Source organism: Streptomyces sp. P9-2B-2 (assembly GCF_030406865.1).
Taxonomy (GTDB): domain Bacteria; phylum Actinomycetota; class Actinomycetes; order Streptomycetales; family Streptomycetaceae; genus Streptomyces; species Streptomyces platensis.
Genome location: NZ_CP129126.1, coordinates 4,994,985 through 5,052,042, shown reverse-complemented (window position 1 = coordinate 5,052,042; position 57,058 = coordinate 4,994,985). Strand labels below are relative to the sequence as shown.

Genomic DNA, 57,058 nt, shown 5'->3' with positions numbered 1-57,058 from the left:
AACAGCTCCTCGCCACGGGCAGCTCGCCGGAATGAGCGCTTGAGAAGCCGGGGCAGGCAGGTGCGCAGGGGGAGGTCGAGCCAGATCGCCAGCTCGGCGTGGCCCAGCAGCATCTCGCCGACAGGCCCGCTGTAGTTGCCATCGGCGATCCAGGACTCTGAGTGGATCGCGTCCCTGGCCCGGCTCTGGAAGGTCATGGCGTCGACGGGCGTCCAGCCCGCTCCCCAGAACAGGTTGTCGAGGTCCAGGTGAGGCAGTCCCGTGTGTCTGGCAATCTCGGCGGCGATGGTGGATTTTCCAGAGGCCACGGGACCTACAACGGCGATGCGTTTCGGGATCACGAGAGCCTCCTGGCAACGGTGTCGGCGAGGCGTTCCAGCAAGTGGGGAGTACGCACACCGGCGGTGACCCTGAACACCGGGACTTTCGCGGCCAGGTCGTCCAGCACCTGACCGGCCTGAGCGCGCAGTCCCTCCACCGACCGGCCCCGACAGGCGAACCATGGGTGAAGCCAGTCCTCGTCGTCCGGGGTGCAGCACGCGGCGCTCAGCTCGGCACGTGCGGTTTCGCCGTGCAGCCGCTGGATGCTGAGTGGGGAGTCATCGTCGCGGAGCCGTGGCAGAAGGGCGAGCCTTAGTGGAGCGCTCTCGTGGACCTGGGCCGCGAAGGCGGCGGCGAAGTCCCGCGGGGTGCAGCTCGCCTTCTGATCCGTACCGAAAGTGCGAGGGAGCACCCGGTGCGGTGGCAGGGCCTCGCGCGGCGTGAGAGCAGACAGTGTGCCTCCGGCGATGCGGATGGACAGTGGGACACCGATGACGTCGGCTGCGTTCTGAGTGAGCATCGCGCGGTCGGAGGCCACCAGGTCCGCGCGGCGGTGGCAGGCGAGGGCGGCGAGCACGGTGGTCTTGCCGGCTGCGGTCGGTCCGGCGATGAGCACTCCGTGTCCGTCGATGGACGCTGCGGCGGCATGGAATGCGGTCCAGCCCCGGTCTTCGCCGCACCGCATCACGACTTCCCGGATGATGCGCAGCAGATAGCGCTCTCCGCGATGTGCATCAGGGTGGAGGACGATGTGCAGGCGAGCGGTGGAGTCGTGGGCGTAGAGATGGTCCTTGGACAGGTGCGAGCGGTGATGAGGGCGCCACCAGTCCACATCACCCACCCGCGACCGCAGGTACGGTTCGCCGCGGAACGGCTCGACGCACCGGCTTTGCACCGTCTGAAGGCGGGCTGTCCGGTCTGCAAACAGCTCACGATTGTGGCGGATGCGGATGCTGGTCAGCCGGCCACAGGGTGCGGACAGCGCGGCCTCGGGGACGAAGCTGTGCAGGTGGGTGCGCTGTTCGACGGCGAAGTCCTGGTCCACCTCGACATCGAAGACGTGTCCGGCGAAGGTGACGGACGTCGTCGTGGTGGTGGTCATGAGCGGCTCCCCGCGGGAACCGCGTCCTGGCTGCTGAGAAGCTCCTCGGTGGCCCCCGTGACCAGACGACGGGCGATATCGACGCCCATCTTCACCGCGTGGTCCATGTTGCCGATCTCGTACCGCCAGGTGCCGAACCTACCGCGAGGGTAGATCGCTTGGTCTTCCAGCCACGGCATCGTCAACGCCAGCGCCTCGTCCCGGTCCAGAGTGGGGATCGGGTAGGCGTACGGGATCATCTCCACATGGGCGGTGGCCAGCTCGGCCAGCCCGGGAACCAGGCGATGGCGCCGCAGCGCAGCATCGGCGGCTGTCACCAGGGCACGCTGGTTGACCCGAGTCCCGGGCATCACGGAGATCTCCGTCATCCATGAGCTGAAGGCGGTGGTGTCGGCGCCGGGGACGTTGGCAGGCGCGTACTTGCTGAAGTTGGTGGCGCGGTAGAACGGCACGTCGTCCTCTGGGAAGTAGAACCATGACCGCTCGTCCAGGGTGGGGGCTCGGTATCCGAGGCCGACCATGGCGACGGTGGTGTGCTTCAGCCGGCGGGACGTCTCCCGTACGTCGGGTGGGCTCGTCGTCGTCATGGCGGCGAGTCGGTCCAGTGGCATGGTGGCCACGACCTGGTCGTAAGGGACCGCCTCCCCGCTCTCCAGTCGCACGAGGCAGGCGCTCGGGTCGATCGACGTGGCTGGGGCTCGGGTGCGGATTCGGTTGCCAAGGCGGGCGCCAAGTCGTTGCCAGATCTCTCCAGTCCCCCCGACGGAGGGGAAGGCAAACGTGGAGTTCGGTCCCCACCGATGCATGGGGGCCTTGACGCCGTAGAAGGCTGCCAGGATCTCGTCGAGGTCGACCGGTGCCACTCGCTCCGCGACCCAGCCCGCGCTCATCTTCTCCGGCGAGATCGCCCAGACCTTGGTGTTGTACGGGGCGAAGAAGCGCTCGACGAGGCCGCTTCCGTACTGGGCCTGGAGCCACGTCGCGAAGTCGGTGTCGGTCGGCAGGGTCTGTTCACGCTGCTGGCACGCGTGGGTCAGCGACCGCAGGCACGCTTCGGCGTCGGCCTGCGGCAAGCAGTGGAGGTGCTGCTGGAAGGGGTAAGGCACCCAATGGTCGCGGAATCGGATGTACGAGGACCTGTCGTGGTGCAGCAGTTCATGCGGGGCGAAGAGCTCGCCCAGGAGCCGGTCGAACTCTCCGAAGTGGGAGAAGACCACGTGGCCACCCAGGTCCCAGGTGAAGCCGGCGCGATCGACCACGGATGACGCCAGCCCTCCGACAGTGGGCGCCGCCTCCAACAGGGTCCAGTTGCGGTGGCCGAGACGGTCCAGTTCGTTCGCGCATGCCAGTCCGCAGGGGCCGGCACCGAGGATGACGATCCGGCCGGGTAAGGGATGTTGGGCGTTGAGCATGGATTCCTCTTTTCTGTATGGGCGTTGGTGCTCGGTGTGAACAGGTCGCATCGCCGTCAGACCTCGCGTTTGGGCGTGTGAGGGTCAGGGGCAGTGATCTTGAAGGTGATCCAGACCGTCTTGCCGATGCCGTGCTGCTCGTCCACGCCCCACCCATCGGACAGTTCGTCCACCAGGAGCAGGCCGCGGCCCGAGGTGTCATCAAGGCGCGGATGCTTCCGATGAGGCCGGTCCACCCCCTGGTCGTGAACCTCCAGCCGAACCACCGGTCCGCTGATGGCCAGCCGTGCCCGGAATCCGAAGCTGGGCGGACCTGCGTGTACGAGCGCGTTGGTGGCGACCTCTGACAGGCACAGACACACGTCGTCGAGGCGGTCCCGGACTCCCCAAGCCGACAGAGCCTCGACGGCGAACTTCCGTGCCTCACTCACGGACGAGCCGTGTGGAGAGAAGGTCCGCTCGCGCTGCAGGGGCGGGCCGCTGTCGCTCCAAGTCGCCTCCGCGCTCCGAATCCCGGTACGGGGCTCTGCCTGTCGCCGCATCGCGCTGTCTCCTGCTGCTGGCATTGCCGGAACACCACCTCGTCGCTCGCGTTCAGGGCGGGCATCGAGCCTGACGGTCAAGCAGCACGCCTCACCACGACATGAGCGCCGACGTCTGATTCGGTCTTGGCAAGGCCGACGACATGGGTACCGTCACGTTGCCGCCGTCTCTACCGTCATCTCCTCGCACACGGCAGCTCTCACTCCCGTATGGCGGCAGTGCGGGCTACCGTCGAACCGACGAGCCGACCGGAACCCATCGGGGGATTGATGGCTCAAAGGCCCACTCTTCTGCGGACATTGATCACCAGACGCCACTGGCAGGTGTTCGAGACCTTCAAGCTTCACTTCGAGCGCACTGCCAACGAACTCGCCGAACAGGACCGTGATCCGACGCTTGTCGGTCTGACGGTGTCGAAGCGGCAGTTTGAGCGGTGGTACGGGGGCGAGGTGAAGACCCGTCCCTACCCGGCCTTGTGCCGGGTGCTGGAGGCAATGTTCCGATACCCCGTCGACGTCCTGCTCGGTCCAGCGGACGAGGGCGTTGGCGCAGTCGATGCCGTTCCCCAGCTTCGGCTTGTCATGCCGACACGGCCGCCGTCCCCCTCGCTCGAACCCAGCGAAGGAGTCAGCGGCTTCGACGGCATCGAGTTCACCAGCAGACCCGTTCCAGGCGACAGCGTCGGTCGGGACACGTTAGAGAGGCAGGTCGCCATGGCAGCTCGTCGGGCATTCCGCTTCAGCTCGATGGCAGAAGGCAGCAACGTAGGCCCGGAGACCCTGGACGAGCTCCACCAGGAGGTACGTCGTCTAGCCGCCGCCTACCCGCAGCTGCCGCTGGCCCCCCTCCTCGGCGACCTCGTCGAAGTCCAAGACCTCTCCTTCCGCTTCCTCGAACACGGCCATGTCCGCCCTGGCCAGGCCCGCGAGTTGTACCTGCTCTCCGCCATCACCTCCGGCATGCTCGCCAAGGCCAGCCACGACCTCGGCGACCCACGATCGGCGATGACACAGGCCCGGACCGCCTACGTATGCGCGGACAACGCCGACCACCACGCCATGCGCGCCTGGGTCCGCGGCCTGCAATCCCTGATCGCCTACTGGGACGGCCGACACCAGGAAGCCTCTAAATACGCTGCCCTCGGCATCTCCCAGGTGGCAGGCGTAACCGGCACCAGCGCCGTATGGCTGTCTTGCTTGCAAGCCCGTGCCGGAGCCGCACTCGGTGATGTGGCAGCCGTACGGAATTCCCTCGCAGAAGCTGAACGGGCCCGCGATGCGGCGTCCCCCGACGACCTGGACGAGTTCGGCGGCATCATGACCTTCCCCGTACCACGCCAGCTCTACTACGCCGCTGACGCCACCGCCTGGCTGCCAGACGCCCCCGAGGCACGACAACAGGCCGAAGCGGCCGTCGCCGCCTACCGCCAAGCGGAACCTGAAGAGTGGGCTTTCGGCGACCAGGCCGGCGCCCACACCGACCTTGCCCTCGCCCGCATCCACGCCGGAAGCCTCGACGGTGTCGACGAGGCCATGCGGCCCGTTCTCGACCTGTCCGCCGGTCAGCGCATCAACGGCATCGTTGCCTCGGTGCGGCAGGTCCACACCGCGCTGCGTGATCCCCGGTGGCTCACCGCACCCGAGGCTCGCACGACACGGGAGGAAATCGAGGCGTTCACCGCGGCCCCCGTCGCCGCCCTGCCCAGGTAACACCGCCTGCGAGTAGGGTCCCGACCATGCATCCGGTCGACATCGCAGGCCCCCGGCTTCAGTTGCGCGAACTCACCAGCGACGACGTGGACGCCGTACACGCCATCTACGGCGACGCCGAGGCCACCCGCCACCTGAGCTTTGAACCCCGAACCCATGAACAGGTCGGGGAGATCGTCGCCCGCTCCATCGCCTCCTCCGGCGAGCAACCCCGCACCGAATACGCCCTCGGCGTGATCCGCCAGGAGCAAAGGGATCTGGTGGGCTTCGCCCGCCTGGCGCTCGACCCGCACGCCCAGAAAGCCGCCACCATCGGCTTTGCCCTGCGCCCCCACACATGGGGAGCGGGCCTGGGCACCGAAACCGTTCACCTCATGTGCGACCTCGGCTTCAACCACCTTGGCCTGCACCGCATCTGGGCCGCTCGCGCACCGCTGAACGCCGCCTCCGCCAAGACCCTGCTCCGCGCCGGCATGACGGAGGAAGGCCGCATTCGGGAGCACGTGTTCGTACGAGGAGCATGGAGGGACTCGATCACGTACTCAGTCCTCGATCATGAATGGCGGGGTTCAGATGGATTCGCGGCAGTTGGCGGATGACACTCCCTGCATCGTGACCAGGCGCAAAGCGCCCCGCCTGCTATGAGCGAGCCGTGCGATCAGGGTGACGCTGCATCCCCACCGCTCTCAATCCGTCGCCCGGCCAACACATCCGCGGCCCGGCGCACTCGACATACCGGGCCGCGGTTGCTTGGTCTCAGATCAGGGGTCGCGCCAATCGTCACTTCTGCGCTGGCGAGCATCCGGGCGATTTACATCGGAAGGCTTCCGACTTCCGCGGCATCCACTTCCGTCGACGCAAGAACACCCCGAAATCGCATTAGCCCCAAGGCGAAGGCCGCTTAGGGAACAGTTCGGTCATAACTTCTCGCGCACGCTCGCCAGATACGACCGGAGCCCGATACTCCGATTTCCGCACATGCTCGAGGAAATCGACTGGAAGGGCAACATGGTAACGTGAAAGGTAGTGTACGAGGTCAACGGGCCAGACCCATTCACCATCTGTCACCAGTGACCCGGCACCACCGACCCACTCGTCTCCGGAGATGACATCACGCTCAGCACCCATGGTGCTGAAGATCTCTTCCCCGCCTTTGAGGTAGGAGAGAATTCGATCTTCATCAGGTGCGGGCGGGCCGTCCATGGCTTGGGTCAGAGACTCGCTGTAGACAGCGGGGTCACCATCCTCGTTGCCTTCGACAAAGAAACCTACTCGGCGAATCATCGTTCCTCGCAGTTGTGGGCGTCAGTCGGTGATGGGAAGGAATATTCGCCAGTATCCGCCCTTGTCGATGACGGGCTCCTGGATTCCCAGCGTGCGATCCACTCCCATGCGATTGGTTGGCGCGTAGACAGGGGCTCCCATTTCATTTGCCACGGACTGCGCCAGCGGCTCCGCCCCGGCTCCCGAGTGGCAGGATACCAAGCGAATAGGCCCACCCGTGTAGTTCGGATTGTTGCGAATACTTTCCACTACCTGGTGAGGGCTTATCTCGTAAGTGGTCTTCGCTACGCCTGCTGGATTGACGTGTCCTGCGATGAAAACGTTGTCGGGCGTACCGTGCACGACAACGTCGTGGACACCATCAACACGTCTTACCCGTTCCAAATTTGAGAGAGTACGTGGATCGTAGCCGATGGTTGTCGTCTGCTTGCCGTGGTAGATCGGATGGCCGGACGGCAGTATGTCGTCACCTGCTTTGGCAGGAGGGGCCAGGGCTTTCGATTCCTTTGCGTGATAGAGCTGCCAGGTACGTCGCTTGCCCATCTGGTCGATCGCTGGGCGAAGACGGAGACCGTCGAGCTTGGTATCCGCAAGGACCGCCTTGAAGCCGCCGGCGTCTCCAACAGCCGTGGCAGTGCGGGCCGCGCCACCAAATGCACCACCCAGCAAGACGCCGGTGACCCCAGCATCTCTGGCCTCGGCAAGGTTGATGCCGTGTTGGTCGCCGAGGAGGTTGCGTCCGCCCTGGGCGACGACCACGTCTACGGTGATGGCTTCGATGCCGCCGATGGCGGCGGTGGCCAGGACAGTTCCGGCGATCTCGGCGACGGTGGCGGAAACGGCGACGCCCGCCGTACTCGCTGCGGCGACGATCGCCTCGGTGGCGCCGAGTGCCGCGACCTCGGTGATGCCGCCGGTGAAGACGGCCAGGGCCGTGCCGACGACCAGGACCGCACCGGCGATCTCCAGCTCGTGCTCGATCTTCTTCTTGGCCTCGGCGACCTGGTCGGCGTACTTGTCCAGGGCCTTGGCCATGTCGCGGGCGGCGCTGGCCACGTCGTCAAGGTAGCCCTTGCCACCGCCGTGGTACTTGCGCCAGAACTCCCCGAACGCCTCGATCGACTTGCCCTTGTTGTTGTCGATTACGTCCTGGGCCTTCTTGTGGCAGGCGGCCGTGCAGTCCTCGACGTCGTCGGCGAATGTGCGCCAAGCGCGGGCGGCCTCTCGGAGTTCGTCCTCGTCGCCCTCCGGCCACCACATGCCGGTGAGGTCCTGGACGATCTCCTTGGCTTTGTCGCCAGCGCCCATCACTTACCACCCTCAAAGCCGGACTTGGCTGAGTGGTCAGCGTCTTCGTGGTTGGCTGCCATGTCGTTCATGGCCTTGGTGATGCTGGACAGGCCCTTGACCAGGGCCGCGGCCGCCTTCTCGATCTGCAGCCGGTGCGGGGCGTAGGCGTGCTCGAACCTCTTGCCCTGCTCGTCACCGCCCCACGGCTCCCCCAGCCCGCCGAGCGTGTGGCGAAGCTTGGTCGCCGCCCGCTCCAAGGCGACAGACTCTCGGTGGAATGTTGGAGCGGCGGACTTGAGTTGGTCGGTGTCTACGTCAAAGCCGTCGCCAGCCATGCCGTGCCTCCCCCTTGGCCGTGTACTCGTAACGCGTCGCGAGCCGCCGACAATGCTTCGGCTCACAGATGGCGACCCTCGCATACAGCACTGACAATCGCCCTGGTGGGAGCGCATTTCAGCCACGGTGCAGCACCGCCCGGCAGTAGGCCCAGGGCAAGACCGCAGCCCCCTACCAGCCGGAATTGCGGCAGGGGGCGATGCACCCAAGCTCACGTCCAACCACTCGCTGCACGGCCGCAGCGAGCCACGGTCATGCAGCGGCGTATTGGGCAGCTAGCGACGCGGGCGGCGCTGCTGCGCGGCCGGTGCTGTAGTTGCCGCCGTTGGCTGGGCGAAGTCAGGCCCGAGGGGCGGGTGCGGGACCGCGGTGGTGGTGCGGAGGCGGGCTGCTGCGGCGCGGCGGTTGGGGATGGGGTTACGTCCGGTGTGCTGGATGCGGGTGATCAGGACGCGGGCGGGTTGGTGGGCGGTGGCCAGTTCGCGTTGGGCGGCTGCTTCCTTGAGGAGTTGGTGGGGTTTGTGGCCGCGGGCTTCGGCGTCGGCGAGGACGGTGGCGAGGGCCGGCCAGCCGGTGTCGGTGAGGATCTGCTCGGCGTGTTCGGGGATGGCGGCGCGTATGTCGCTGGCCAGAGAGCGACGGGTCTCCTCCTTCGGCTGCCGTTGCGCGAGGTCTGTGAGTTCCGGGGTGAGGGCGTGGTCGGCGGCGCTCTGAAGGTGCTGGAGGGCTTGGCGAGCGGCGTCGGCTTGGTGGGCGTGGCCCTTGGCCTCGTGCCAGCGTCCCGCGACGATTGCGGCCCAGACGAGCGCTGCGACCAGGACGGCGAGGGCGCTGCCGTCGGGGCCGGTGGCGGTGTGGGCGATGTCGCGAGCCGCGTTGCGCAGAGTGTGGGCGGCTCGGTCTTCTGCCCGGATCTGGGAGCGCTGGGCCCGTGCGAACGCCTTCGAGGCGGCTTGAAGTTCAGCGCGCAGGTCGGCGGGTGCCTTCTGGGCGGTGGCTTCGATCAGTTCACCGAGCGCGGCGACGTGTGCCTGGGCTCGTGCGTCGTCGGCAAGGTCGGTGTGGAGAGTGTCGAGGGCGTCAATTGCTCGGTGCCAGGGGGTGCTGGGCTGGGCCCGGCGGGCGGTGGGGTGCTCTTCGGGCTGGCTGGATTCGAGGCGGGCCTTGATCTTGGGAAGGGAGAGGTCAGGAGCGATCTTTCCGCCGGGGTGGAAGATCTGTTCGTCGTCCTTGTTGAGGTCGCCGGGGCGTCCGACGGCGTAGCCGAGGAGGTCGCCGGACGGTCCCCGCTTGGCCTTGACTCGGATGCCCTCGGCTTCGAGGTAGGCGAGGAGTTCCTCGGCGCTCTTGGCGTGGGGGATCGCGGCGCGGATGCGGTCCTGGAGCCACTCCTTGCTGGTCTGCTCCCAGCCGATGCGCTGGGCCTTGTGCATCTCGGCCTGGGTGGGGCGTCGGGTGTTGGTGCGGTCGCCCTTCTTCAGGCGGCGCAGTCCGTAGTCCTTCTCGATCTCGCGGCATGCGTCGCCGACGCGGATGCCGCTGTCGTGGAGTTTGGGGCGGCGGCCGTCTTCGCGGACGGTGGTGGCGAGGATGTGGATGTGGTCGTCTGCGTGGCGTACGGCGATCCAGCGGCAGGCCAGGTCATCACCGGCAGGGGCTATGCCGGCCGCGGCGACGACGCGCTGGGCGATCTCGCCCCATTCGGCATCGGAGAGGTAGCGGTCTTCGGGTGCGGCGCGGACGGGGCAGTGCCAGACGTGGTCGGTGACAAGCTTGCCGAACTCGCTGTTGCGCAGCCGTACGGGCTCGTCGAGGTGGCGGGCGAGTTCGGTGAGGGTGGCCGTCTCGTCGCGGCCGGGGTCGGGCATGCCGAGCATGGCGAAGCCGGCCACGATGTGCGGGTCGAAGTGTTCGTCGTGGGTTCCTCGGCCGTAGAGGTAGGCCAGCAGGCCGCGGGTGTTGGCGCCGGGCGCCTTGATGGCGGCGATCATGCGGCGAGATCCTCCCGCGGGTCAGCGGGCTGGCGCAGGGCTTGGGCGATCAGTTCCAGCAGGTGGTGGAGTTCGTGGAGGCGCTCGCGTATGTCGGGTGGGGTGAGGTCGCTGTTGAGGGCGCGGGCGATCTGGTTGATGTTGACGCCGATGCGGTTGAGCTGACGCAGGACCTGGGCGCGGAACATGTGCGTGCGGCGACGGTCCTCGGACAGGGGCAGGTTGGCGGTGAACCGGCCGGCGATGAAGGCCAGGACGACATCGGCGGCGAAGCCGGATTCCCCCTTGTAGCCGTGCTCGGCAGCAGCCTCCTGAAGGCCGGCGTGCTCGACGTCGGTAAACCGCAGCGGCCCGATGCGGACAGTGCGCTTGTTGCCGCTGAAGCGACGGATCGTGGGCTGGGCATTTTTCACGACGGGCTCGCCGGTGGCGGTCTCGGCGGCACGGGCGAGGCGGAGGGTCTCGCGTTGGACGGCGTGGAGCTTGTCCAGGTCGGGGCCGTCCTCGGCGCCGACCTCCTGGCCCGGCGCCCCCTGGCGCTGGGCCGTCTCCGCCACCCCCGGGGCGGAGATCCCCGAAGTCCGGCCTTGAGTCGGACTCGGGGTACTACTGGCTCCGCCAGGGGCCGCCCTTCCGAACGCCCGCCGCAAACGCCCCATCAGACCAGGGGACTTCGTCAGCGGCAGCGGCTCGTCGAGGGTGTCCTCGGCGTGGTGTGGGTCATGCGTCATCAGTGGTTCTCCGGAAGGGACGAGCGGGCCAGGGGGGCTGACGGGGAAGGTTGGGCGAATCCAGGCGGTCACCGACCCGCCCACAGGTGTGGATGACCAGGCGGTGAGGGGGAACGGTGACCGGCTGGCGGGGTGACCGGAAGGGTTCCGGTCACCCCTTGGGCAAGCAGTCAGTCCCTATCGGGACCGGTGCCGGAAGCGGCTTCGAGCTCGCGTCGAAGGACATCCATCACCTCGGTCAGCCGTTCCCCGCTGACCGTCAGTCCCTTGGCCCGTATGGCCTTTTGGACAATGTCCCGGGTGACTTTGCCCTGCTCTGCTGCGGCGATACGACCGATCTCCACGAGTTCGTCGACCGTGGCCCCAGCTGGGCGGCCCCCACGTGGTTTGCTGTCCGGTTCGCGGAGCTGAGGTTCCGGCGACTGGGCGGAACTGCCGGTCGGTGGCTCAGTGGCGCGGACGGCAGCATTGGTCGCTGACTCCGGTCCCTCATCCAACGCCGGCTCCATTCGGCCGCTCGGCTGGTCGACCAGCTGGTGGATCTGCCGCATCAGGACGCCGAAGGCCAGCAGCGCTGCGGTCGGGGGTACGGCAGCGACCACATAGTCGAGCAGGGGCTTCGCTCCGGGCCCGCCGGCTCCGCTGACCCCAGCTACGTTCAGCGCGATGGAACCGACCGATCCGGTGGCCGTGAGGGCGATGGCCCACCCATCGGTGAGCCGCCGCAGGCCCGCGCGGAGCATCAGCAACTCCCCCGCGACGATGAACGCGTCCAACGTCGCGGGCCAGGCCCATTGGCGTACGGGGGAACTCCTGAGTCCATGCTGTCCGGCGACCTCGGCGAGGTGCGCGTAGGAGAGCCAGAACCCACCGGCGGTCAGGGCGACGATGACGGTTCCCGCCGCGACGAGCGCATACGTCTCGGCGGTCTGTTTGGTCATCACCAACTGCCCTCCTGAGCGCGGAGTGCGGCACGCACCGGTCTCCTGATCGGTGTGGTCGGCGAGTGGTGCGAGGGTGGTCAAGCGGGGTTCTCCTGTGGTGGTGGCGTGGTCCGTCTTGGCCGTCTTGGCCGTTGAAACCGCAGCTCAGAGCTGGTACGGCACATGTGCTTGCGTTCCGTCTCGGCGGCGGTGCCGACGTATTGCGGCACCGCCGCCCTCGGGGGGACATGGGGGGCTATGGACGGTGCGCATCCGACTTCCGTCTTGGCCCAAGCCCCTGTGACCTGCGGCGATACGGCGGGGACGCTTAGGACGGCACAAGACGGAGATGGGAGACGTCCTGGCGGTCAGCGCGCCGTTGGTGATCGCGTTGCCGTCTTGAGCCCGGCTGCCGTCTTACCGACATGCCGTTTGACCTGCGGGATCACGGCAGGGACGGCAAGGACGGCAACCGGAGGGGCGGGGCTCAGCCCGAGCTGGGCGCGGAGCCGGCGTCGACCGGGTGCACGGTGGGGCAGTAGCGCCGCCACGCGTCGAGGAACTTGTTACGCATGTAGCCCTTGAGCTGCCTTCCGTCGGCCATGCGCACGTTGCCGGGCCGAATGTCGAAGTCGCGCAGCATCCTGCTGAGCTCTCGGGCCGTTAGGCCGTCACGTCCCCGCTCCGCCCACGGGGCTTCGGGGTCTTGGCGCAGGTGGTGGAGGAGGTCCCCTGTGGACAGGCTGTCCACCTCACGCTGGGCGAAGAAGACCCGGCGGATGTCGGCGAGGATTCGTGCACCACTGGGGTGGTCCTCCTCGGCCGCCACTTCGGTAGTGACCATCCGCACGCAGGCGACCCGCGCCAGCCGGGGCCAGCAACCGCCTGCCAGATCGGCGACGATCACCAAGGGCTCCCATGTGTCAGCGGCGCGGTCTTCGACCGGCATGACCGGCTCCAGGTTCGCGGCCTCCTCCAGCAGCGGCCTGGCCCACGCGTGGATGCGGTCGCGTATCTCGTGCAGGGCGGGGATGTCGCGGCGGGAGCGGAAGGGCCGGACCTTCTCGCCCTCGGCCCGGCGCCGCATGCGGATCACCACCGACCGGTCCATGACCGTGTCCGGCAGATCCCCGATTCCCGCGATGGCCGCCATGGCGAAGGTGGCGAACTTGTGCGGGGTGTGGTCGTTGCCGACGACCCGGGTGACGTACCGGCCGCGCTGATGACCGGCGTTGAGCAGGCCACGCGTCTCCTCGTTCTTCTCCGCGACCTTGGGGCCGAAGATGGTGTCGGCCTCGTCCACCAGCAGCGTCGGCGGCTCCTCCTCGCTGATCGAGCGGAAGATAGCCGCCGGTGTGGTGTTGATGGTCAGCATCGGCTCGTGGACCGTCTCGGTCAGCACGTCCAGCAGCCGCGACTTGCCGCAGCGTTTCGCCGGTCCCACCACCGCCAGACGCGGGGCGTGCTGCCACGCGGGCTGGAGATGCGTCGCCGCCACCCACAGAGTGATCGCGTCCAGCGCCTCCGACGAGGGCGGGATCACGAACTGGGCTACCTGGGAGCGCAGTTCATCCAGTAGCTTCGAGCCAGACGTCGGCTCCGCATCGGGTATGGCCTCCAGCCCGCTCACCACGTCCGCCTCGTTGGCGCTGCTGTCGGCAGTACCGTCGCTCTGGTCCGCCGCAGCACTGTCGGTCTGCGGGGGACGCAGGTGGGCGCCGGGCTGGCCGGGGATGGCCGTTGCGGGCCAGGCCGCTCGGGCGGGGGCGGAATAGGACTCGGGGTTCTCGGGTTGCACTGGGCGGCTCCTCGTCTGGCGGTGTCGGGCTTGCACGCCCCTGCCGCCGGGTCGGTTCTCATGGGATTACTGGGGAGCCTTGGGGCCTCCGGCGTTGCACCGCCGGAGGCTCTCCCCCTTCTCGCGGGCGCCTCGGTACCGCGAGCGACCACGGACAGTACGTCCACGCCACGCCACAGTCCAGCGTTTCTGTGTCAGCTCAGCGCAGAAGTACCTGCTACGCACCAGCTGCTTCACGCTGCCAGTCCCAGCAGGGCCAACAGGTCCGCCGTCACCACCCGGTAGGCGTTGCCGAGTCGCAGCACCTTGCACGGGTACTGATCACGCTTGGCGAGCTCGTACCCCTTGCTCCGCCCCAGCCCCAACGCCCGGTTGCCTGTCTCCAGGTCAACGGCGACTGGAAGCTCCAGAAGCTCCTCGCGGCTCATCCCCTTCGCTCGCCCGCCAGCTTCGTTCTCGCGCATGCGCGCTCCCTCCACTACTGAGCCCTCGGCGAACGCGACCATCGCGCCCGTCTCCAGGTCACGAAATCAACGCTAGGCGAGCTAATGCGTCTACATGACACAACGCCGTAGCGACCATGGATACGAGAAGGCCGACGACGAGGACGACGTCCTTGAGTGGGTGGACCAGGTCATGGCCACCGTGGCCGACGAGGTCCGCAGACGACGGAAGGAACTGGGATGGAGCGCGCAGGACTTGGCCGACAAGTGCGAGGAGCTCGGCCACCCGATCCCCCGCAACGTGATCGCCAACATGGAGTCCGGGCGCCGTTCCAACCTGCCCCTGGTCGACGTCATGGTCCTGGCCAAGGCGCTGAACACCCCGCCCATCTGCCTCATCTATCCCGTCGGCTACGTCGACGACGTGCAGCGGCTCCCGCTTCAGCACCCCACCTCCCCCCTGGTTGCCCTGCACTGGTTCACCGGGGAGGACACCGAACTCGGCGCGGACGACGACATGCTCCGCTACTTCCGCGCCCACCACGCTGCCGAGGAGCAACTGCAGAGCGCACGACGCGATGAGGAGTACGCGCGCTACCACGCCGAGACCGCCCCGAACGCCGACCGGAAGGCCGAGGCCCTCCGCGCTCAGGCCCGTGCCGCCGAGGCAGCTGACGACGCCGAAAGCCGCCTGCGCAGGATCCGCGCCTTCATCCGGGAAGAGGGCGTCACGCCTCCCTTCCTGTGGCCCGACCTTGCCGCCGCAATCGACTCACCCGGAACCGACCCTGACACCACCGAGGAGAATGATCTTTGAAGGGCTCCACCTACCGCCGCTGCTCCTGCCGGGACCCCAAGACCGGCAAGGAACTCGGCAGCTCCTGCCCCAAGCGCAACAGCAGGAACCACTGCACCTACTCCATACGCCAGGAGCTCTCGCCCCGTGAGGACGGCAGTCGACGCTCGTTCGCCCGTGGCGGGTACGGCAGCCTCAAGTCGGCCCAGGCCGACCTCGACCACGTCCGCGCTCTCCTCGGGCTAGGGTCTGTTGCGAAAGTGGATCTTGGTCGTGAATGATCACGCGTCGTGGGACGTGGTGATCTGACGAATGGCCAATGGGCCCGGCTGGAGCCGTTGCTGCCGCAGGGCGTCAAGCCGGGCCGTCCGCCGTCGTGGACCCGGCGGCAGCTGATAGACGGCATACGGTGGCGGACCCGGACTGGTGCCCCATGGCGGGATGTGCCGGAACGGTACGGGCCGTGGGATCGGGTCTATGACCTGTTCCGGCGGTGGCAGCGCGACGGCACCTGGGCCCGGATCGTCACACAACTCCAAGCCCAGGCCGACGCGAAGGGTCTGATCACCTGGGACGTGAGTGTCGACTCGACCGTCTGCCGGGCCCACCAGCACGCTGCCGGGGCGGCGAAAAGGGGGATCTCCAGAAAGAGCCGTCCGGCGGGATCGCCATCGAGCCGGCCGACCATGGGCTCGGACGCTCCCGGGGCGGCCTGACCACCAAGATCCACCTCGCGGTCGAGCAGGGGCAGAAGCCCCTGTCCGTCGTGATCACGGCCGGGCAGCGGGGTGATTCCCCGCAGTTCGAGCCGGTCCTGGAAGCGATCCGAGTTCCCCGGAGTGGACTCGGGCGCCCACGCAAGCGCCCAGACCGAGTCCGCGCGGACAAGACACCCCATGCAGCTATCGGGTCAAGCAGCTGCTGCGAACGGGGGCAGTGCCGGCGGGGCGAAGGCGATCGCTTCGTCGAACTTCTGGCGGGTCGTCAAGCAGTGGTGGAGCTGGCCGAGCATGCGATTGAACAGGCGGCGGAGGGCGGCATGGTAGCGATCGCCGGTGTCTCGTCGGCGGTTGTAGTGAGCATGGGCTCCGGGTGAGGCGGTGAGCGCGGCGAACGCCCAGTGCCGGCCGGTCTCGGCCAGGCGGCTGTTCTTGATCCGGCGATGGCTGACACGGCGGCTCTTGCCGGATTCACGGGTCACCGGGGCGCTTCCGGCGTAGGCCTTCAGGTCCCGGGCCGTGTCGAACCTGGTGCGGTCGTCACCGATCTCGGCGAGTATCCGAGCGCCGGTGAGCGCGGCAAGACCCGGGAAGCTCGTGATGATCTCCGCGTCGGGATGCTGAAGAAAGAGCTCCTCAGTGTCGCGGGCCAGGTCGTCGCATGCCCGGCAGGCGGCGTCGAGCTGGGCGAGCAGTGCAAGTGTCTGGCGCCCCATCGCCGTCTCCACCAAGGCCGGTTGGCGAAGCGAGGGCCGGCGCAACACCTCAAGGAGCCGATCGGTCTCGGCGTCGATCCGGCGCTGGCGGCCGGCGCGCGTGACGGCAGCCCTCAGCCGGCTGCGGGTGAGGCGGGCGGCCTCGGCCGGAGTGGGCGCGATCGCCAGGATCGCGCGGGCCTCACGCGCCAGCAGCCGCTCCCGCTTGTCTGCGAACGCCTCAAGAATCGTGGGGTAGTACTCACGCAGGTGCGACCGGAGCCGGTTGTGGGCTCGCGTGCGGTCCCAGACCGCATCCTGCTGGGCTCTGGCGAGGACGGCAATCGCCCTGGCCAGGTCGGAGTCGTCCGGCAGCGGTCGGTGCTGCCCGGCGTCGGTCCGCAGGATGTTCGCCAGGACAAGTGCGTCCTGGTGGTCGGACTTCTTGCGGGAGACGACATGGCGGTCGCGGTAGCGGGCGACAGCCATCGGATTGATGGCATAGACCCGGCGGCCGGAGGCCCGCAGGCAGGCCACCAGGAGTCCGCGGGAGGTCTCGATCGCGATCGGGACCGGATCGTCCGGGCTGTCGCCGTGCTCGGCGAGCAGTCGCAGCAGGTCCTGGAAGCCCGCCGCGTCGTCGCTGATCCTGAGCTTGCCGAGCAGTCGGGCGTCGGAGTCGACCACAGCCACGTCGTGGTGGTCCTCCGCCCAGTCAATTCCGCAGGTCACGTGCATCACGTGCTCCCTTCGAGCCTTCGCTGTCCCTCGGCGTCGAGCCGAGGCGGGACCACACAGCGACCTAATAGAAGCGCTCGCCGGCGCACCACCCCATCAGCCGTCCGTGGCCCCAGCTGAGCCCAGGGTCCTCGCTCTCGTGAAGAGCTCCACGGCTCCGGCTGTTCGGGAGGTGGCCCTGGGAACGGCTCGAACCACGGCACGGTATGCCGACCGAATTCGACACGGCAGGGGCCGCGTATGCGTCCCTCTTGTCGAAGCGCTCCCAGGCGCTGCGTACAGACCAGACGTCTCACCCGGCCCCTGCCAGGACTGGCCTAACAGCCAACCCACGGCGCCTATTAGGCGTACGACTCCCGAAAGAACCGCTCCTACCTGCGGCGACGCGGGATCAAGGCCACGATCCCGGTTCCGGCGGACCGGGTCCGCAACCGGCAGAACCTCGGCTTCAAGGGTGGCCGGCCGCCCAAGTTCGACAAGACCGACTACCGCAAGCGGCATGCAGTCGAGTGCGGGATCAACCGCCTCAAGCGCCACCGAGCCGTGGCGACTCGATACGACAAACTCGCCGTGCGCTACGAAGCGACCGTGCTGATCGCAGCCATCAACGAGTGGCTCTGACGTCCGTAAACGCTTCGGCGGCACCAACGGTCGAGCACTAACGTGCCCTCATGGGGATCAGCGTTCAGGTTCGGACATTCGCAGGCACGGTCGAAGCCACGTGCGCGCATCCTGCCATCGCTGCCCTGTGCGGACGGGCGGCGAGCCAGAACCTGCCCCTGCTCGGATGCGTCGATCCCTACGACGACACCGTGTTCAACCGGTTGCAGCTCAGGGTCCTCATTCCGGAACTCCGGGCCTTGACGGACGGCTCAGCCGCCGAGGAAGCCGAGGCGGTGCACGAAATCCTCGCTCTGACTGCTCAAGTCGAGCGCAGGGCTCACCGATACCTCGTCTTCAACGGCGACTGACGACGCCACTTTCACAACAGGCCCTAGCCGAATCGGACGACCCCGAGGGCACAGAACTCATCGCCGAGATGCTGGCGGAGGTCAGCCGCGAGCGGTCGCCTCTGCCTGACGTCGAGGAGACGAGGCGGCGCCTGAACGCCGGCCAGGACCTCATCGGCAGCCTGACAGTGAGTGAGTGGCTCGACCGGTGGCTGGCCGGTAAGCGCATACGCAAGTCCGGCCTCAACCGCTACGAGACCGACATTCGCGTGCACTTGAAGCCGCGCATCGGTAACCGGCGGCTGGACCGGCTGCGCGTCAGCCACCTCAGCGAGATGTTCACGGACATCCGCGACGCCAACGCCCAGGTTTTGGAGGACAACGCCCAGCGCCGAGCCGCGATCGAGGAGCTGGCGACCGTACCGTGGAAGGGCGTGGAGAACCGTGCCCGCCGCAAAGCGATGAAGGCCGCGATCGACGAGATGCCGCGCTTCCGTCGCATCACCGGCCCCGCCACGCGTCAGCACGTCAAGGCCACTCTCCGCGCGGCCCTGAACGACGCGATCGGGCAGCAGATCATCACGTTCAACCCGGCCGCCCACGTCGAGATCGATCCCGTACGCAAGCCGAAGGCGCTCGTGTGGACGGACGAGCGGGTTGCCAAGTGGGAGCAGACGGGCGAGAAACCGTCGCCGGGGATGGTCTGGACGCCTCAGCAGACCGGCGCCTTCCTCGACTTCGTCGCCGAGGACCGGCTGTACGCGATGTGGCACCTGATCGCGTTCCGTGGCCTGCGCCGTGGTGAGGCGTGCGGGCAGCCGTGGTCTGAGACGAACCTCGACACCCACTCCCTCACCGTCTCCTCCCAACTCGTGCAGGACGGATGGGAGATCGAGGCGTCCGATCCCAAGACGGACAGCGGCTATCGCGTGGTCGCACTCGACGACGACACCGTCAACGTCCTCAAGCGGCACCGCGAGCGGCAGGAAGCGGACCGCGCGGAGTGGGGCTCGGCCTGGGTCGAGACCGGCCATGTCTTCACTCAGGAAGACGGCTCCTGGCTCCACCCGGGCAAGGTGACCGACCTCTTCGAGCGCCTCGTCGCCGCCTCCGGCCTTCCGCCGATCCGGCTGCACGATCTGCGTCATGGCGCGGCCACCCTCATGCTGACCGCCGACATCGACATCAAGATCGTGTCGGACACGCTCGGACACAGTGACACCCGCATCACGCGAGACATCTACCAGAGCGTCCTGCCCCAGGTCGGCAAGAGCGCCGCCGAGGCGACGGCGAAGCTGGTTCCGCTTCAGCGCAAGGCCGAGGCGCAGAAGGCGGCCCGCAAGGCCGCGAAGAAGGAGAAGGCCAAGAAGGCCGCGGCGAAGAACGCCGGCAAGGGCAAGGGCGGCAAGCCGAGGACCAAGGCGAAAGCCCAGCCCAAGGCCGACAAGAAGGCCGAGCTCCGGAAGCCCAAGAAGTAGGTCTCTGAGCACCCCCGCTCACGCAAGCCATCTCACAGCACCACGGCCGTGTGACGCGTCATGCCCTGAGCAACGCAAAAGGCCAGGCCACGGGATATGTGACCTGGCCGGACAACTGGCAGCACCGATCAGGACACGCGATTGCCGAACGGAGACAATCGGGGCTCGGCGCTACTGCCCCTCCCTCACCAGCGCCTTCCGGATCAGCCAGTCATAATCGCAGACCGCAGGCAACTCTCTTTATGTGTCTGTTTCCGTGAGGTGCTCCTCGATGGCTTGCCTCACCGAGGAAGGTGTGGACGCATCCCGGGGGTTGTTCATACCTAGCAGCGGAAGAGAAAAGATTACTCTTCGAACCACCTGCTCGCCTTCCGCGTTGAGAGCGTCAATCACCTTGAGCGTGTGTGAAATTGCGTAATAAGCCGGACTCACTTCCGTATAGTCAGGATGAACAACCGGCCTTTTCTCTGAATTGAGGATCACGGGCAGGCTTGGCGGAATAATAACGACGCCAGGAAGTCCGTCGCCCGTTGTGTTGGTGACGACCTGCGCTGCGGTCGTGTTCGGACGACCACCGTACCGCTCAAATGCGTAGATCCCAGCGATGGCAACGGCGTCAGCCGCGATATGTACAGCTCGCTCCTTGGTGAATGAAACCTCCGCAAGCGGAGAAAGGTGCGCTTCCCAGAGCGCGAGCGTCGAATCATTATCCGAGGCAATGATGATGTTCATATTCATTCGAGTCACCGATGCGGCAGGGACGGCATGATCCTCACGCGCCCCGCATGCCTGAGTTGGTCGGAGTTAAGGATAAACGGGCTATCCACGCCCTCATCTGCCAGGTGATGCAGGTAATTTTCCGGCGGAATGACGTCGCGACGGATCACCGCCCGGGTCAGCGTATACGGCTGATAGCCATCATGCGCCCCGAAATCGCGGTAGGCGCCTCGTGCGTAGGCTGCCGCTCCTTCCGGAGTTTCAGAGAAGTACTTGACTTCTTGGCCGGGGCCGTTGCGGTAACGACGGTTGGCCGGCCCCATGATGTCTCCCAACTCTCCTGGCATGACAGCACGGTAGATATACATCTCGCCGGTTTTGAGCCGATCAGGGCACCCCTCTTCGGGCGCCAGCCCCAGAGGGTCGGCCCATGTGTGCGGGTTGGCGACGTAGGTGGCGGGGTTGGGTGCAGGCTTGAGACCCAACGGATCCGTTGTGATGTAACGAGCTGTCTCTGGGTCGTAGTAGCGGTGAAAGTTGTAGTGGAGCCCGGTTTCGGCATCGAAGTACTGTCCGGGGAATCGCAGCGGCGTGTAGGCAGTGCTGCTGCTCGTCCACGTCGTGGTTCCCCACAATGTGCTGCGGGTTCGCCAGGCGGTTTCACCTCGGAGATCGACCAGTTCGGTCGGTGTGCCGACCAGGTCGGTGACAATCGCGAAGAATCGCTGGTCGATGTCCTCTTGGGAGCCATTGGGTGCCGTGATGCGTTCGGTCTGCGTTAGGGGGCGTAGCCCGTCGTGGTCCCAGCTGAGCGTGACGGGGTACTTGTGCGTCGGCGAGGAGGTGGTCTGCTCGGCGAGGTTGGCGCCGTCCCAGGTGAAAGCGGTCTCCTCAGCCGTTTCCCCCACGGCTGTCAAGCGGCGCTTGGCGATGCGTCTGCCGAGGGGGTCGTGAATATAGCGCCATCGCGTGCCGTCAGGTGTGGTAACTGCGATGAGGCGGTCTTCGCCGTCCCACTCGTAACGCCAGGTCTCGGGACGGCGGGACAGACGAGTCTTCTGCCTGAGAGTGATGCGTCCTTGCGCATCGTGCTCGTAGCGGACATTGCCAGCTCGGCCGACCCTGGTGCCAGCGACGGTGCGCGAGCCGCGAGCCTCCGCACCGGGGTGTTTGGCCGGCCAGTCGGCGCTGGTCTGGTTTCCTGCCTCGTCGTAAGCGTAGGACTCTGTCCAGTTGTGGGCGTGCACCCCAGTGACGCGGCCCATTTCATCGACGTCGAAGCGACGTGTACCGCTCAGACTGTCCTCAAGCGCGGTCAGATGGCCATCGGGCCTGTAGGTGTACTGACGCTGCTGGAGTGTCAGGGATGCGGTTGTCACCGTTTGGCTTATGAGGCGACCGGCGGGGCCCCAAGAGGAATTGAAGGAGAGATCATCGCCGAGGCGACGGCTGATCTCATGACCAGCCGCATCGTGCCGGAAGGTGACATCACGGCCGGAGGCGGTCAGCTGGACGGGATTACCCACGGCGTCATATCGCCAGTGCGACTCTGCTCCCATGGGGGTACGCCGGGAAGTACGACGTCCCAGGATGTCGTAGGTGTGCGAGAGAGTGCGGCCGTTGGTGGTCTCGGATATGACGCGCCCCATCACGTCGCGCTCCAGTGACATCGTGGCGTCGGCTGAGCCCGCGTGTACCAGGTCTCCGGCCAGGTTGTACGCGAAGGTGGTCCGCGCACCATCGAGCACCTTTTCGATGACCTGACCCAGCACGTCGTGGCCATAGGTGATGGTTTGTCCGAGTGAATTGGTACGGCTGGTCAATTTTCCGGCAGCATCATAAGAGTAGGTAATAGTGCTGCCGTCGAAGTCGGTCTCAGATATCAGCCGACCTGCCGGGTCATAGGTGTATGACCACTCCAAGCCCTGAGGATTGGTTACCTTGACCAGCTGGAGTTCGGCGTCGTATGAGTACGTGGTCCGCGCTCCGTCAGGGCCGGTTTTGGTTGCCAGCTTGTCGAAGTGTGTATACGTGTACCGCGTAACACCGCCGATGGCATCAACGTGTGATGTGCAGTTGCCTTCACCGTCGTAGGCCCATGACTCGCGTGCGCCGTCCGGTTTGATGCGGGCCGAGAGCTTGCCTTCCACGGTCCACACCAGTTGAGTGGTGGCCCCGAGAGGATCAATAAAAGCCGTGATACGGCCGAAGGAATCGCGCTCGTACCGGGTGATCGCACCTTGCGGATTTGTTTCGGCGACCGGCAGCCCAGCGCGATTGCTTTCTATTCGGGTGACGTTTCCCAGCGCGTCGGTGACTGCGGAAAGGTTTCCACGACTGTCATAGGTGTACTGGGTGCGTGCCCCGCTGGGATCGGTAGCGGAGGTGCGGTTGCCACGTTCATCGTAGCTGTAACGCCATGTACCGCCATCGGGACCCACAATCTGAACCGGCAGATTGAGCTCGTTGTACGCCACAGTGGCTGTGCGACCATCGGGGCGCGTCGCCGAAGCGGTGTTTCCTGCCTCATCGTACGTAAAGCTAGTGGTCCGCCCAAGTGGGTCGGTCGTGCTCAGCAAGTGGTTATAGCGGTCACGTTCGCTGCGTGTGACACCACCAGTAGCGTCGACCTCTGCGACCACCTGGTTCACCCGGTTGATATGGAATTGCTGAATGTGGCCAGATCCGCTGGTCGTTGTGGTGACCCTCAGCCCTGTGGCCTCATCGGGCTCGCCGTAGTCGATAGACAGGCTCATGTGCCCGGCTTCGCCGCTCTCTGCGACACATCGGTCCTGGTCATCGTACCTGTAGTGGTAGCTGCTGTTGTTGGTATCGGTCCAGGATTCGACTCGGTTGAGATGGTCGTAGCTGAACTGCAACGGCAACCCGGATGAATTGGCGACCGAGGTGAGGGTGCCATTCGTGTAGCTGTAGCTGGTAAGAAGCTGGTCACCCTCGTCTGGGGAGGCTCTCGCAAGGTACAGGCCAGTTATCCGGCCTCCTTCCGTTGCAATCTTCAGGTGATAACCGGCGCCGTGCTGGACGTCTGTAGGGACGCCGTCAGCGTCATATCCGAAGACGATGAAGTTCCCGTTACGGTCGGAGATCTCATCCAGCAGGGCCACGGACTCGCTGTAGTCGCTGAAGCACCAGGTGATACCGCTGGCCGGATCGCTGACGACGTAGCCCCCATCATCCGTGCGCTCCAAGGGCCAGCGCGGCCCCTCAGAGGGCAGCACCGGGGTACTGTCTTGTGGGTGGGGGTAGGCCAGCAGCAGGCCGTCCTCGTGGACGAAGATGAGGCCCTGCGAGTCGATTTCCAGACGCTGGTCGGCCGTACTCGTCCATGACGGCCCGAACCATTTGCCAGCGCGGTATCCGGATTCGACGCGTCGGCGAAACACCAGTGGGAGCGCACCGGGCAGCTCTACGTCAGTCTGCGGCAGGTACATCTTCCCAGTCGCCAGGTCGATGGGGTCGGTGCCGTTGGAACAGACACTGTCCTGGGTGCGGCTGTTGCCATGAGGATCGCTGTCGGTTGCTTGACGGGCCGGCCCCTTGGAGCCGCTGGCGCCCTTCGAGCCTGGCCCCTTGGCGCCGCTGCCGTTCGGTGCTTTCGGGTCCTTCTTGCCGTCCTTGCCGAGGCCCTTGAAGTGGTCAGCCAGGTGCTTGTCGTTCTCGTCATGGTTCTTGGCCATCTGCTTGATGCCACGGGTCATGTTGTCGTCGAGGTGCTTGGCGGTCTTCTTGACGCCGTCCTCGATGCCCTCGATGACCTTGTCGAGCATCGTGTTCGCCGCATCGGCAATGAAGTCCTTGCCGCGGGTGCGACCGTGGTGGCTCTTGGCCCGGCCGATCTTGCCTCCGGCCTTGTTGCGGAACGTGCCGCCTGCGCTCTCCAGACTGGTGACGACGCGGTCGTGTTCGTCCTTGTCGAAGCTGAACCCGCCACCGCCGCCGGAGCTGCTGCCGCCTCCACCGAGACCTCCGCCGCCTCCGCGGCTACCAGCGGCGCTGAGGAGTTCCATCTGGCCACTGGCGGCTGACTTGGTGGCGCCCTTGGCATCCTGCACGCCCTGGCTGAAGCCCTCGTTGCCGGCCTTCGCTGCGTGCCCCAGATCCACTCCGTCCTGGACTCCGAGGGCATTGGCGCCGAGCTGGACGACCAAGTCGCCGACCATCGCACCGAGGGCCTCCTCGACGGGGGTCAGCGCGATGCTGATGACCTGCTCGGCGACCTGCTGGCACACCTCTTTGAAGAGGCGTTTGACGATCATTCTGGTCGCCTGGGTGGCGCCGAGCGCACCGACTTCGGATAGGCCCAGGGTGAAGGGGGCGGCTGCTTGCGCGGCGATCACTTCTGCCGCGAGGATGCCGAGTTGGACGAGCGCAGCGATCTTCGCGCCCTCGATGAGGATGGCGACGCCGTCCATGGCGGTACCTGCCATACGCCCGCATTCGGCAAGGCCCTTGAGGTGCGTACCGTTGATTTTGCTCCAGTGCGCGTTTAGCGCCTCCACCGCAAGGGAGCCGCCCGCCGAACCCACCAGACCCTGAATCGCGGTGTGGGCCTCGTTCGCCCCCTCGTCGATGTCGTCGGCGAACTCCCGCATAGCATTCGCCATTTCGCGGTAGTCGTCCTCGTCCACGTTCGGCCACGAGACACCGATCAGATCGAGCAGCTCGTCCGCCCAGCCCGGCAGCACAACACCCACGCGAAACACGCCCCCCATACGCAAGCTGAAGATCTCCGACGAAAGACGCTCCCACCCCGGCAGACGGTTCCTCAAGCCGGAAGCTGCCGAACTACCGGTATATGTAAAAGACGGTTGAGGTCGACACTGCAAGCGGCAGGACGCCGAGCGCGTGGAGACGGCCTGGCCTCCACCCAAGAAGACCGGATCCTGGCGCCCTGGCAAGGTGGAGACCGCTGGCTGGTCCCACTCCAACGGAAGACCGAGGCTGAGAAGGCCATCAAGGCCGCCAAGACAACGAAGAACGCAGCGGAAGCCCAGGCCAGAGGGAAGAGGAAGATCAAGCGGAGAAAGCCCCAAAGGGAGATCGCCGGACGCTCCGCTCACGCATCGCTCACGCAAGCCATCTCGCGGCACCGCTGCCGCGCGACACGTCATGCCCCGAGCAACGCAAAAGGCCAGGTCACGGGCTGTGTGACCTGGCCTTTTTACTGAGCCGCCTTCGGGATTCGAACCCGAGACCTACGCATTACGAGTTGTCCGATCTTGGTCCGGGGACGTCCATCCTGGTCCATTTCCGCTGGTCAGCGGGCACGCCAGACGACTACCGATACCCCCGGACTGTGGTGGCGAATGCGGCAATCGAGACCATCACTGAGACCACGGGCCCGAGCGGCGCCCTCGTGTACGGCACCGTCCCGACCACAAGATCACCGTACGGAGATGCATGAGACGAAAGCTGCGACAGCCCGGCATCCCGGGAGAACCCCGCCGGCGTCCTGCACTGAAGACTGTCAGCGCTCAATCTCACCGCTCTTGGAGCCGCCCGCAGCACCTGCCCGCCGAGCGGTCCCCTGATACCCGTTGTGCGACGCTTGGCCATGCGGCACATCAGAGGGTGAGAGGGGACCAGATGCCGGGTGCGAGTCCGCGCGGGACGTATTTGCTGATCGCAGATGCTCTGCGCAAGGAGATCGGGAAAGGACGCTTCGCTGAGACGGGACTCCCCTCCGAAGCCGCGCTGATGCGTGAGCACGGGGTGGCGCGGACCACGGTACGACGCGCCTTGGAGATCTTGGAGCAGGAAGGTCTCATCCACTCCGCGCCGGGAGTCGGCCGCGTGGTCAGCGACGGCAGCGAGCGTCGCCCCTTGACGCAAAGGATGACCGACATGATCGCGGAACGCGGTTTCGCAGTCGGTGACGCGTTCCCATCCGAGGCCCGGCTCTGCGAGGAATTCGCAGTCTCGCGGACAGCCCTGCGCAGCGCTCTCTCAGCGCTGGAAGGCCGGGGACTCCTGGAAGCCGTGCACGGGAAGGGGCGGTTCGTTCGTGCCCTCCCGGCAAGCACACACGATTCGTAGGCTGGAGCTCATGGGACTCACAGAGCAGGCATTTGCCCTCTCGGAATCGATGCTGGCCGAACCCCTCCCGCGCCGCTGGGCTCATTCCCTCGGGGTGGCCAAGCGTGCAGCGGCCTTGCGCCCCATCCTCGGCCGCGACGCCGACGTCCTGGAGGCCGCCGCGGTCCTCCACGACGTCGGCTACTCGCCGTCGATCGCCACGACAGGGTTCCATCCACTCGACGGCGCCCGGTTCCTCCGTGAGCAGGAGTCGGTTGACGAACGGGTGGTTCGTCTGGTGGCCCACCACTCCTGCGCACTGCTTGAGGCGGAAGAGCGGGGACTGCGTGACGAGCTGGCGAATGAGTTCGAGATGGAGCGTCCGGAGCTCGTAGACGCCCTGATCTTCTGCGACATGACGACGACCCCGGACGGCGGCCACACCGCGCCGGCCGACCGACTGAACGAGATCGTGGCCCGCTACGGTCCTGACACCATCGTGGGCCGCTTCATCCAGCGGGCGGCACCCGAGATTCACGCTGCCGCAAGCCGGGTCGAACAGCGGATGGCCGCCGCGGGCGCAGGTCAGCCGACATGAGGCACCGTCCGTGTGGCATCCAGACCGTGCTCAATGCGCAACCGCATCGAGGGGTGGATGTCGAGCCGGTCGAGGTCCGCTGGAGAGACCCAGCGGACCTCTTTTGATTCGTCGCTGGTGCGCAGGGAGCCGCCTGTCAGGTGCGCACGGAAGCAGATGGAGAACTGCTGCCGCACTTCTCCATCGTCGTACGCCATGACGTGGCGCGGGTCCGTGTAGAGGCCGCTGATCCCGTCCACATCGACCGTAAAGCCGGTCTCTTCCTCGACTTCCCGTACGACAGTCTCGGCGATCGACTCGCCGACGTCATGGCCGCCCCCAGGGAGTGCCCACAGATCGTTGTCAGTCTTGTGGATGAGCAGGAGTCGCCCGTCCTCATCCCGGACGACAGCGGTAACCGAAGGCACCACCGAGTTGGCTTTCGGGGCGTCCGGATCGTTGAAGTAGTCCCTGCGGCTCATGCGTGAACCTCCGCGAAGTCGGTGGGTGAGGTGATCACGCGGGCGGATTCCCACACGCGGTCAACGCTCTCGGCGTATGTGTCGAACAGCTCGCCACCAGGGACGCGCTGTAGGTGGAGGACAGGGGCAAGGTAAGCACCGACTCCGTATACGTGGCCGTTCGCGAGCAGTTCATTGTCAGCACGGTAGATGGAGTTGTAGAGGGTCGTGCTGTGCAAGCGGAACTCGACGCCCGGCAGGCCGAAGAGCCCGCGGTAGTTCATCAGCGCGTTGCGGATCTTGCTGGCCATCGCAGTGCCGATTCCCTCGTCTGCACCACGGGTCGCAACCTCCCGGCTGTCCGGGTCGCCAAGCATGAAGCGAACCCGTACGCCGTCCGCCGACTTCTCTTTGACCAGGCGAAGGAACTCGGCATCTTCGGTCAGCCAGAACCCGGAGTAGACCAGCACATCGAAGTGCGTCCGGGACGACGAGTAGAGCTGTGGCCAAAGACGCGGGGGAACCGCTGAACGGTGTGGGTACAGCTTCACCAGCTCTGCGCTGCCAGCTGACGTGACCTCGGCCATCGTGCGCTCGTCAGGCCATAGGTAGGACACCTCGTAGCGGAGCAGCGAAGCCACCGCGTACTGGAAGCGGCGATAGGGCTTGCGGCCCTGATTGATCCACCGTTCGACTGTCTTGCTGGCCACCCCGAGGCGCTCGGCGACCGTCTCGATGGTGAGCCCGCGTTCGGTGATCGCGCCACGAAGTCGCTCGTTCGCCATCTCCCCTTCTCCCCCTCCGTGTTGGGACGTCTTGGGACGACTTCGACCCTAGCCAGCCGTCCCGGAGTCGTCCATGAGGGCGGTCGTACGTCTACCGCTCAGGCAGCAATCTGGAAGCACGCCAAGAGAACGCCCTCCTGAGGGCGGGTTCTTGACAGCGCAAGAGATACAGGTATTACATGTATCTCACGACGCCGGGCGCCACACCACTGGGCTCCGGAAGTCGCATTGCTTGACCTGCACAAATGCGTGACCTGTACCGCCCGGACGCCCCGGTGAGAGGGGGCGAAAGGAAGCAATCGTTTGCTTGAGAACTGAACAGTGATCGTGCGGGGCTGACGCGGGAGCGGCGGTCGCGGTAGGTGCCTAGGGCGAGGGCCCGGGGGCAAACCGCCGTGATGGACGACGTTCTCCTTCTAGCGCTCGGCAAGCGGTAGGAGCAGTACAGCGGGGCCCCAACGCACGTGGCGAGATGAGACAGATCGCCCCCGAGACGACCGGGTGAAGTCGTCGGCGGCACCACATGCCACCTGCACCGGCTCTGGAGAACACCCCTAACTGTGCCACCCCGTGCAGCCGCCCTGCTGGCGTCAGAGCAGCGACGATGACGCGCCCGATTACCCGGCTCGGGACCGACGCTCCGTGGCAACGGCGCACCGGTGAAGCCGTATCCCTGCTGATTGTGGGAGGTCGGTGTGAACCGACGACATACCTAGGCGCCGTCCTGATGGACCGGCCGGCGGCGCCTGCACGAGATCCGGTCCGCTTCTACCTGGTTCCGCCGCACTTGATGCGGCGGCCGGTTGCCTCCTCCGCCCGTCCGGCGCCTTTGCGCTGTACGGGCGGGGCTGAGGGGAGCCGGAAAGCCCGGCCCCGAGAGGGGGAGTTCGATGGAGATCGCTGCCGCCGTTGTCGCGGTCATCGGCACCGTGCTGGGTGCTGGTGTCGTCGGAGTCCAGCAGTACTGCGCGGCTCGGTCGCAGCGCCGTGAGGCTCTGCGGGACCGGGCCTTGAAGGCCCTGTGCGAGCTGAGCACCGCGCTGGCCGATCATCGCCGCGCGATGTGGGTGCGCGAGGAGCTGCGGCTGTCCGGTGCGGCGCCGACTGACGTGGCTGCCGCCCGTGAAGCCAGCCACGTCACCCGGTCCGCCGTCACCGCCCCGCAGATCGCCCTGACGGCGCTGCTGCCGCAACTCCGCACCGACGTGGACACCGCGGTGCGCGCCGCGTACGAGATGCGCGGCGCCTCGAATGCTGTCGTTCTGACGGCTCGGCGTGAGTCGGCCATCGATGCGGCCGACTGCCTGGCCGGCACGGCGGCGCGCGTCCTGTCCCGTCCCTGATCCACCACCTGCAAAGGCCTGCACCCCCCGGAGTAGCCGCTCCGGGGGGTGCCTTTGGGCCGTCCATCGTTGAAGGAGATCACGACCCATGAAGACCATCGCTGCACTTCAGGCTGTTGTTACCGCCAACCCGCCCGTCGGCGGCCCGACGGCCGCGGAGCTGGAGGCGATCGAGGCGGAGATGCCGCTCATCTCGGCCGAGGTCGAGCTGCTGGACGTACAGATCAGCGTGTTGGACCGCCCGGTCACGGAGACGGACGCGCGGCGGCTGCGCCGGGCGCGTCGCAAGGTGCTGGCGGCCCGTCGGGAGCTGGCCAACCGCAGCGCCGCTGGTGCGCCGGAGGTGGCGTGATGGGGGAGACCTTCACAGCACAGATGGCGGCCTACGGCCCCGGCTCTGGGGCCTGGCGGCTGTATGTCGTGCGCTTCGGCGAGAGCGACTGGCCCGAGCACAACTGGGCCCGCACCACGCCGGTCCCGACGCCGGTCGAGCGCGCCGAGGCGCTCGCCGACCTGGGGTATGAGGTGGCGGGGGCTGAGTGGGAGTGGCTGGAGTACAGCACTGTCCCCGACGACCCCGCGAGCCCGGTGCGGCTGCTGGCTGCGGTCAGCGTCCGCGCGACCACGGGCGGAGGCGTGACGTGAAGATGCACGCGTTGCCTGCGATGCAGCAGGTCACGGCGCTGCTGGAGCTTCAGTCGCGGCTGACGAAGGTTCTCGTCGCAGTTGGGTTGGTGGCGATGGCGTTCACCGCGACGAACGTGACGCTGTTCGCCACCGAGCATCACATCAACCCGTGGATTGCCTGGCTGCTGGATCCGATGGTGGCGGTGGCGCTCGGCACGGTGCTGATCGTGGACGGCCGCCTGTCCGAGTACGGGGTGCACCCCTCTGGGTGGGCCTCAGGGCTGCGCTGGTTCGCCGGCATCGGCACCTGGGTCATGAACTGCTGGAGCTCCCTGTGGCCGAACGGAGCCCCCTTCGGCATCCCCCGCGACGTGGACCCCGCAGGGCTTGTCCTCCACTCCATCCCCCCGGTCCTCCTGATCGTTCTCGCCGAGGCGATCACGTTCTACCGGCGCGCGATCCTCGGCAAAATCGCCGAACTCCACGCCCTGGTGGACACGGCAGAAGCCGGGGTGGACACCACAGCCCTCCACCCGGCCTCCACCACACCGTCCGCTCCCGCCCCTGAGCCGTCGCAAGCTGAGCGCCCGGCCGTGGCGGAGTGGAAGGCATCACTGGTCATCTGCGGTGACCGGGCGGTGTATCCCCTCACCGTTCCCCCGGCGTCCACCTTGGGCGGCGAGGAGGAGCCGCAGGAGGTGAAGCTGTCCGCCGATGAGGCGCTGAACGTCATCCGCGCCTGCTGGGCGATGGGCGACACGATCGCGGAAGCAGCGAAGAAGTCCACCCGTTCCACCTCCTACGTCCACAAGGTCTACCAACGCCTCAAGGACACCGTCGAGGCGTCCACCCGGGCGCCGTCCAAGGCGCTGGTGCCGGTCGGATCAGGCGTGGCGCGGTGAGCCGCCCGCGCTTCTGGGACCCCGACGGGGCCCGCTACGGCATCCCCACCTTCCCCTACCGCCTCGCCCCCGACGGCTTGGCCACCCGCCGACAGCTCCGCGCGGCGGGACTGCGGCCCGGTGGCCAGCCGGTCGTAGCGCAGATTCTGTGGCGCTCGCGCCGCTGCCGCACCGGCATCCGCGCGGCCTACCTGTACCGGGTCGAACTGGCTCTGCCGGTCCGGCCGATGACGGCGGCCAAGCGGGCGGCGCTGGCCAAGGCGAACACCGCCCGTCGCACCTGCCCCGGCTGCGGTCGGGATGCGGGCTACGTCATCCCCACTTCTCTTGGCATCTGCGCGACTTGCCCGCCCTGGCTGGCTGCGTGATCTGCGCGGATGACTCCGGAATTTCCGTCTGAGGAGACACATGCAGCGTCGCTATCTCGCCCTGTCCGCCTCTGTGATCGTCGGTGCGGCGGCCGGTATCACTTACGCCGTCCGCCTGGCCGACTACGGGGTTCCCATCTCGCTGAGCCTGTCGTGTGCCTTGTCCGTCTTCGCGGTCACCATGTGGCTGGCGGGCCGCGTCGCCGACGCGCTCAGCCCCGCCACCACCCACCGGTGCGCCGCCGCCGGATGTGACTTCCAGGTGCGGCTGCAAGGCACGGGTGCGGCGGAGAGCCGCAAGTGGCAGGAGATCGCCGCTTCTCACCCTGACCACAACTACCTGCCCTGACCTGGGCCGTTCCTACGGCGCCCCCGGCCTGCTTTCCAGGGCCCGGCCGGGGGCGCCGCTCTGACTCCTTGAGAGGAGCCCGTTCAGCATGCCGGAAAACACCACCACGGCCGAGCAGGCCGAGGAGATCACCCCCACCCCCGCCCCCGCAGCGGACGACACCGAGCTCCTGCCGCAGCAGGAGGCGGATGGACAGGTGCTGAACCTGCCCGCCCCCGGCCCGTCCGACGACGAGCCGAACCCGCCGGACGACGACGAGCCGGAGGAAGAGGAAGAACAGGACGCCCCCGAGGGAGGTCTCCCGGCGGCGCCGCTGCTGGCCAATGCCGTGAACCTGTCCACGGTCGGGGTGTGCGGGGCCTTGAGCACCGCGGGCCCAGTGGCCGCCCTGGTGGCCGGTGGGATGGCGGCGGTCGGTGTCGGCGCCCTCAGCGTCTCGGCAGTCCGCTCCGCGCGCAGCACCGCTCAGCGCCGCTCGGCAGCAGCGACCACGACCGGCGCCGGACGCGCCGGACGCCTCGGACGAGCCTCCCGTGGCAGCGCCGCCGGGGGTGTCTCCGGTGGGGGCCGTGGCGGGACCGCGGGCCGTCGGGCACGTTCCGGTGCGGCTTCGGGCGGGCCTGCTGGACACGGTGGCGGCGGTGGTGGTCTGTTCGGCCGCAGCGGCGCGGGCGGACCTTCGAGCGGCTCCGGCGCTGGTCGCGGCAGTGCGCAGCGCCAGGCCGCAGCGTCCGGCGGTCCGGGCCGGGGCCGTGCGGGGGCCGCGGCTGGTCACGGCGCGGCCGGGCTTGGTTCCGTCGGCCTCAGCAAGCGCCCCGCCGGGACATCCGGTGCGGGTGCGAACTCCCGTGACGGGCGCCCGGGTTCGTTCTCCGGTGGGGCTGGGCGCGGTTCGCGTCGGGGCTCCGCGTGGGGCGGCAGGCGCCATGGCGCCGCGGGCGCAGGCAGCGCTCTTGGCGGTGGCCGTCGCGGGAAGTCAGCGGCTGGAGTGTCCGGCGCCGGTGCCGGAACTGCGGGTCAGGGCCGGTCGCACGGCAGCGGCCGGGAGACCGTGGCCGCCGCGCAGGGCCGCGCCGCTCGCCTGGCAGCGTCCGCCGGGGAGCAGCTTGCCCGGTGGCGGGAGTCCGCTGGGACGTGGCTGCGGGCCTGGGGCTCGAAGGCCGGGGCCTGGATGAGGTCCAAGCTCGCCTGGGCCTGGGGCGCTACGAAGGGGTTGCGGCGTCGGGCCTATGCCCGCTTGCGCCACTACCTGCGGCTGGCGGCCGCGGCGTTCTTCGCCACGGTCGCCGCGCTCGCCGTGATGCCCGCCTCCCTGTTCGTCGGGATCGTGGCCAACATCCCGGCCGCGGTCAGCAAGCGGTTCCGCTTCACCGGCACCGGGATGTCGTGGCCGGGGCGGGTGGCCCGCAAGGTCTTCGGCAAGCTCGCCGACGCCTCCCGCCGCCGCCTGAACGCGCAACTGGCCGACATGGCCACCCCGATCACCTCCGACGCCGACCACGTCGGGCACGTCTGCGACGACCCCGGCGCCACGAACGGCCCGGTCACCGAGGAACCCACGATGAAGGGAGCGCACGTGAGCGTCTTCGCCACCAGTGCGGAGGAGGTCGCCAACGCCTACGCCGCCTACGACCCGCCCGCCATGGCCGCTGTGGCGGCCGAGTACAAGGGCCTGCCGGACGCGATCCGCTTCGTGAATGACGCGGTGATGGCGCTGGCGGAGAACTCCGCGACCGTCTACCCGATGGACCCGGCGATGGCCGAGGGCGTCGCGCAGGTCTCGCAGGTCCTGGAGGCCACCGCCGCCTACGCGGACGACATCGAGCCCACCTTCCGCCAGGTGCATGAGCACGACGTGATGCGGCTGGAGAATCCGCGGGTCAACGAGCACTGGTGGAACGTCGGCGGCATCGACGGTGACGGCGCCCTGTGGGCGACCGCGTCCGTCCTGGCCACTGCCGCCGAGGAAGTCCGCGGCGTCTACCAGTCCTGGTCACCTGAAGGCATGGGCGACAGCGCCGCCATGGCGGTGGGCGCCGAGTACGAGGGGCTGCCCGTGGGCCTGGAGCACCTCGCCGACGCGGTCACCTCGCTGGCCACGCGGTCCGCGGACACCTACCCGGTCGATCCGTGCATCGCCGAGATGGTCGCCGACGTCGTCCACGGCCTGCGCAAGGCCATCTCCGCGGCGATGGAGTTGCAGCCTGCCTTCCGGCGGCTGCACTCCGAGGAGATCGACCACAACGAGAACCCCCGCAACGGCGAGCACATGTGGGCCGCACCCAAGAACGGAGGAGCACATGCCTGACCTGGACTGGCACGGCCAGCACACGCTCAACACCGCCACCGCCACGGCTGTGACGTCCGCGCTCGCAGCCTCATCGCTGACATATGCGACGGGCGTGCATCCGGTGTGGGACATGGCCGTTGCCGCGGGCGGCGCCGTCGGGGCCGCGATCGACGGAGCCCGGCGGGGACGACTGGGCGGGACGCTCGCCTACCGGGCCGGTCTGTGGCTGGCGGCCGGCGGCTGGTCCTCGTGGGCCGCCGCGGGCGGCCCACCCTGGTCCCTGCACACCCTGGCCGCACTCGCTGGTGCAGCCGTGGCCGGGCGGCTGTCCTGGAACGGTGTCGGGCGTTACGAGAGCGCGGAGAAGCTGCGCCGCCGCAAGGCCGCCGAGGTGGCCGAGCAGGCGGAGCGGCAGGAGCGGCACGACGCGTGGGGCGCGCAGTGGAAGGACCGCCTGGCCCGGATCGCGAAGTTGGAGGGCTGCAAGGTCGTCGCGATCCAGCCGTGGGCGGCGAACACGGGCTACACCGTGGAGACGGACCTGCCCGGCGGCGCCACCTGGGGCCAGCTCAAGCGGTTCGAGGATGCCCTCGGCTCCGACCTGCGCCTGGACGAAGGCTGCGGCGTCGAAGTCACGGGCGGGCGCCGCAAGGGCACGGCCATCATCCGGGTCTCTACCGTCAACGTCATGCAGCAGGACATTCCGTTCCCGCTGGATCTGTCGCCGACCAGCATCGATGACGAGTTCGCCATCGGCCTGCACCGCGACGGCACCCCCGCCCTCGGGTCGCTCGCATTCATCTGCGGCCTGGGCATCGGCGACACCGGGTCGGGCAAGACCAACACCCTCAACGTCATCAACGCCCAGCTCCTGCGCACCGTGGACGCTCTGGTGTGGCACATCGACACCACCGGCGCAGGCCTGTCCCTGCCGTGGCTGAACTCCTGGGCCATCGACGGCACTCACACCCGACCGGTCATCGACTGGAGCGCCCACACCCTCGACGAGACCCGCGCCATGCTCACCATGGCCCTCCAGATCATCGAGACCCGAAAGCGCCGCTACCAGCAGCTCATGCGCAAGGCCAACGACACCAAGCTCCCCGCCCGCGTGGATGTTCCCGAGATCGTCATCGTGGTCGACGAGACCGCCGATCTGCCCGGCGGCATCAAGCAGCAGATCGAGACCGTCATGAACACCGGCCGCGCGGTGCGGGTGCGGATCAAGGTCTCCTCCCTGCGTGCCACCTCCGACTCCATCCCGGTGCCAGTCAAGAAGCGTGCCAAGTGGCGCTGGGGCATGTACGTCACCGACCCCGAAGAACTCTCCTACCTCTTCTCCGGCTTCCAGCAGGTCGACCCCGCCGACGCCCCGTGGCCGGGGTGCGGCTTCAACGCCTACGGCACCACCAAGCCCCGCCCCTTCAAGGCATTCGTGCTGGAGCCAGACCGTATGGACCAGATCGCCGCCGCCGTCTCCGAACGGCGCCCGGTGCTCGATGAGATCTCCCGCAGCGTCCCCTACGGGCGCTACTACGAGTCCCGTTGGGCCCGCGTCCTGCCCGCCCTCTACGAGGGCGAGACCCTCCACCCCGTCACCCGGCCCTACACCGACGTACCCCTCGTCCCCGTCCCCACCGCAAGCGCCCCCGGCCCGGTCCGCACCAACCCGGCGACGGGGGCCACTGCGGGCGGGCCGGGCGCAGGGATCAAGCCCGGCAGCCCCGAATGGGCCCGCCTCTTCCCCAACCGCACCACCAACAGCACCTCGCCCGTGTCCCTGGCGAAGGAGGCCGGGGCAGACAAGGGCCTGCGGCTGGTGGTCGACAACACCGGCCCGACGCCCCAGGAGCCGAAGGACACTTCGGAGAAGGCGCCGCCGGCCGACGAGCATCAGCCCGAGGAGGCCGCACCGGCCGCCGAGCCGCGCGCCGCGTCCTCGCCCGCGCCGATGCCGTCGGCTCAGGACGCCGCGATGCGCCTGCTGCTCGACGCCGGGCCGGACGGCACCGGACCTTCCCGCATGGAAGCCGACCTGAAGAACCTCGGCTACCGCACCCATCGCACCACCATCTCCGGATGGCTGCGCGTGTGGGCAGCCTCCGCCGAAGTCCGCCAGATGGGCACCGGAACACAGGCGTACTACGTCCACCGCAGCTACGCCACGAACCAGCCGGGCGGCAACTGAGCGTCACCAATGTGTGCTTGTTGTCGCTTGTAGCGACAACAAGCACACCCCCTCCAACCCCTCTCAGGGGCACTGAGCCCCCTCTTTCCTTGTTGTTGCTACAAGCGACAACAAGGCCGCTACAAGCACGCACCGTCACCACGTGAGCCCCGGACCGGACCGGACCACCGGCCCGGGGTTCACGCCTCCGATCATGACGGGAGCCTCATGGCCCTGACCATCTCCGCTGTCGTCCTCTTCGGCATCCTCGCCGTCGTCCTGCTCCGCGGCCGGCACGTCAGCCTCGGCACCGCGAGCGTGCTGTTCCTCTTCGGGTTCTTCGTCGCCGGAACCGGCGCCTACAAGCCCATCTACAACCTCTGCCAGGCCATAGCCGAAGCCCTCACCCACCTCGCCACCTGAACCGGCCTGCGGCCGCCGAGGAGGAACCGTGCACACCGAACACCCCCACCCGGCCACGCAGGCGCTTCCGGCGATGCGCGCCGAGGAGATCCCGCCCGGCGTCCAGGAGGTCATCCTCCCCAGCGGCGAACGCGCCCTCGCCTACAGCACCGGCCCCACCAGCCCCCCGTCGGCGCCCGCCGCTCCGGTGGTGCCGATCGCCCAGCCGATCCCGGCCTGGGCCAAGACCACCGCCCTGCTCGCACCGACCGTGGGCGGCGGTATCGGCATGGCTGCCGTCGGCCTCTCCACCGCAGCACCGGGACTGATCGCCATGAGCCACGCCCTGTGGTCCGCCGTCGCCGCCATCGCCGCCGGCGGCACCGCCGCAGCCGTGGTCATCGGCCGGGTCCGGGCCCGCATCACCGCCGCGCAACGGCCCCACATCACCCAACACATCACCGCGACCGGATGGTTCGGCCGCGCCAACGGCACCATCAACCACCGCTGAGAGGACCTCATGCGACGCCCCCGCCTCGCCCTGCGCTACCACCCCGGCTGGTACTCCCACCCCGCCGGCGGCCGGCCGATCGGCCCGCGCCCCATGCTCGCCCTGCACCGCACCCCGGACCCCAACTGCCGCATCTGCGGGGGCGACGGCTGCGTCATGACCCGCAGCGCATCGGACCCGGAAGAGCCGAACTTCGTGGACTGCCTCTGCGCACCGTTCCTGCCCCTGGTGACGATCTGGCTCCCCAAGTGGGCCGACACCACCCGCTACCGCCGCGGCACCCCCGGCTCCATCGACGAACCGCCCTTCTAGACACACCAGGGGCGGCCCCTCTCACGCCAATGAACGGGCCGCCCCTGCTCTCCAGTCCTCAACAGACCAATGGAGGTCTCCAGCATGACGCATTACGTCGAAGGTATGGGCAATCCCTTCTACAGCTCGGCCCTCGCCGCCGCCAACCGCGGCTGGAAGGTCTTCCCGTTGCGGCCCGGTGCCAAGCAGCCCGCCCTGCACGGCGAGCAGCACTGCCCCCGCACCGGTGACTGCACCGGCGGCCACGCCAAGTGGGAGCAGCGCGCCACCGACAAGCCCCTGCAGCTCGAACGAGCCTGGGAGCACGGCGCCGAGTACAACGTCGGGATCGCCACCGGCCCCTCCGGGCTCGTCGTCGTCGACCTCGACATGCCCAAGGACCACAGCACGAGCGACATGCCTGACGGCATGGCGACCTTCCAGGCGCTCTGCGAGCGCGCCGGGCAGCCCGTCCCCTCCACCTACACCGTCCGGACCGCGAGCAGCGGATGGCACCTGTACTTCACCGCCCCGGCCGGTGTGCGACTGGGCAACACGGCGGGCAAGCTCGCCCCGCTCATCGACACCCGCGCCTGGGGCGGCTACGTCGTCGCCGAAGGCAGCGTCGTCTCCAGCGGCTTCTACCAGGGCAACCACGCGCCCGCCGCACCCCTGCCTCAGTGGCTGGCACAGGCCCTGACCGCCTCGCCCAAGCCGCAGCGCCCGGCGCCCGTACCGCAGCCGGGGCGCGGGTCGGCGTACGCGGAAGCCGCCCTGCGCAACGAGACCGCGAACGTCGAACACGCACCGGAAGGGAGCCGGAACGCGGCTCTCGTACGGGCTGCGCGGGCTCTGGGGCGGCTGATCGCGTCCGGCGACCTCGACCGCACACGGGTTGAAGAGGCTCTTAATTGGGCGGGGATCTCGGCCGGCCTGCGAGAGCGCGAGTGCACCTCGGCGCTTACCAGCGCCCTGAACTGGTCCATCGCCCACAACACCGGTCGGCGGACCGCATGACCCGCCCCGGCCCTCCCCCAATTAAGAGCTTCACCGCCACCACGGACCGCTCCAGCTCCGCCGAACCGGCCCGCACCCCGTCCGGCAGTGGTGCGCCGAAGGGCGGCGCCGAAGGCGTCCTTTCAGCAGTTCGCCTTGACTCGCACACCGACAGCCCCGCCGGCACCGAGCGGGTGTTCTTCGGGCTGCACATCATCGCCCCGCCCAGCTTTTCGGCTGCCACCAGCGCCACTGCTGCGTGCCGGTGTGGCTACCGCCGCAGCGCCAAGGGCCGGTCGGGCGTGCTGCAACTCGTCGCCGACTACACCGACCACAAGACCGCCTGCCCCCGCTTCGCGGGCATCGCCGAGAAGAGGAACGTCGCATGAGCGCGCCAGAGACGGATCTGTGGGCCGGATTCGACAACGAGGCCGCCGAGGACATGACGGGGCCGGTGTGGGACGAGCCGGTACCGCTCAAGGAGCGCCCGGCCCTGCCCGCCTTCCCCGTGGATGCGCTGCCTGGATGGCTGGCCGGCATGGTGCGCGGAGTTGCCGAGGAGACGCAAACGCCCGCCGACCTGGCCGGCTGCCTGGCCTTGGCGGTCATCGCCACGGCGGCCGGCGGCAGGGTGAAGGTGTGTGTACGGGGTCACTGGCGCGAGCCGGTGAACATCTACACCGCTGTGGCCCTGGACCCCGGCAACCGCAAGTCCGCCGTGTTCGACCTGATGGTGCGGCCCCTGCTGGCCGCAGAGAAAGCCCTCATCGAACTCTCCGGGCCCCTGCGAGCCGAAGCCGAGACCACGCAGCGTCTGGCCAAGGCCGCAGCCGATAAGGCAGCGGGCAAGGCCTCGAACGCCACCCCGGAGGAGCGCGACCAGCTCACCACCGAAGCCGTCTCGCTCGCGCAGGCCGCCGAGGAAATCACCGTGCCCGCTGTGCCACAGCTCGTGGCGGACGACGTGACGCCGGAGAATGTGGGAACCCTGCTCGACCAACAGGGCGGCCGTATCGCCTGCTTGAGCGCCGAGGGCGAGCTGTTCGACATCATCGCCGGGCGCTACACCGGCAAGCCGAACATGGGCATGTTCCTCAAGGGCCACGCAGGCGACATGATCCGCGTCAACCGGCAGGGCCGCGAAGCCCAGCACATCGACGCACCCGCAGTCACCATCGGCCTGGCCGTACAGCCGGAAGTCCTCGACGCACTCAACCGCATCGACGGAGCCGACGGGCGCGGCCTGCTCGCCCGGTTCCTGTACTCCAGGCCCGTTTCCCTGGTCGGCCGCCGCAACCTCACCCCAGACCTGCTGGACGAGCAAGTGGCCGCCACCTACACGAAACACCTGGGCGGACTCACCCTCGCACTGGCCGACTGGACGGACCCCGCCCTCCTCCAGCTCTCTCCGGAAGCCGACGCGGTGCTGCTGGCCTTCCAGAAGGTCACCGAATCGAGGCTCGGGCCGGACGGAGCGCTCGCGCCGGTCGTGAAGTGGGCTTCCAAACGGGACGGAGCCGTAGCCCGGATCGCCGGGCTGCTGCACCTGGCCGCCCACCCCGAAGACGGCTGGCACAAGCCGATTGAAGCGGCCACCATGGCCGCCGCCACCGAGCTGGGCAACTACTTCACCGCCCACGCCCTCGACGTGTTCAGCGTCATGAGCGCCGACCCCGCCCACGATGCGGCCCTGACCGTCCTGTCACAGCTCGTGAGCAACCACCCCCAGCAGTTCACCAAGCGGGAACTGTTCCGGATGCTGCGCCGGGCCGACTTCCCAGCCATCAGCGACCTCGACCCCGCGCTGGCCCTGTTGGAGGAGCACGGCTGGATCAGACAACTCCCCGCGCCGCCGCGCACCGGACGGGGCGGCCGGCCACCGTCCCCGCGCTACGAGACCCACCCCCGCATCACGCGGGCCGCCTGACACAACCCCAACCCCGCTGACAGAACTGACAGAACCCCCTACACAAGCAGCTGACCTGGACATACGGCCGTGATCACAGTTTTGACAGAACTGAATTAAAACTCGACAGAACCCCCCGGGCCTCTGCCGAGCCTCGCTGACAGAACCCCCGCCCCGGAGGTTCTGTCAGGTTTTAATTCAGTTCTGTCAAAGATCACGGACGCCTCGAAAGTGCAGGTCAGCGGCCTGCCGGGGAGGTTCTGTCAATTCTGTCAGCGGATTCCCCCTTCACCGCCTGAGGAGGCATCCCGGATGAGCACCGCGATCGCTGCTCCCGTCGCCCGACTTCTCTACAAGCCGGAGGAGGCGGCCGAAGCACTCGCCATCGGCCGCTCCACCGTCTACGAGCTGATGGCCGAAGGCGCCCTGAAGTACATCAAGTTGGGCCGGACGCGCCGGATTCGCCGTATGGACCTTGAGGCCTACGTGGAGAGCCTCGCGCCGCTGCCCAACTGAACAGAGCCCGCCCCGAGGCGCCCCGAGCTTCCGCTCGGGGCGCCTTCCCCATGGAGGAGTACATGAGCCCCCGCAAGCCCAACATGGAGTCGTCCGTCTATCTCGGTGGCGACGGCTGGTGGCACGGACGCGTCACGATGGGCGTGAAGAACGACGGCAGCCCCGATCGTCGCCACCGACGCGCCAGGACGGAGCCCGAACTACGCCGCAAGGTGAAGGAGTTGGAGCGCCTTCGCAACGAGGGGCAAGCGCCCGCCGCCGGCCGCAAGCCGACCGTGGCCAAGTGGATGGAGACGTACCTCACCGACATCGCCAGCCTGAAACTGAAGCCGCGTTCGCTGGACGACTACTGGTCCAAGACCCGCAACGACATCGTTCCGGGGGTCGGCCAGCACCGCATCGACAAGCTTCAGCCGGAGCATCTGGAACGGATGTACCGGGCCATGCTCGACGCGGGCCACGCTCCGTCGCACGTGGTCAAGGTGCACCGCATCCTGTCTCGCGCCCTGAAGATCGCCCACCGCCGTCGAATGATCGGCGAGAACGTTGCCACGCTCGTGGATCCGCCGACCGTCGAGGAGACGGAGGCGAACCCGTTCACGCGGGAGGAGGCGGCGGCCTTCTTGGCGGCCGCGGCCAAACGCCCCACGTTCATGCGGTGGATCGTGGGCGTGGGCATGGGCTTCCGGCAGGGCGAGACACTGGGCCTGCGGTGGCCTTACGTCGACCTTGAGGCGGAGCTGTTCCATCCCCAGTGGCAGTTGCAGCGCCTCACATGGCGGCATGGCTGCCCGGATCCTCACGCCTGCGGGGTGCGCCTTCACCGATTCGAGGCTTGCCAGCCGGACTGCACCACCCACAAGAGCTACAGGCGCGGCTGCCCGAAGCCGTGCCCGAAGGGCTGCACCAAGCACGCGAGCGCTTGCCCTGAACGAAAGGGCGGCGGCCTGGTCTTCACTCGGCCCAAGACGAAGAAGAGTACGAACCCCGTGCCCATCCCTCCGGCGTTCCTTCCCTACCTGGCGGAACACCGGGCGGCGCAAGAGGAGATGCGAGCCGCGGCCGGAGAGCTGTGGCAGGAGCACAAGGTCGTGTTCTCACGGCCGGACGGCCGGCCGCTCGACCCGCGGGCCGATTGGGAAGAGTTCAAGGAGCTGTTGGCGGAGGCAGGCATCGATGACCGTCGGCTGTACGACGGGAGCCGCCACACCGCAGGCACGATCCTCAACGAGCTGGGCGTGGACATGCCCACGATCATGGAGATCCTGCGGCACACCCAGATCAGCCAGACCCGCCGCTACGTGAAGGGACGGTCGCACCTGTCGAAGGACGCGATGACCCGGATGGGGAACACCTTCCTGCCTCGACAGGACCCCGCATCTGAGACCAGAACTGAGACCGTGGGCAGCAAGGCCGCACGTTCCCGGCGACGTCGCCGTATCCAGTAAAAGCAAAAGCCCCAGGTCACGGCGAGTGAGTCCTAGGGCTTCCACAGAGCCGCCTTCGGGATTCGAACCCGAGACCTACGCATTACGAGTGCGTTGCTCTGGCCAACTGAGCTAAGGCGGCTTGGTGCGCGGCCCAGTCTACACATCGTGGAGGGGTGCTCCGTCACCGGATTATGGGCTGGTCAGGGGTTGGGGGGCGGGTGTGGTGAGGGTCACTTGCAGTGTTTGCCCTTGGGGGGGACGGTGCCGTGGAGGAGGTAGTTGTTGATCGTCTTGTCGATGCAGGTGCTGCCGCGGCCGTAGGCGGTGTGGCCGTCGCCCTCGTAGGTGAGGAGGGTGGCGCTGGAGAGCTGGGCGGCGAGGGCCTTGGCCCAGATGTACGGGGTGGCCGGGTCGCGGGTGGTGCCGACGACGAGGATCGGGGCGGCGCCCTTGGCCTGGATGCGCTGGGTCGTGCCGGTGGGCTTGACCGGCCAGTACGCGCAGTTCAGGGCGGCCCAGGCGAAGTTTTCGCCGAAGACCGGGGAGGCCTTGCGGAAGCTGGGCAGGGCGGCGCGGACCTGGGCGGGGCTGTTGAAGGAGGAGGCGAGGTCGAGGCAGTTGACGGCGGGGTTGGCGTACATCTGGTTGGCGTAGGTGCCGTTCGGGTCGCGCTCGTAGTAGCTGTCGGAGAGCGTGAGCAGGCCGCGGCCGTTGCCCGCCTCGGCCTGGGCGAGGTACTCGCGCAGGATGGGCCAGGCGCGCTGGTCGTACATGGCGGCGACGACGCCCGTAGTGGCGAGGGATTCGGTGAGCTTGCGCTCCTCGCCCGTGGCCACCGGGTGGGCGTCCAGCTTCTTGAAGAGGGCGGAGAGCTGGCGGCCGGCGTCGTCGACGCTCTTGGTGCCGAGCGGGCAGTCCTCGTGCTTGATGCAGTCCGCGGCGAACGCCCGGAACGCGGTGTCGAAGCCGGCGGCCTGGTTGAGGTTGACGGTGCGGGAGTTGATCTCCGGGTTCATCGCGCCGTCCAGGACCATCCGGCCGACGCGGGAGGGGTAGAGGCCGGCGTTGGTCGCGCCGAGGAAGGTGCCGTAGGAGGCGCCCACGAAGGTGATCTTCTTGTCGCCCAGGGCGGCGCGCAGCACGTCCATGTCCCGGGCGGCCTCGATGGTGGAGACATGGCGGAGCAGTTGGCCGGCGCGGGCGGCGCAGCCCTTGGCGAAGCTGCGGTAGGCGCTGGTGAGCTGGTTGACCTCGGCCGGTGAGTCCGGGGTCACATCGGTCTGGGTGTAGCGGTCCATCTGCTTGCTGGTCAGGCACTCGACCGGTTCGCTGCGGCCCACGCCGCGGGGATCCATCGCCACCATGTCGTAGCGCGCGCGGACCGCGGCGGGCTGGGGCGCGTACTGCTGGAGGTACTCGATCGCCGACGCGCCGGGGCCGCCCGGATTGATCTGGAGGGAGCCGATCTTGCTACCGGGGCCGGTCGCCTTCTTGCGGGCCACCGCGAGCTTGAGGTCGGTGTCCGCACTGGGCTTGGAGTAGTCGAGGGGCGCCTTCATCGTGGCGCACTCGAAGCCCGCCACCCCACAGGGATGCCAGCTCAGCTTCTGTTCGTAATACGGGCGGAGGGCGGCCGGGGTGGCGGCCGGGAGGGGCGCGAGGGAGGCGTTCTCGGCGGGGCGCTGGGCGCCGGCCGCCGTTCCGCGGCCCGGGGACGCCTCGCCACCCGGGGACGAACTCCCCGAGGAGCAGCCGGAGATCAGCAGAGCGGTGGCCGCGAGGGCGGCGGCAGAGGTGCGGAGCAGGCGGCTGGTGGCCATTGGGCGGTCCCTTGGTCTCGGTCCCCGGAGCGTGGGGTGGAGTCTGGAGTGCGGTGTCGGTCCTTGGGGTGGGGTGCGGTGGAGCCCGTACGTACTGGCGGTGGGTAGGGCGTGGAGTGGTGTGGGGTGCGGGGTGGGCCTGAGCGGCGGGCCGGCCGGGGTGGCGGCCGGGGAACGGCTCCGGCCGGAGTCGGCTGGAGAGAGGCGGCGGAGGTCGGATAGCGGACGGCGGCGGCAGGCGGCAGGTGATCAGCAGCCCTCCCGCACGGAGCGTATCCGGCCGAGGACGTGGTGTGTGCGTCTCCTGGAGTGGACGGTCTGGCGGGCGGCGAGGCCCGCGCCTTGGCTGGTAGGGGTCGGAGCGGCCGTCGGGAGCCACTGCCGCGAGTGGAGGTCGGGCGGCCCTCGGGGGCTGCCGCGGGTGGAGGTCGGGCGCCCGGCGGCCCCGGCGCCATGGGTGGGTGGGGGTCAGCCCGCCCGGAGAGCCACCGTCATCGCCTCGACCGCGAGGAGGGGGGCCACATTGCGGTCCAGGGCCTCGCGGCAGGCGATGACGGCTTCTATCCGGCGGAGGGTGCGTTCGGGGGTCGAGGCGGTGGCGATGCGCTGGACGCTGTCGCGGACCTCGTCGTTGGCGAGGGGTACCGAGGCGCCCATCTGGAGGGCGAGGACGTCGCGGTAGAAGCCGGTGAGGTCGACCAGGGCCAGGTCGAGGCTGTCGCGCTGGGTACGGGTCGAGCGGCGCTTCTGCTTGTCCTGGAGTTCCTTCATGGCGCCGGCCGTGCCGCGCGGCAGCCGTCCGTTGGTGCCGGCCGCGGCGCCGAGGGCGGCGCGCAGTTCTTCGGTCTCCTTGGTGTCGACCTCCTCGGCGACCTGCTTGGCGTCCTCCCCCGCGGCGTCGATCAGCTCCTGGGCGGCCTTGAGGCAGCCGCCGATGTCGTCGACGCGGAGCGGGAGTTTGAGTACGGCGGCCCGGCGGGCGCGGGCGCGCTCGTCGGTGGCGAGGCGGCGGGCCCGGCCGATGTGCCCCTGGGTGGCGCGGGCGGCCCGGCCGGCGGCGTCCGGCTCGATGCCGTCCCGCCGGACGAGGACGTCGGCGACCGCGTCGACCGGTGGCGTACGCAGCGAGAGGAGGCGGCAGCGCGAGCGGATGGTGGGGAGGACGTCCTCCACGGAGGGGGCGCAGAGCAGCCAGACCGTACGGGGCGCGGGTTCCTCGACGGCCTTGAGGAGGACGTTGCCGGCGCCTTCGGTGAGGCGGTCGGCGTCCTCGAGGACGATCACCTGCCAGCGGCCGCCGGACGGGGAGAGCGAGGACCGGCGGACCAGGTCGCGGGTCTCCTTGACGCCGATGGACAGCAGGTCCGTACGGACGATCTCGACATCGGCGTGGGTGCCGATCAGGGCCGTGTGGCAGCCGTCGCAGAAGCCGCAGCCGGGTCCGCCGCCGAGGGCGCGGTCCGGGCTGACGCACTGGAGGGCGGCGGCGAAGGCGCGGGCCGCGGTGGAGCAGCCGGAGCCGGGCGGGCCGGTGAACAGCCAGGCGTGCGTCATCTGGGAGGCGCCGCCGGGGTCCGCGGAAGGCGCCGCCTCACCGCGCGCAGGCTCCCGCCCGGCCTGCCCCGCGGAGACCAGGGCGTCCGCATCGCGCGCGGCCGCGGCCAGCTGCGCCGTCACCCGGCCCTGGCCGACCACGTCGTCCCATACCGCCATCGCTGTCCGCCGTTCCTGTGCCGTTCCGTCTGCCGTGCCGCGCGAAGTGCGGGTGTGCCCGGCCCCGCACACCGCGCAGTGCTCCGCGCCCGACCCATTGTGGTGCAACCCACTGACAAACGAATCCGGAAGCCGGCGCCGGGCGGCCGGACGGCGCCCTCCGGACGCGGAAAACGGCCGCGGCCGCAGCGGGGAAGCTGCGGCCACGGCCGTTCGTACGAGGGCGTCCCGGACGGCTAGCCGCGCCGTCCCCGGCCGCCGCGGCGGCCGTTCCCGCCCCTGCCGTCCGCGTCCTCGTCGGCGCGCGAGCCCAGCAGCTCATCGGCGAGCGTGGGCAGATCATCCAGCGGGGTCTCCTCCGCCCATTCGGGGCGGGGGCGGGCGCGCTGCGGGATCTCGACGGGGTGGCCGGTCTCCGGGTCGATCTGCGGGAGTTCGCGGGTGCGCTCGGCGCGCGACTCCGCGGGGGCGGACGCCGCGCCGTTCCTCCCGGCCGCCGCGTCCGGCGTCTCCTTGCGGAACATCCATGGCGGCACTCGGTCGGCGGGGTCACCGCTCCGCGCGTGCTCGCCGCGGGCCTGGTCGTCCCGTACGGACGGCAGTACGGCGGTCTCCTCGGCGTCCCGTACGGGCGGCAGCACGGCCGTCTCCTCCGGGTCCGCGCCGGTGTCCAGGCCGTGCCAGGGGTCCTGCGTGTCCCGTACCGGAGGCAGCACCGCCGTCTCGTCCGCCGCACGGGAGCCCGGGGCGTCCGGAGTTCCGGGCCGCGGCAGCGACTCCTCGGTCCGCTCGCCGTCCGAGCCGGACGCGGAGGCGTCGTCGGACGTGCCGCCCAGCCGCTTCCGCAGGTCCGCGACGTAGGTCTCCGCCGTGGGCGCGTCGGCCGCCTCCGCCGCCTGCGCCGCCTCGGCCGCGGCCTTGGCCTCGGCCGCCGCAGCCGACTCGGCGGCCGCCTTCCGGGCCTCCTCGGCGCGCACCAGTGCCGCCTCGGCCTTGCGCTGCTTCTCCAGGCGGCGCTCCTCAGCCTCCTTGCGCAGCCGCGCCTCTTCCTCGTGCTGCTTGCGCAGCCGCTCCTGCTCGGCCTGGCGGGCGCGTTCCTCGGCCTCGCGGCGGGCCCGCTCCGCCTCCGCGGCCTGCCGGGCCTCCTCGGCGCGCTTCCGGGCCTCGTCGGCCTGGTGGGCCTCCTCGCGCGCCCTGGCCTCCTCGGCGTCGCGGCGCTTGCGCTCTTCCTCCTCGGCGCGCAGCTTGGCCAGCTGCTCCTGGCGCTCGCGCTCCAGGCGCTCCTCCTCCGCCTTGTGCGCCGCTTCCTCCTCGGCCTTGCGGCGGACCTCTTCCTCGGCGGCCTTACGGGCCTCGGCCTGCGCCTGGACCTCGGTCTCGGACAGCGGGAGCACCTGGTCGAGGCGGTGCCGTACGACGGTGGTGACGGCTTCCGGTTCCTGACCGGCGTCGACGACCAGATAGCGGGCGGGGTCGGCGGCGGCCAGTGTGAGGAAGCCGGACCGTACCCGCTGGTGGAAGGCGGCGGGCTCGGACTCCAGCCGGTCCGGTGCCTCGGTGAAGCGCTCCCGCGCCGTCTCCGGGGAGACGTCGAGCAGCACCGTCAGATGCGGCACCAGGCCGTCCGTGGCCCAGCGCGAGATCCGGGCGATCTCCGTGGGGGCGAGGTTGCGCCCGGCGCCCTGGTAGGCGACCGAGGAGTCGATGTACCGGTCGGTGATGACGACCGCACCGCGCTCCAGGGCCGGCCGGATGACGCTGTTGACGTGCTCGGCCCGGTCGGCGGCGAACATCAGCGCCTCGGCACGGTCCGAGAGCCCGGACGTCGAGACGTCCAGGATGATCGAGCGCAGCCGCTTGCCGATGGCGGTGGCGCCCGGCTCGCGGGTCACCACGACCTCGTGGCCCTTGCCGCGGATCCACTCCGCGAGCGCCTCGACCTGCGTGGACTTACCGGCGCCGTCGCCGCCTTCCAGGGCGATGAAGAAGCCGGTGGGGGCGGGCGCCTGCGCCGGGTCGGCGCCGCGCAGCGCCTCCCACAGATCACTCCGCAGCGGTACGCCCTGCCGGTCGTCGGCCTTGCCGAGCACCAGGGCGGCGACCGGCAGCAGCAACGCACCGGCCAGCATCAGGGTGTAGGCGGCGCCGCCGTACGCGAAGTTGAAGGCACCGTCGCCGAGGTGGTGCGGGCCGATGACGGCCGCCAGCAGCGGCGCGACGATGACGGCCGCGGCGATGGAGAGCCGGACCACGGCGTGCAGATGCTCGGTCGTACGGGCGGCACGGGGCTCCTCGGACTCCTGGTCCAGCAGCACGTGCCCCGTATTGGCGGCGATCCCGGCACTGATACCGGCCAGCAGGGCGAGCAGCAGCACCGTCGTCTGGTCCGGGACCAGACCCATGGCCAGCAGCGCGAGGCCGGTGGCGGCCACCGCGAGGGCGAGCAGCCGGCGCCGGGAGAGCGTGGGCAGCACCCGGTGGGCGCCGCGGATGCCGACGGCCGTACCGCCGGTCAGTGCGAGCACCAGCAGCGCGTAGGCGGCCGGGCCGCCGCTCAGGTCGTAGCCGTGCAGGACGGCGAGCGAGACGGCGGCGGCGAGGGCCGCGGCCACCGCGGCACAGGCGGCCACCAGCAGCGGGATCGCGCCCGTGCGGCCCTTGTCGGCGGCCGTACGGGCGGTGCCGTTCTCCGCCTTCTCGCCCTGGGCCGGCTGTCCGGCGGCCGCTGCTGCGGCCTTGGGGCGGCGCAGTCCCTCCAGAGGGGAGCGCGGCCGCGGCGTCGGCACACCGGGGAACTCGATGAAGTAGAGGATCGATACGGAGGCTGCGAAGAGCCCGGCGGCCACATAGGAGCCGAGCGCGGCCTGGTGGAGGCGGAACCAGTCGATGCCGGTGCCCAGCAGCTTGCTGACGAGCGTGACGACCACCAGGGCGGCGGCCGCGATCGGCAGCGAGACGAAGCTGGTGCGCAGCGAGAGGCGGCGCAGGGCGTCCATGTTGTCGGGCAGCGGGCGGACCGTGGCGCCATCGGGGGGCGGGGTGGGCAGCAGCCCGGGTGCGGCGCTCTCCCGCGCGACGGTCCAGAAGCGTTCGGCGACGCCGGTGACGAAGACCGTGACCAGGAGCCAGGCCAGCGCGTTGTCCGGCGTCCAGCCGAGCCAGAGGGGGGCGATGACCAGCAGCGCGAGCCGCAGCACATCCGCGCCGATCATCGTCCAGCGCCGGTCCAGTGGTCCGGCGGATGGGGGTCCCCCCGCGCGTCGAGCAGCGGGGGAGGTCAGCGCGGACAGCGGGCCCAGCAGAACGGCTCCGAAGAGCAGCATCGCCAGCATCCGGGCCGCGAAGACCGCGGTGACCGCGAGGGCGGCTCCCCGATAACCGCCGCCGAAGGCGGCCTCGCCGCCCAGGGGGACGTACAGCGCCGCCTGTAGGGCGAGCAGTACGAGGACAAGCATGGACAGGGCATCGCCGATGCCCCCGACAAATTGGGCGCTCCACAGCCGCTTCAGTGGGGGGAAGCGGAGCAGGGCTCGCACGGCGCGCTCGCGGGAATCCGCCGCTAGGGCGCCTGAAGTGGGGGTCACGACCGTTGGCTGCTCGGCACGCGTCATCTCGCCAGCCTATCGATACGGTGCGGGGCGTCGAGCGCCTGCCCGAACAAATGGGCGGGCACGACGGAACGTGTCCGCCTTGCCCGCCCTTGTCCTGCGGTTCCGCCGGCCGGGGCCGGCGGTGCCGCCTCAGTCCTCGGCCGACGCCGCCGTCTTCTTCGCCGCCGTCTTCGCGGTGGCCTTCTTGGCGGTGGTCTTCTTCGCCGTGGTCGTCTTCTTCGCCGCGGTCTTCTTGGCGGCCGTCTTCTTCGCGGTGGTCTTCTTCGCCGCCGTCTTCTTCGCCGCCGTCTTCTTCGCCGCCGTCTTCTTCGCCGGCGCCTTCTTGGCCGGCGCCTTCTTCGCGGTCTTCTTCGCCGGCCCCTTGGCGCGCTTCTCCGCCAGCAGCTCGTAGCCCCGCTCGGCGGTGACCGTCTCGACGTCGTCGTCGCGCCGCAGCGTCGCGTTGGTCTCGCCGTCGGTGACATACGCACCGAAGCGGCCGTCCTTGACCACCACCGGCTTACCGCTCACCGGGTCCGTACCCAGCTCCTTCAGCGGCGGCTTGGCGGCGGCCCGCCCGCGCTGCTTGGGCTGGGCGTAGATCGCCAGCGCCTCCTCGACGGTGATCGAGAAGAGCTGATCCTCGGTCTCCAGGGAGCGCGAGTCGGTGCCCTTCTTCAGATACGGGCCGTAGCGGCCGTTCTGCGCGGTGATCTCCACGCCCTCGGGGTCCTTGCCGACGACGCGCGGCAGCGACATCAGCTTGAGCGCGTCCGCCAGCGTCACCGTGTCCAGGGCCATCGACTTGAAGAGCGAGGCGGTGCGCGGCTTGACCGCGTTCTTGCCGGTCTTCGGGGTGCCCTCGGGCAGGATCTCGGTGACGTACGGGCCGTAGCGGCCGTCCTTGGCGACGATCTGGTGGCCGCTGGCCGGGTCCATGCCCAGCTCGAAGTCGCCGCTCGGCTTGGCGAGCAGCTCCTCCGCGTACTCCACGGTCAGCTCGTCGGGCGCCAGGTCGTCGGGCACGTCGGCGCGCTGGTGGCCCTCGGCATCCTTCTCACCGCGCTCCACATACGGGCCGTAGCGGCCGACCCGCAGCTTGATGTCGTCGCTGACCGGGAAGGACGAGATCTCCCGGGCGTCGATCGCGCCGAGGTCCTCGACCAGTTCCTTGAGCCCGCCGAGGTGGTCGCCGTCGCCGTTGCCGGCGTCCGCGGCACCGCCCTCGCCGTGGCCCTCGCCGAAGTAGAAGCGCCGCAGCCACGGCACGGACTGCGCCTCACCACGGGCGATGCGGTCGAGGTCGTCCTCCATCTTGGCGGTGAAGCTGTAGTCGACCAGCCGGCCGAAGTGCTTCTCCAGGAGGTTGACCACCGCGAAGGACAGGAAGGAGGGGACCAGCGCGGTGCCCTTCTTGAAGACATAGCCGCGGTCGAGGATCGTGCCGATGATCGACGCGTAGGTCGACGGGCGGCCGATCTCGCGCTCTTCCAGCTCCTTGACCAGCGTGGCCTCGGTGTAGCGGGCGGGCGGCTTGGTGGCGTGCCCGTCGGCGGTGATCTCCCGCGCGGCCAGCGCGTCGCCCTCGGCGACCTGCGGCAGCCGGCGCTCGCGGTCGTCGAGCTCGGCGTTGGGGTCGTCGGCGCCCTCCACATAGGCCTTCAGGAAGCCGTGGAAGGTGATGGTCTTGCCGGACGCGCTGAACTCGGCGTCCCGGCCGTCGCTGGCCCGGCCACCGATCTTGACCGTGACGGAGTTACCGGTCGCGTCCTTCATCTGGGAGGCGACGGTCCGCTTCCAGATCAGCTCGTAGAGCCGGAACTGGTCGCCGGTCAGCCCCGTCTCGGCCGGGGTGCGGAAGCGGTCGCCGGACGGGCGGATCGCCTCGTGCGCCTCCTGGGCGTTCTTGACCTTGCCGGCGTAGGTGCGCGGCTTGTCCGGCAGGTAGTTCGCGCCGTACAGATGCGTCACCTGCGCCCGGGCCGCGGCGATCGCGGTGTCCGAGAGCGTGGTGGAGTCCGTACGCATATAGGTGATGAAGCCGTTCTCGTACAGCTTCTGCGCCACCTGCATGGTGGCCTTGGCGCCGAAGCCGAGCTTGCGGCTGGCCTCCTGCTGGAGGGTGGTCGTACGGAACGGGGCGTACGGCGAGCGGCGGTAGGGCTTGGACTCGACCGAGCGCACCGCGAAGTCGGTGTTCTCCAGGGCGGCGGCGAGCGCGCGGGCGTTCGCCTCGTCCAGATGGAGCACATCGTTCTTGAGCTGCCCGTTGGAGCCGAAGTCCCGGCCCTGGGCGATACGGCGGCCGTCGACGGTGTTCAGGCGGGCGGTCAGCGTCGAGGGGTCGCTGGCGTCCCCGGCCCGGCCGGTGGAGAAGGTGCCGGTCAGGTCCCAGTACTCGGCGGAGCGGAAGGCGATGCGCTCGCGCTCCCGCTCGACGACGAGACGGGTCGCGACGGACTGCACCCGGCCGGCCGACAGCCGCGGCATGACCTTCTTCCACAGGACCGGCGAGACCTCGTAGCCGTAGAGGCGGTCGAGGATGCGGCGGGTCTCCTGGGCGTCGACCAGCTTCTGGTTCAGATCGCGCGGATTGGCGACGGCCTCGCGGATCGCGTCCTTGGTGATCTCGTGGAAGACCATCCGGTGGACGGGGACCTTGGGCTTGAGGATCTCCTGGAGGTGCCAGGCGATGGCCTCGCCCTCGCGGTCCTCATCTGTGGCGAGGTAGAGCTCATCGGACTCGGCCAGCAGCTCCTTGAGCTTCTTGACCTGGTCCTTCTTGTCACTGTTGACGACGTAGATCGGCTGGAATTCGGCGTCGACATTCACGCCGAGCCGGGCCCAGGGCTCGCCCTTGTACTTCGCCGGGACCTCTGCGGCGCCGTTCGGCAGGTCGCGGATGTGTCCGACGCTGGCCTCGACCACGTAGCCAGGGCCGAGGTAGCCCTTGATCGTCTTCGCCTTGGCGGGCGACTCGACGATGACGAGTCGGCGGCGGCCGCCGTCTGTGGTCTCGCTGGTCGGGGACAACTTCGCTCTTCTCTCCGGTCGACGCTGGGACTGCTCCCCGGCCGGACGCCGGGTCGCACTGCGGTGACGCTTGACGCTGCGGAGTGTGACGGTACCTCCCGGCCCCGTGTCAAACGGAAAAACCCCGCAACGCCACTCGAACGGTAACCCGACTACATGCCTTCATGCCGCCCGGACCGCATCAGGCGCCCGCCACGGGCCCAGGGGGCGGTCCTATGGATCATGACGGGGCCGTCCTGCTCCCCGGTGTCCACACCGGCCGTTCCCCGCGCGCCGCAGCCCCGGCACCTTCGGTGATCTCACACAGTGACGGACCCCCGACGGTTCATCGCTCGCCCGGGGCCGCACACCGCACCGTCCGCCGGCCGGCGACTGTCACAAGGCGGCGCCGGATGCCGTCATTGCCTTGATACAGCACGTGAGCGGGCTGGCAGGATGGACACGGCACGGCTCGCCGTTCGAGCCGGGTACTGCCGTCGTCACGCACACTCGGGGGGATCACCACCCATGGCCAACCAGCACCCCGGACCTCCTCCGGAACAGCCGCCCGGCCAGCCCGGTCAGAACCCTTACGCCACACCGGAGAGCGCTCAGCCCGCCGACCCCGGCTACGGCTATCCGCAGGGCGGCCACCCAGGGGAGCCCGGCTACGGCTATCCCCAGACGCCCGCGCAGCCGCAGCCCGGTTACGGCTTTCCCCAGGCCGGCGCCCAGCCGACGCCCCCGCCCGGTTTCCCGCCGGGCATGCCGCAGCAGCCGGCGCCCGTCGGCTTCCAGCCCGGGGCCCAGCCCGGCGGGATGGCGCTGTCGCTCGGCGATATCGCGGTGACCGGCGACACGGTCATGACGCCCGCCGGGCCGATGCCGCTCCGGGGCGCGGTGTGGACGGCGACCGACATGTCGCGGACGGAGGAGAAGATTCCGGCGCACGCGGTCGTGCTCGCCATCGTCTTCTTCCTCTTCTGTCTGCTGGGGCTGCTCTTCCTCCTGATGAAGGAGCGGGTGACGACCGGGTTCGTCCAGGTCACCGTGAACAGCGGCGGCCGGCACCACGCCACGATGATCCCGGTGCAGTCCCGCGAGCAGGTGATGTTCGTGCTCAACCAGGTCAACTACGCCCGGTCGCTGAGCGTGTGAGCACCGGGGAGTCCTGGGGTCCCGCCGAGCCCGTGGGCCCCACCGGGGCGGCGGTCCGGAGGCGCACCCTCCGCCGGGCGGCGCTCACGCTCGGCCCCGGCGCGGCGGCCGCCGTCTATCTCTGGCACACCGATCCGCACCAGCCGGGGCAGCTGCTGATCCCCTGCCCGTTCAAATGGATCACCGGGCTGCTGTGCCCGCTGTGCGGCGGGACCCGGATGGCGTACGACCTGATGCACGGCGAGGTCGTGACGGCCTTTCACGACAACGCCGTGCTGCTGACGCTGGGCGGGCCGGTCGTGGCGTACGCCGTCGTGCGCTGGCTGGTCGCCGGCCTCCGCGGCCGGGTGTACCGGCCCCGGCTGTCGGGCCGCGGCAACGCCGTGGTGCTCGGCATCGCCGCGGTGTGGATGCTGGCCCGCAATCTCGTGGGCTAGACGACGCGCCACGGGGCTGCCTGACGGTCCGGCCTCGGTCCGGACCGTCAGGCGTCCGTGCGCCGCGTCAGGGCGTCACCGCCTCGACGCGTCAGCACCTCAACGCGTCAGCAACTCGACGCGTCAGAGCCTCAGCGAACGGTGACCGAGACCACCGGCGAGACGGTGCTGCCGGTGGCCATGCGGAGCTGGTTGACGCCCTTGAGGCCGAGCTTGACCCGCACCGCGTACGCACCGCTGGAGTTGACCGGCGTCTGCGCGGGCAGCGAGACCCACTTCGTGCCCTGCTTCTGCTGGACGGTGAGCTTGGTGCCGGCCTTGATGCCCTTGGCCACGCCGGTGATGCGGAACTGCTCCCACGCCTTGACCGTCGTCGCACTGGCCTTGGCCGTCAGGGAGGCGGCGGCCGGAGCGGTAGCCACGGTCGGCGCGGACGTGTGCAGGTCCTGCGGCGCGGCGAAGGCCGCGGCCGAGCCGCCGGCGAGCAGGGAGACGGCGATGGCGCCGACGGTGGCGTAGCGGAGTGCACGGTTCATTGGGGTTCCTCCCTGAGGGGGCCGGCCCGTGGGCCGACCGGCCTGTTGGTGACCTTCACTGAGGGAGATGCCCTGATGGCACCGGAAAGTTCCCGCGTACCGGCACACACCGGCCATTTATGACAGAACTGGCCGGAAGTGAACGGAACGCCTTCCGACGGCAGTTGAGGACGCCGTCCCGTCACCAGGGTGCCGAACGGGCGGGCGGCAGGACGACGGGGTGACGCGGGCGGCTACAACGCCATCAGCAGCCAGCAGCCGGTGGCCAGGAACACCAGCCCGGACAGCAGCGCCGTCACCGTGGCGACCGGACGGCTGACACCGTCGGCGACCGGGGAACCGGTCCGCGCGCACACGCCCGTCCACACCAGAAGTCCGGCGCCGAACAGCGCGAACGCCACACCGGCGAATGCCTCGGGTCCACTCTCCATGCGCGCAGCGTGGCACCCCGGGGCGGCATCCCGGCGAACGCCGGATGAACGACGCCGGTATGTCGTCGGCCGCTCCCCCGTCCGCATCAGCCGTCCACGTCAACGGTCCACATCAACCGCCCGCATCAGCCGCCCGCGGCCACCGGCTCCAGGAACCCCTGCTCGACCAGCATCCGGATCGAGGCCGGGGTACGGTCCCGCAGCAGGACCGGGTCCTCGCCGACGAGTTGGGCGATGGCGTCCAGAATCCGCCCGGCGGGCAGGGTGCCGTCGCACACCCCGGCGAAGCCCGCGCCGACCGTGTCCACCTTCGTGGCGCGCCGCATACCGCGGTTCTGACGCAGCACCACATGCTCCGGGTCCTCCGCCCCGGGCAGCCCGACCTGCTCCTGGACCACCCCATCGGCGAGCCGGAAATGAGCGGCCAGCAGCGCCGCGTCGTCCGTGGACCGCAGATAGTCCTGGCGCTCGAAGTGCGCCACGACCGTCTCCCCCAGCGGCTGCTCGACCGGATGCGGCCATTCCTCGACGGTGATGGAGGAGTTCTCCGAACCGGACTTGCGCAGCGTGATCCAGCCGAAGCCGATGGCCTTGGTCCCGCGCGCCTCGAACTCGTCGAGCCAGGCGTCGTACCGCGCGGCGTACGCCTCGTCGCCCGCCCGGTGGTCGCCCGCGTCGCGCAGCCACAGCTCGGCGTACTGGGTGATGTCCTGCACCTCGCGCTGCACGATCCAGGCGTCACAGCCGCGCGGCACCCAGGACCGCAGCCGGTCCTGCCACTCCTCGCCCGCCACATGCTGCCAATTGGCCAGCAGCTGGCAGTAGCCGCCGTCGTTGAGATACGCGGCGGACTGCTGGACCAGCGTCCGGCACAGGTCGTCGCCGCCCATGCCGCCGTCCCGGTAGGTGAGGCGGGCGCCCGGGGAGATGACGAACGGCGGGTTGGACACGATCAGGTCGTACGTCTCGTCACCGGCCGGCTCGAACAGCGAGCCCTCCCGCAGATCCGCCGCCTCCGCCCCGGAGAGCGCCAGCGTCAGCGCGGTGATCCGCAGCGCCCGGGGGTTGAGGTCGGTGGCCGTGACGCGGGTGGCGTGCTGGGCGGCGTGCAGCGCCTGGATGCCGGAGCCGGTGCCGAGGTCGAGCGCCTTGCCGACCGGGCGGCGCACGGTGAGCCCGGCCAGGGTCGTGGACGCCCCGCCGACGCCGAGCACCAGCTCCGCGCGGTCCGCCTCCCCGACGCCCCGGATACCGCCGGCCCCGCCGACCGCACAGCCCAGGTCGGAGACGATCCACCAGTCCTGCCCCTCGGGGCCGCCGTACGGCCGCACGTCCACACTGGCGCGCAGCTCGTCGCCGTCCTGCACCAGCCAGCCGTCGGCGAGGCAGTCCGCGACCGGCAGCGCGGCCTGTGCGCGCCGCCGCTCCACCGGGCGCTGGAGCAGGAACAGCCGCACCAGGGTCTCCAGCGGGCTGTCACCGCGGGTCGCCCGCAGGGCGGGGACGGTCTCGCTGCGCGCCAGCGCGGCATAGGCGGGCGCGCCGAGCAGCTCCAGCAGCCCGTCGGCGGTGAAGGCGGCGGCCAGCAGCGCCGCGCGCAGCCGGGCGGTACGGGCGTGGCTCTCGGGGTCCTGGGCATCTGCGGTGGGGAGGTGCGTACTCACGCCCACCATTGTCGGCCCTGCCACTGACAAACGGCGACGGCCCGGCGCCACGCCCGCTCCGGGCGCGTCGCCGGGCCGTCGGAGCCGGTGCCGGTCCGCGGCTTCCCGGCCCGTCCGACTCCCGTGGCCGTTACGACTTCTTGGACTGTGTCGGCGCCGGGGAACCGGACGCGGCGGGGTTCTGACACCCCTTCTGGGCGGCCATCGCCGTACCGACGTCACCGGCCTCCAGGTTCTTGAAGGCGGCCTCGCTCTGCTTGTTGAGCTTGTTGATGCCGTTGGACAGGTCGCGCAGACCGTCCGCGAACTTCAGCTTGTCCGAGGTGTCGAGGCTGTCGACCTGCTTCTGGAGGTCCGCGTAGCCCTTGGAGAGCGAGTTGAGCTCCTTGACGGCGTTCTGCTGGGCCTGCTTGCCCTGTTCGGTCGGCGGCGGCCCGGCCTTCTCCAGGGACTTGGCCAGCGAGGCGTAGGCGCCGGAAATCTTCTCGAAGGCGGCCGAGTCGGTCTGCTGGACCTTCTTGGAGTCCGTGCTGCCGTTATCGGCCGTCTGCATGGCGCCGTTGGCGTCCTGGATCTTCTTGAACTGAGCCTGCGCAGGGTCGCAGAAACTCTTCGCCCAGTCATTGAGCTTTTTGTTGCTGTCGTCGCTGCAACCGGTCAGCGCGAGCACCAGTGCGGCACCGCCGGACAGTGCAGCCACAAGCTTCTTGTTCACCGGATTGGTCCCTTCCATGGCTCTCGGCCCCGGAACATACACGCCGAAA

At 69.0% G+C, this 57,058-nt stretch carries 49 protein-coding genes, 1 tRNA gene and 4 pseudogenes (1 of these 54 running past the window's edge); 28 read left to right on the top strand and 26 right to left on the bottom strand.

Translation table 11 applies throughout. The features are described from left to right. The 4 genes in view from QT196_RS22165 to QT196_RS22150 are tightly spaced (at most 56 nt apart) and all read right to left on the bottom strand, a layout consistent with a single transcriptional unit that may run on beyond the window. Window positions 1-341: the 5' portion of a hypothetical protein gene (locus QT196_RS22165; RefSeq protein ID WP_290355515.1), read on the bottom strand. Its footprint begins 235 nt before the window's first position; the window shows 341 of its 576 coding nt (coding positions 1-341); its start codon is at window positions 339-341; its stop codon lies off the left edge, out of view. Beyond that, window positions 338-1,423: a hypothetical protein gene (locus QT196_RS22160; RefSeq protein ID WP_290355514.1), complete on the bottom strand. Its 1,086-nt coding sequence runs from the start codon at window positions 1,421-1,423 to the stop codon at window positions 338-340. The genes QT196_RS22165 and QT196_RS22160 overlap by 4 nt, the downstream gene beginning before the upstream one ends. Continuing rightward, a complete protein-coding gene (locus QT196_RS22155) occupies window positions 1,420-2,835 on the bottom strand; it encodes an FAD-dependent oxidoreductase (protein ID WP_290355513.1) in 1,416 nt (471 codons plus the stop codon). The genes QT196_RS22160 and QT196_RS22155 overlap by 4 nt, the downstream gene beginning before the upstream one ends. 56 nt (window positions 2,836-2,891) lie before the next feature. Next, window positions 2,892-3,266, bottom strand: coding sequence for an ATP-binding protein (locus tag QT196_RS22150; RefSeq protein WP_290355512.1), 375 nt, complete (start codon window positions 3,264-3,266; stop codon window positions 2,892-2,894). A 435-nt stretch (window positions 3,267-3,701) separates the two neighbouring features. Here QT196_RS22150 and QT196_RS22145 point away from each other — a divergent pair, with 435 nt between their 5' ends. Beyond that, window positions 3,702-5,087, top strand: coding sequence for a hypothetical protein (locus QT196_RS22145; protein WP_290355511.1), 1,386 nt, complete (start codon window positions 3,702-3,704; stop codon window positions 5,085-5,087). A gap of 26 nt (window positions 5,088-5,113) precedes the next feature. Then, complete coding sequence (locus tag QT196_RS22140; RefSeq protein WP_290355510.1) at window positions 5,114-5,686, top strand: GNAT family protein; 573 nt, start codon at window positions 5,114-5,116, stop codon at window positions 5,684-5,686. A gap of 280 nt (window positions 5,687-5,966) precedes the next feature. Here the strand turns inward: QT196_RS22140 and QT196_RS22135 are convergent, their stop codons facing one another. The 8 genes from QT196_RS22135 to QT196_RS22100 all read right to left on the bottom strand — a co-directional run bounded on the left by QT196_RS22135 (window position 5,967) and on the right by QT196_RS22100 (window position 13,904). Continuing rightward, entirely contained in the window at window positions 5,967-6,371 is a 405-nt protein-coding gene (locus tag QT196_RS22135) for a hypothetical protein (protein ID WP_290355509.1), read from the bottom strand. A gap of 21 nt (window positions 6,372-6,392) precedes the next feature. Beyond that, window positions 6,393-7,679: a WXG100 family type VII secretion target gene (locus QT196_RS22130; protein ID WP_290355508.1), complete on the bottom strand. Its 1,287-nt coding sequence runs from the start codon at window positions 7,677-7,679 to the stop codon at window positions 6,393-6,395. After that, window positions 7,679-7,996 (bottom strand): WXG100 family type VII secretion target, encoded by a 318-nt coding sequence (locus tag QT196_RS22125; RefSeq protein WP_290355507.1) that lies wholly within the window; start codon window positions 7,994-7,996, stop codon window positions 7,679-7,681. The genes QT196_RS22130 and QT196_RS22125 overlap by 1 nt, the downstream gene beginning before the upstream one ends. A gap of 276 nt (window positions 7,997-8,272) precedes the next feature. Then, entirely contained in the window at window positions 8,273-9,988 is a 1,716-nt protein-coding gene (locus tag QT196_RS22120) for a relaxase/mobilization nuclease domain-containing protein (protein ID WP_290355506.1), read from the bottom strand. Further along, a complete protein-coding gene (locus QT196_RS22115) occupies window positions 9,985-10,719 on the bottom strand; it encodes a MobC family plasmid mobilization relaxosome protein (RefSeq protein WP_290355505.1) in 735 nt (244 codons plus the stop codon). Before QT196_RS22115 ends, QT196_RS22120 begins: the two co-directional genes overlap by 4 nt. A 170-nt stretch (window positions 10,720-10,889) precedes the next feature. Further along, window positions 10,890-11,660: a DUF2637 domain-containing protein gene (locus QT196_RS22110; RefSeq protein WP_290356700.1), complete on the bottom strand. Its 771-nt coding sequence runs from the start codon at window positions 11,658-11,660 to the stop codon at window positions 10,890-10,892. 469 nt (window positions 11,661-12,129) lie between these two features. After that, window positions 12,130-13,440 carry a DUF3631 domain-containing protein gene (locus tag QT196_RS22105; RefSeq protein WP_290355504.1) on the bottom strand — a complete coding sequence of 437 codons (1,311 nt, stop codon included), beginning with the start codon at window positions 13,438-13,440 and terminating at the stop codon, window positions 12,130-12,132. 233 nt (window positions 13,441-13,673) lie between these two features. Next, on the bottom strand, window positions 13,674-13,904 hold the full coding sequence (locus QT196_RS22100; protein ID WP_290355503.1) for a hypothetical protein: 231 nt from the start codon (window positions 13,902-13,904) through the stop codon (window positions 13,674-13,676). Between the two features lie 94 nt (window positions 13,905-13,998). Here QT196_RS22100 and QT196_RS22095 point away from each other — a divergent pair, with 94 nt between their 5' ends. The 3 genes and pseudogenes from QT196_RS22095 to QT196_RS22085 form a co-directional block, all read left to right on the top strand. Beyond that, window positions 13,999-14,700, top strand: a complete 702-nt coding sequence (locus QT196_RS22095) for a helix-turn-helix transcriptional regulator (protein WP_290355502.1) — start codon at window positions 13,999-14,001, stop codon at window positions 14,698-14,700. Then, window positions 14,697-14,924, top strand: a pseudogene (locus QT196_RS22090) (site-specific integrase); the annotation flags it as partial. The gene QT196_RS22095 and the pseudogene QT196_RS22090, both read left to right, overlap by 4 nt. Before the next feature lie 45 nt (window positions 14,925-14,969). Then, window positions 14,970-15,568: pseudogene (locus QT196_RS22085) on the top strand (IS5 family transposase); the annotation flags it as partial. 21 nt (window positions 15,569-15,589) lie between these two features. Here QT196_RS22085 and QT196_RS22080 read toward each other — a convergent pair. Next, entirely contained in the window at window positions 15,590-16,831 is a 1,242-nt protein-coding gene (locus QT196_RS22080; protein WP_290355501.1) for an IS110 family transposase, read from the bottom strand. 345 nt (window positions 16,832-17,176) lie between these two features. On the opposite strand from QT196_RS22080, the pseudogene QT196_RS22075 reads away from it, so the two are divergent. The 3 genes and pseudogenes from QT196_RS22075 to QT196_RS22070 all read left to right on the top strand — a co-directional run. Continuing rightward, a pseudogene (locus QT196_RS22075) lies at window positions 17,177-17,452 on the top strand (transposase); the annotation flags it as partial. Window positions 17,453-17,502: 50 nt separating this feature from the next. Then, a complete protein-coding gene (locus QT196_RS39395) occupies window positions 17,503-17,802 on the top strand; it encodes a hypothetical protein (RefSeq protein ID WP_266734613.1) in 300 nt (99 codons plus the stop codon). Then, window positions 17,736-19,259: pseudogene (locus QT196_RS22070) on the top strand (tyrosine-type recombinase/integrase); the annotation flags it as partial. The gene QT196_RS39395 and the pseudogene QT196_RS22070, both read left to right, overlap by 67 nt. Before the next feature lie 240 nt (window positions 19,260-19,499). Here the strand turns inward: QT196_RS22070 and QT196_RS22065 are convergent. Both QT196_RS22065 and QT196_RS22060 read right to left on the bottom strand, forming a co-directional pair. Then, the gene (locus QT196_RS22065; RefSeq protein WP_290355500.1) at window positions 19,500-19,991 is read right to left on the bottom strand and encodes a hypothetical protein; all 492 of its coding nucleotides are present in this window, start codon (window positions 19,989-19,991) and stop codon (window positions 19,500-19,502) included. Window positions 19,992-20,002: 11 nt separating this feature from the next. Next, the gene (locus QT196_RS22060) at window positions 20,003-24,691 is read right to left on the bottom strand and encodes an RHS repeat-associated core domain-containing protein (protein ID WP_290355499.1); all 4,689 of its coding nucleotides are present in this window, start codon (window positions 24,689-24,691) and stop codon (window positions 20,003-20,005) included. Window positions 24,692-25,397: 706 nt separating this feature from the next. Between QT196_RS22060 and QT196_RS22055 the strand changes: the two genes are divergently transcribed. Beyond that, window positions 25,398-26,033: a GntR family transcriptional regulator gene (locus tag QT196_RS22055; RefSeq protein ID WP_356948477.1), complete on the top strand. Its 636-nt coding sequence runs from the start codon at window positions 25,398-25,400 to the stop codon at window positions 26,031-26,033. Between the two features lie 10 nt (window positions 26,034-26,043). After that, window positions 26,044-26,610: an HD domain-containing protein gene (locus QT196_RS22050; RefSeq protein WP_290355497.1), complete on the top strand. Its 567-nt coding sequence runs from the start codon at window positions 26,044-26,046 to the stop codon at window positions 26,608-26,610. Here QT196_RS22050 and QT196_RS22045 read toward each other — a convergent pair. Together QT196_RS22045 and QT196_RS22040 are read right to left on the bottom strand one after the other, a co-directional pair. Continuing rightward, window positions 26,598-27,071 carry an NUDIX domain-containing protein gene (locus QT196_RS22045; RefSeq protein ID WP_290355496.1) on the bottom strand — a complete coding sequence of 158 codons (474 nt, stop codon included), beginning with the start codon at window positions 27,069-27,071 and terminating at the stop codon, window positions 26,598-26,600. The genes QT196_RS22050 and QT196_RS22045 overlap by 13 nt on opposite strands. Then, the gene (locus tag QT196_RS22040) at window positions 27,068-27,835 is read right to left on the bottom strand and encodes a helix-turn-helix transcriptional regulator (protein ID WP_290355495.1); all 768 of its coding nucleotides are present in this window, start codon (window positions 27,833-27,835) and stop codon (window positions 27,068-27,070) included. Before QT196_RS22040 ends, QT196_RS22045 begins: the two co-directional genes overlap by 4 nt. Before the next feature lie 890 nt (window positions 27,836-28,725). Between QT196_RS22040 and QT196_RS22035 the strand changes: the two genes are divergently transcribed. The 16 genes from QT196_RS22035 to QT196_RS21960 all read left to right on the top strand — a co-directional run bounded on the left by QT196_RS22035 (window position 28,726) and on the right by QT196_RS21960 (window position 41,951). After that, window positions 28,726-29,178 carry a protein kilB gene (locus QT196_RS22035; protein WP_290355494.1) on the top strand — a complete coding sequence of 151 codons (453 nt, stop codon included), beginning with the start codon at window positions 28,726-28,728 and terminating at the stop codon, window positions 29,176-29,178. An 88-nt stretch (window positions 29,179-29,266) separates the two neighbouring features. Further along, window positions 29,267-29,530 carry a DUF6284 family protein gene (locus QT196_RS22030; protein ID WP_290355493.1) on the top strand — a complete coding sequence of 88 codons (264 nt, stop codon included), beginning with the start codon at window positions 29,267-29,269 and terminating at the stop codon, window positions 29,528-29,530. Continuing rightward, window positions 29,530-29,823, top strand: a complete 294-nt coding sequence (locus QT196_RS22025; protein WP_290355492.1) for a DUF6303 family protein — start codon at window positions 29,530-29,532, stop codon at window positions 29,821-29,823. Before QT196_RS22030 ends, QT196_RS22025 begins: the two co-directional genes overlap by 1 nt. Beyond that, window positions 29,820-30,707 carry a hypothetical protein gene (locus QT196_RS22020; RefSeq protein WP_290355491.1) on the top strand — a complete coding sequence of 296 codons (888 nt, stop codon included), beginning with the start codon at window positions 29,820-29,822 and terminating at the stop codon, window positions 30,705-30,707. The genes QT196_RS22025 and QT196_RS22020 overlap by 4 nt, the downstream gene beginning before the upstream one ends. Beyond that, window positions 30,704-31,075, top strand: a complete 372-nt coding sequence (locus QT196_RS22015; RefSeq protein ID WP_290355490.1) for an RRQRL motif-containing zinc-binding protein — start codon at window positions 30,704-30,706, stop codon at window positions 31,073-31,075. Before QT196_RS22020 ends, QT196_RS22015 begins: the two co-directional genes overlap by 4 nt. Window positions 31,076-31,115: 40 nt before the next feature. After that, window positions 31,116-31,424 carry a hypothetical protein gene (locus QT196_RS22010; RefSeq protein WP_290355489.1) on the top strand — a complete coding sequence of 103 codons (309 nt, stop codon included), beginning with the start codon at window positions 31,116-31,118 and terminating at the stop codon, window positions 31,422-31,424. A gap of 88 nt (window positions 31,425-31,512) precedes the next feature. After that, window positions 31,513-33,732: a hypothetical protein gene (locus QT196_RS22005; protein ID WP_290355488.1), complete on the top strand. Its 2,220-nt coding sequence runs from the start codon at window positions 31,513-31,515 to the stop codon at window positions 33,730-33,732. Further along, a complete protein-coding gene (locus QT196_RS22000) occupies window positions 33,725-35,902 on the top strand; it encodes a hypothetical protein (RefSeq protein ID WP_290355487.1) in 2,178 nt (725 codons plus the stop codon). Before QT196_RS22005 ends, QT196_RS22000 begins: the two co-directional genes overlap by 8 nt. 207 nt (window positions 35,903-36,109) lie before the next feature. After that, window positions 36,110-36,304, top strand: a complete 195-nt coding sequence (locus tag QT196_RS21995; RefSeq protein WP_085928644.1) for a hypothetical protein — start codon at window positions 36,110-36,112, stop codon at window positions 36,302-36,304. A gap of 73 nt (window positions 36,305-36,377) precedes the next feature. Further along, window positions 36,378-36,794, top strand: a complete 417-nt coding sequence (locus QT196_RS21990) for a hypothetical protein (RefSeq protein ID WP_290356698.1) — start codon at window positions 36,378-36,380, stop codon at window positions 36,792-36,794. A 9-nt stretch (window positions 36,795-36,803) separates the two neighbouring features. Beyond that, window positions 36,804-37,106 carry a hypothetical protein gene (locus tag QT196_RS21985; RefSeq protein WP_290355486.1) on the top strand — a complete coding sequence of 101 codons (303 nt, stop codon included), beginning with the start codon at window positions 36,804-36,806 and terminating at the stop codon, window positions 37,104-37,106. 84 nt (window positions 37,107-37,190) lie between these two features. Further along, window positions 37,191-38,102 carry a bifunctional DNA primase/polymerase gene (locus QT196_RS21980; RefSeq protein WP_290355485.1) on the top strand — a complete coding sequence of 304 codons (912 nt, stop codon included), beginning with the start codon at window positions 37,191-37,193 and terminating at the stop codon, window positions 38,100-38,102. After that, window positions 38,099-38,470: a hypothetical protein gene (locus QT196_RS21975; protein ID WP_290355484.1), complete on the top strand. Its 372-nt coding sequence runs from the start codon at window positions 38,099-38,101 to the stop codon at window positions 38,468-38,470. Before QT196_RS21980 ends, QT196_RS21975 begins: the two co-directional genes overlap by 4 nt. Further along, window positions 38,467-40,008, top strand: a complete 1,542-nt coding sequence (locus tag QT196_RS21970) for a YfjI family protein (RefSeq protein ID WP_290355483.1) — start codon at window positions 38,467-38,469, stop codon at window positions 40,006-40,008. The genes QT196_RS21975 and QT196_RS21970 overlap by 4 nt, the downstream gene beginning before the upstream one ends. Window positions 40,009-40,299: 291 nt before the next feature. Beyond that, complete coding sequence (locus tag QT196_RS21965) at window positions 40,300-40,503, top strand: helix-turn-helix domain-containing protein (protein ID WP_290355482.1); 204 nt, start codon at window positions 40,300-40,302, stop codon at window positions 40,501-40,503. 62 nt (window positions 40,504-40,565) lie between these two features. Then, complete coding sequence (locus QT196_RS21960) at window positions 40,566-41,951, top strand: tyrosine-type recombinase/integrase (protein WP_290355481.1); 1,386 nt, start codon at window positions 40,566-40,568, stop codon at window positions 41,949-41,951. A 47-nt stretch (window positions 41,952-41,998) separates the two neighbouring features. Here the strand turns inward: QT196_RS21960 and QT196_RS21955 are convergent. The 5 genes from QT196_RS21955 to topA form a co-directional block, all read right to left on the bottom strand. Beyond that, window positions 41,999-42,072: transfer RNA gene (locus QT196_RS21955), tRNA-Thr, on the bottom strand. Between the two features lie 91 nt (window positions 42,073-42,163). Continuing rightward, window positions 42,164-43,753: an alpha/beta hydrolase gene (locus tag QT196_RS21950; protein ID WP_290355480.1), complete on the bottom strand. Its 1,590-nt coding sequence runs from the start codon at window positions 43,751-43,753 to the stop codon at window positions 42,164-42,166. Between the two features lie 468 nt (window positions 43,754-44,221). Beyond that, complete coding sequence (locus QT196_RS21945; RefSeq protein ID WP_168480673.1) at window positions 44,222-45,466, bottom strand: DNA polymerase III subunit delta'; 1,245 nt, start codon at window positions 45,464-45,466, stop codon at window positions 44,222-44,224. A 236-nt stretch (window positions 45,467-45,702) separates the two neighbouring features. Continuing rightward, complete coding sequence (tmk, locus tag QT196_RS21940; protein ID WP_290355479.1) at window positions 45,703-49,077, bottom strand: dTMP kinase; 3,375 nt, start codon at window positions 49,075-49,077, stop codon at window positions 45,703-45,705. Window positions 49,078-49,206: 129 nt separating this feature from the next. Further along, complete coding sequence (gene topA / locus QT196_RS21935) at window positions 49,207-52,089, bottom strand: type I DNA topoisomerase (RefSeq protein ID WP_290355478.1); 2,883 nt, start codon at window positions 52,087-52,089, stop codon at window positions 49,207-49,209. 507 nt (window positions 52,090-52,596) lie between these two features. Here topA and QT196_RS21930 point away from each other — a divergent pair. Both QT196_RS21930 and QT196_RS21925 read left to right on the top strand, forming a co-directional pair. Beyond that, the gene (locus tag QT196_RS21930) at window positions 52,597-53,226 is read left to right on the top strand and encodes a hypothetical protein (RefSeq protein WP_266737912.1); all 630 of its coding nucleotides are present in this window, start codon (window positions 52,597-52,599) and stop codon (window positions 53,224-53,226) included. After that, window positions 53,223-53,663: a DUF2752 domain-containing protein gene (locus tag QT196_RS21925; protein ID WP_168480670.1), complete on the top strand. Its 441-nt coding sequence runs from the start codon at window positions 53,223-53,225 to the stop codon at window positions 53,661-53,663. Before QT196_RS21930 ends, QT196_RS21925 begins: the two co-directional genes overlap by 4 nt. Window positions 53,664-53,794: 131 nt before the next feature. Here QT196_RS21925 and QT196_RS21920 read toward each other — a convergent pair whose 3' ends face one another. The 4 genes from QT196_RS21920 to QT196_RS21905 form a co-directional block, all read right to left on the bottom strand. Further along, on the bottom strand, window positions 53,795-54,199 hold the full coding sequence (locus QT196_RS21920; RefSeq protein WP_168480669.1) for a hypothetical protein: 405 nt from the start codon (window positions 54,197-54,199) through the stop codon (window positions 53,795-53,797). A 233-nt stretch (window positions 54,200-54,432) separates the two neighbouring features. Then, a complete protein-coding gene (locus tag QT196_RS21915) occupies window positions 54,433-54,630 on the bottom strand; it encodes a hypothetical protein (protein WP_168480668.1) in 198 nt (65 codons plus the stop codon). Between the two features lie 125 nt (window positions 54,631-54,755). Further along, on the bottom strand, window positions 54,756-56,294 hold the full coding sequence (locus QT196_RS21910) for a methyltransferase (RefSeq protein WP_168480667.1): 1,539 nt from the start codon (window positions 56,292-56,294) through the stop codon (window positions 54,756-54,758). 130 nt (window positions 56,295-56,424) lie between these two features. Further along, a complete protein-coding gene (locus QT196_RS21905; protein WP_168480666.1) occupies window positions 56,425-57,009 on the bottom strand; it encodes a small secreted protein in 585 nt (194 codons plus the stop codon). Window positions 57,010-57,058: the final 49 nt, after the last annotated feature.

Coding starts and splice junctions, on each gene's coding strand:
- QT196_RS22160 (WP_290355514.1), bottom strand. CDS start 1,423: ATGACCACCACCACGACGACGTCCGTCACCTTCGCCGGACACGTCTTC.
- QT196_RS22155 (WP_290355513.1), bottom strand. CDS start 2,835: ATGCTCAACGCCCAACATCCCTTACCCGGCCGGATCGTCATCCTCGGT.
- QT196_RS22140 (WP_290355510.1), top strand. CDS start 5,114: ATGCATCCGGTCGACATCGCAGGCCCCCGGCTTCAGTTGCGCGAACTC.
- QT196_RS22135 (WP_290355509.1), bottom strand. CDS start 6,371: ATGATTCGCCGAGTAGGTTTCTTTGTCGAAGGCAACGAGGATGGTGAC.
- QT196_RS22130 (WP_290355508.1), bottom strand. CDS start 7,679: ATGGGCGCTGGCGACAAAGCCAAGGAGATCGTCCAGGACCTCACCGGC.
- QT196_RS22125 (WP_290355507.1), bottom strand. CDS start 7,996: ATGGCTGGCGACGGCTTTGACGTAGACACCGACCAACTCAAGTCCGCC.
- QT196_RS22120 (WP_290355506.1), bottom strand. CDS start 9,988: ATGATCGCCGCCATCAAGGCGCCCGGCGCCAACACCCGCGGCCTGCTG.
- QT196_RS22115 (WP_290355505.1), bottom strand. CDS start 10,719: ATGACGCATGACCCACACCACGCCGAGGACACCCTCGACGAGCCGCTG.
- QT196_RS22110 (WP_290356700.1), bottom strand. CDS start 11,660: ATGACCAAACAGACCGCCGAGACGTATGCGCTCGTCGCGGCGGGAACC.
- QT196_RS22100 (WP_290355503.1), bottom strand. CDS start 13,904: ATGCGCGAGAACGAAGCTGGCGGGCGAGCGAAGGGGATGAGCCGCGAG.
- QT196_RS22095 (WP_290355502.1), top strand. CDS start 13,999: ATGACACAACGCCGTAGCGACCATGGATACGAGAAGGCCGACGACGAG.
- QT196_RS22080 (WP_290355501.1), bottom strand. CDS start 16,831: ATGCACGTGACCTGCGGAATTGACTGGGCGGAGGACCACCACGACGTG.
- QT196_RS39395 (WP_266734613.1), top strand. CDS start 17,503: ATGGGGATCAGCGTTCAGGTTCGGACATTCGCAGGCACGGTCGAAGCC.
- QT196_RS22065 (WP_290355500.1), bottom strand. CDS start 19,991: ATGAACATCATCATTGCCTCGGATAATGATTCGACGCTCGCGCTCTGG.
- QT196_RS22055 (WP_356948477.1), top strand. CDS start 25,398: ATGAGACGAAAGCTGCGACAGCCCGGCATCCCGGGAGAACCCCGCCGG.
- QT196_RS22050 (WP_290355497.1), top strand. CDS start 26,044: ATGGGACTCACAGAGCAGGCATTTGCCCTCTCGGAATCGATGCTGGCC.
- QT196_RS22045 (WP_290355496.1), bottom strand. CDS start 27,071: ATGAGCCGCAGGGACTACTTCAACGATCCGGACGCCCCGAAAGCCAAC.
- QT196_RS22040 (WP_290355495.1), bottom strand. CDS start 27,835: ATGGCGAACGAGCGACTTCGTGGCGCGATCACCGAACGCGGGCTCACC.
- QT196_RS22035 (WP_290355494.1), top strand. CDS start 28,726: ATGGAGATCGCTGCCGCCGTTGTCGCGGTCATCGGCACCGTGCTGGGT.
- QT196_RS22030 (WP_290355493.1), top strand. CDS start 29,267: ATGAAGACCATCGCTGCACTTCAGGCTGTTGTTACCGCCAACCCGCCC.
- QT196_RS22025 (WP_290355492.1), top strand. CDS start 29,530: ATGGGGGAGACCTTCACAGCACAGATGGCGGCCTACGGCCCCGGCTCT.
- QT196_RS22010 (WP_290355489.1), top strand. CDS start 31,116: ATGCAGCGTCGCTATCTCGCCCTGTCCGCCTCTGTGATCGTCGGTGCG.
- QT196_RS22005 (WP_290355488.1), top strand. CDS start 31,513: ATGCCGGAAAACACCACCACGGCCGAGCAGGCCGAGGAGATCACCCCC.
- QT196_RS22000 (WP_290355487.1), top strand. CDS start 33,725: ATGCCTGACCTGGACTGGCACGGCCAGCACACGCTCAACACCGCCACC.
- QT196_RS21995 (WP_085928644.1), top strand. CDS start 36,110: ATGGCCCTGACCATCTCCGCTGTCGTCCTCTTCGGCATCCTCGCCGTC.
- QT196_RS21990 (WP_290356698.1), top strand. CDS start 36,378: ATGCGCGCCGAGGAGATCCCGCCCGGCGTCCAGGAGGTCATCCTCCCC.
- QT196_RS21985 (WP_290355486.1), top strand. CDS start 36,804: ATGCGACGCCCCCGCCTCGCCCTGCGCTACCACCCCGGCTGGTACTCC.
- QT196_RS21980 (WP_290355485.1), top strand. CDS start 37,191: ATGACGCATTACGTCGAAGGTATGGGCAATCCCTTCTACAGCTCGGCC.
- QT196_RS21975 (WP_290355484.1), top strand. CDS start 38,099: ATGACCCGCCCCGGCCCTCCCCCAATTAAGAGCTTCACCGCCACCACG.
- QT196_RS21970 (WP_290355483.1), top strand. CDS start 38,467: ATGAGCGCGCCAGAGACGGATCTGTGGGCCGGATTCGACAACGAGGCC.
- QT196_RS21965 (WP_290355482.1), top strand. CDS start 40,300: ATGAGCACCGCGATCGCTGCTCCCGTCGCCCGACTTCTCTACAAGCCG.
- QT196_RS21960 (WP_290355481.1), top strand. CDS start 40,566: ATGAGCCCCCGCAAGCCCAACATGGAGTCGTCCGTCTATCTCGGTGGC.
- QT196_RS21950 (WP_290355480.1), bottom strand. CDS start 43,753: ATGGCCACCAGCCGCCTGCTCCGCACCTCTGCCGCCGCCCTCGCGGCC.
- QT196_RS21945 (WP_168480673.1), bottom strand. CDS start 45,466: ATGGCGGTATGGGACGACGTGGTCGGCCAGGGCCGGGTGACGGCGCAG.
- tmk (WP_290355479.1), bottom strand. CDS start 49,077: ATGACGCGTGCCGAGCAGCCAACGGTCGTGACCCCCACTTCAGGCGCC.
- QT196_RS21930 (WP_266737912.1), top strand. CDS start 52,597: ATGGCCAACCAGCACCCCGGACCTCCTCCGGAACAGCCGCCCGGCCAG.
- QT196_RS21920 (WP_168480669.1), bottom strand. CDS start 54,199: ATGAACCGTGCACTCCGCTACGCCACCGTCGGCGCCATCGCCGTCTCC.
- QT196_RS21915 (WP_168480668.1), bottom strand. CDS start 54,630: ATGGAGAGTGGACCCGAGGCATTCGCCGGTGTGGCGTTCGCGCTGTTC.